The sequence below is a fragment of the Microcystis sp. Msp_OC_L_20101000_S702 genome (assembly GCF_007095705.1).
GTDB classification, from domain to species: domain Bacteria; phylum Cyanobacteriota; class Cyanobacteriia; order Cyanobacteriales; family Microcystaceae; genus Microcystis; species Microcystis ichthyoblabe_A.
Window position 1 is genome coordinate 1 of sequence record NZ_SFBO01000133.1, and the last position, 57,671, is coordinate 57,671.

Genomic DNA, 57,671 nt, shown 5'->3' on the forward strand with positions numbered 1-57,671 from the left:
TCTTCCGTGAATTCTAGGTTAATCATGTTTTTAATGAGTGCTTTGCTTCTAATTATGACTCTTGAACTATATTATTGTCTTTGAGTAAAAAATGCAAGTTATAACCGTGCAAAGTATAGATGGGTTGGGGGTGCTGAGTTTATATATTTTTCAGCTTACTAGCCCCCGCCTTTTCTTTCCACCCTTATCCCGAACTGACGTTATTTAGGTCATTTCCTCAAATGCTTTGGACAAAAATTGACCAGACTTGGCGATCAATGTTTCCGCTCCAACCATTAAAAGTGTCAAAATAATAGTGAAGTTTTGTGACAAAGTGCAGTCAGATATAAAAATCTTTGCTAGAACTCTAGAAAGCTTCTGTGATCAGTATCCTTAAAGTAGATTGTTTGCAGTAAGCTCATCTGGTTAACAGGCTTTTGGGTGTGATGTAGGGAAAGTTTCTTGCGATTGCGCCTAAATGGGGTGATGTACAGAAAGTTGACCCATATCGTTACTCTGGAGAGTGTTATATAGAAAGTTGACCTGTAATGTGTAGTTATGCGGCAAGTCCTCGGTTAGGACAGTGGCTTGAAGTTGCTTGCGGGGCATTCATTGACGATAAAAATTGCTTGGCATGGATAGCTGTAACGACAATTTATAACTACAATTGGTTATTGTAGCTGTCGTTCGGTTATGGAATATGAATGGGATGAAGCAAAACGTCTTGCTAATCTTCGTAAGCACAGAATAGATTTTACCGATGTTCCAGCCGTGTTTGATGGCGATATTGTAACGGTTGAGGACGATGGTTACGGTTATGGAGAGCAGCGTTTTGTCACATTCGGTTTGTTGCAAGGGCGAGTGATTGCCGTTGTCCATACAGAACGTGAGGATTGCACCCGGATTATTTCTGCAAGAAAAGCGACGAAATATGAACAACGAACCTACTTCGAGCAACTCTCAAACTGATTGGCAACGATTGGATGCGATGAGCGATGAAGATATTGATTTATCAGATTGTCCAGAGATTACGCCAGAAATGTTTGCTAAGGCGGTAGTGCGGCGGGGTTTACCTGCTACAAAAGCCAAGTCTCAAGTTACACTCCCCATTGATAGCGATGTATTAGAGTGGTTTAAGTCTCAAGGGCGTGGCTATCAAACACAGATCAATCAATTGCTACGAGCGTATATGGAGGCACATCAATAACAGGCAGATTCATATTTTTGTATTTGAAAACAAGGATTGCAGCGGCATAACAAGGGATTTACCATACCTTATTAGACTGAAAACCGCTATAACAAATCACCGCACCCGAAATAATAGTGAAATTTTGTGACAAAGTGCAGCCATATCTAAGAATCTTTGCTAGAACTCTAGAAGGCTTCTGTGATCAGTCTCCTTAAAAGGAGATTGTTTGCAGTAAGCTCATCTGGTTAACACGCTTTTGAGTGTGATCTAGGGGAAGTTTCTTGCGATTGCGCCTAAATGGAGTGACATACAGAAAGTTGACCCATATCGTTACTCTGAAGAGTGTTATGTAGAGAATTTCCGTATAATTAACAGTTACGCGGCAACCATTGAATAACAGTACCTACATAGAGTTAAAAGCCATGACTAGAATTCGAATTGAGCTGGTTGATGTATATTGCCGTGACACTGAGGATGTTACTGGTGCGGATGATTTTTATATCTTGGGTGGTGTCGGTTCTTACTCAAAATTAGGAGCGACAGGCGATGATCTGAAAATTCGCCCAGTCTTGACTGTTCCTATTAAAATTAACGACAACCAGCGCAAACCATTTGGTAAAGGGGGCGGTATTATATTTGATGATGACGTACCTGAAAACAACACTTTGTACATTGCCTTGGCTGGATATGATGAAGACGCGGGCAAAGACTGGTCAAAGCATGGTGAAATGGTGACGAAAGTAGGAAGTGCCATATCTGCGGGCTTAAAAGCGGTTCCCTATCCCCCTGCCCAAATTACGGGAACAATTCTTCCGTTTGCGATTGCGGGTGTAGGACTCGCAATGATGCTGGATAAAGATGATGAATTGGGACAACTCAAGCGTGATTTGCCAGTTTCAGCAATTCCCAGTGGGAGCCACGCCCAGTTTTGGACTCTCCAAAAAAAAGGAGGATGGTATTCGAGTTGGGATTACACCGTTACCTATCGAATTCACAAGGGATAATATAGCCGTAGGGTGCGTCCCCTAATCTGGATACTACTGCTCCGCCGATCAATTTTAGGGAACGCATCATGCACATTTATTGAGGCTGTGAGTTTAAGTGCGATGCCGATTTTGTAGTGGAATGTTTCAGCTAATTTGGTGTATTAGAAAAATGCTATAAATTCTATAATCTAAGACTTTAAGCCAAAATCTATCGCCCTATTTTAGCTGAAACAGTCCACTACGGGGGGTTAAAATTATTATTCTTCCCCTATTTCTTCGGTTATGCTACAGTGCTTGTGAAGCAGCATAGACTTTTACTTCCTTCTCTAAACGTTCTCTGAGCCTATCTTTTTCTACTTCAATATCATACCTTGTTTGAAGATTCATCCAGAACCTTTCAGACATACCAAAATAACGAGAAAGCCTTAAGGCAATATCGGCAGTAATTCCTCGCTTTTCCTCGATAATTTCCTTGATTTGCTCTATTGGTACATTAAGATCTTCTGCCAAACGTTCTTGGCTAATTTCCATCGGTTTGAGAAATTCTTCCAACAGAATCTCACCAGGATGAATGGGGGCTAATAATTTTTTCTCAGTCATGATTATTGAGTAACAATTAATGATAATCGACTATTTCTACATTGTAGGCGTTGCCATTTTTCCAAATAAAACAGATCCGCCACTGATCGTTAATTCGGATACTATGCTGATTTTTTCTATCTCCTGAGAGTTTTTCCAACCGATTAGATGGAGGAATGTATAAATCCTGTAAAGTTTCGGCCGCGTCTAAAACTTCTAGCTTTCTCCGAGCATTTCGTTGAATATCTTGAGGTAATTTTCGTGAAAATTTACGTTTGAATACCTGCTCTGTCTCCTTAGATGCAAAACTCTTAATCATCAATAATTAGGAAAATGCACTACTATCATATCATCTTAGTGCGATCATCGATCTCATGCTAATGTTAGATCGCAATCTTTCTGTGGAGGCGCAGTTGAAAGTGTATCTGTGGGTTACGATCGCTTTTTCAACCACCTTATCACTAGCTAATCTTCTTGGCTATCAAGGATTAAAGTGTCAAGAGAACTGGGAAAATCACCTCGCTCAACTATTTTTGTGAAAACTTTGTAACAATCATTTTTATCCCCTTGTTTGCGAGGATAGCCTAGCCATAAAACAAAAATTGCTTTATACTCCTCGGTTTGTATAGCCCGAAAGAATAAGCGATAATGGTCAGGTAGTCCCATCTTTTTGACTCTTCCGTAATGCTTGAGCGCCCCAGTCAGAGCAAAATGGGAAGCAAAAGGGTCGAGAGGGATTTTTTCTTTAATGGCGACCATAATCGCCCTGTAGAGTTTGACTGTAGAATGAGTACGGTATGCTTCTGTTGGCAAGGTGTTTTTTAGTTTACGAACCTCAACTTGTAAATCGCGGCGTTGTTGCCCAAAAAGTCTTTTAATAAAGTAGATTCGCCAACCGTTAACTATCAAGTTCTACTCCTGTCATCAACTCTTCATCGACCGCTGCCATCGCTTCCGTATAAGCTTCTAACTCAGCATCAGGATTTAATAGGGCTTGCTTGGTCAGAAAATCTAAGAATAAACTCAGCATCAGTTCATCTTCCTCCTGTTCTACAGATTGAGGCTGTAAGCGGACTAATAAGGTATCAGGGCTGATAACTTCAACAGCACCTTTAGCTTCTTTGAATTGGGGATTATCCTTAAAAAAACTGGCGCTCAGACGGAAACCTGAAGCATTGCCTATTCTAGCCCAGGTTAGATTGTATTGTTTGTTACTCATGATTTTAGGCAAAGTTTACTACATATCATGTTATTACATAATTTAATAACATACAAGGTTGCCCAGTTTCTCTACCGCGTTTTAACTGAACTTACCCCATACATATATACCATAATAGCCGAAAACCCTTATCCATCAATGGATACACCACTTAACTTTTTTAACGTACCCATGTAATTTGTAACATTTATTAATGGACAAGAATTCTCTCTATTAGAAGAGACAAAATAGCTAGGTGACCAGATCGCGTCTTTCCCGAACTGTTTGACATATTCTGAGTCCAAGGCTAGAACCGATACAGACCGATTCTAGCTTACTGCATGAAAGCGAGATACCGTCACCGAATCTATCCGAACGGCCAACAGCAAGAGCGTTTAGCCAAGCTATTCGGATGCGTTCGTTCGGTCGCGAACAAGTGATCGGATCGCTTTCTTTTTCGAGGTTAACCACGATAGCCAAGCGCGGGCGGGGCGATCGTAAAAGGTAAAAATATCCCCGTAAGCGACCATTGCGTCCCGGTGGTGTAACCAATGACGTTCTGGGGTGGTGATGTATAGGCGATCGCAAATCCGCGCAATCGGTTCTGGGGTCTTCCATTCTAAAATCGAAACGTGTCGCCAGATAACGTGTAATTCCCCTAAAATTAAGCCGATAACCGTTCCGAAGGGCGATATCTTCCAGAACCACGGAATAAAGATAAAGTAGGGGAGCGCGCCGAGAAAGCCATCGAGTAAAACTAGCGGATTTCGATTTAACACCGCGTAATGAAAAAAGTTCCGATTTTTGCCGTGGTGTACCGCAGCGTGAAACTTGCCGAAAACGTGTTCTGGAACATGGTAGAGAAACGTAGAAATTAAATCACCGAGTAGCAAGAGCGCTAGGGTGATCAGGATGGCTTTTAGTATAAGTAGTGTCAAAGTTTTCCCCTTAATTTTTCCGCTCGATCGTGTTTTGCAATTTACTATAAAAGAGAAAGTTAAATTTTTCTTTATGATTAAGTTAATTTTTAAAATCACGCCTTATATGAGTTGCCCAAAGGGTTGAACAGGAGTCTGCTCAAAGGATGGACACAAAGTGCCTCAACTTTCTTCCTGAGCAATCGCTCCAAGTTGCCTCCTGTATTCTGCACCTCATTGAAAACCCCCTCAATCCGTTCTCGAAAATGTTGAAGAAGTCGCTCAAAGACGGGAGAAGTTTGTTGATGTTGATTGACTCTCTTAGCTGCAGAGACTCGATTACCTGTGGTTCTTGATATCTCAGTCTGCCAATCAGTACCAATAAACCCCTTGTCGGCTAGGATATTGTTGCCTTGAATGAACTGCAATACGGATTCTGCTGCGGGAGCGTTCGTCAGTATGAGCAGGGACGAGGGAATAAACCAAAAGGTCAACATTTCACTATCACTGAAACTAGGCTCAGGTCCAGGCAGCATGGGAGTCAAGCGATATCCCTGTTCTTGATACCAGTCATCCACCAGGACATAAATAATAGTCAAGAGGGTGGTAGCATCTATCCTATTCATGGGAGGCCTCATGCTTTGGAGTGATTACCTTTATCGTGATGCCTCCCTTTGATTTTACAAACCTCTCTATCTCACATCAGCCGTAATTCCTAATTCATAATTCCTAATTCCCATTGCTGCCGGCTGCTCAAGGTTCATAATTAAAGAAACATCTATACTGATAGCCAGTTAATTTTTATGAAAACTGTTGCCGATACGGACTTGCAAAGGCTAGAAGACTTAATTATCAACGGACAAAAAGCGATCGAGACTCGTTTCACGGCGATCGAAACTCGTTTCACGGCGATCGAGAATAGTATCGTCGAAATTAAAGCTGATATTGGCGAAATTAAAGCTGATATTAAGGAAATCAAGCAAGATGTTAAATCCCTAGAGATAGGACAGGCAAAATTAACCGAAAGAGTCGAAGGGATGGATAATCGCCTCAAAATAGTCGAGGGCAGTCAAAAAAATCAAATTTGGGCATTGATAACCATTTTAGGGGGTTCACTGATTACCGCTTCCGTCGGTTTGCTGATCGCTATTTTGCGCTTTGTCTTTTTTAAGTAAAAAATTATCTTTATGGATGAAACTAAAACCGGAATAAATCAAGAAATCGACCTAGAAACCGAAAAAATTGCGCCATCAGCCTCGTTAAGGTCAAGATACACCCAAATTCACCTTAAAAGTGAGGGCGAGAAATTGGTGCTAATTTTACCCAAAACCGGCGCCGGGGAGACAAGTCAGGATTGGACAGATATCTTGACAGGATTGAAATATTATCTCCGTAATAGCGGTCAAAACTGCCCAGCTAGAACACCTGTACACCTACAGGCCAACGATCGCCTGATGGATACGCGGCAACTACAAGCGATCGCCACAATTTTAGACAGTGCCGAATTACCCCTACATACGATCCAAACTCAAAGAAGACAAACCGCAGTGGCAGCGGCAACTATGGGTTACAATGTCGAACAAATGCAATCAAATGCCACGGTTTTCGGGGACGAGCAACCGCTGCCATCCCTCCTCGCTGAACCTTTATACTTAAAAACTACCCTGCGATCGGGTGTAGAAATCCGTCACCCGGGTACAGTTATAGTCATGGGCGATGTCAACCCCGGCGGATCGATCGTCGCTGATGGCGATATATTAGTTTGGGGGAGTTTACGCGGTGTGGCCCATGCGGGATTCCGCGGCGATCAAGCGGCGCTAATCATGGCCCTGCGAATCGATTTAACTCAACTGAGGATCGCGGAATTGGTGGCACGGGCCCCGGCTTTAAATAGCGATCGCATAGAACCAGAAATCGCCTGTATCAGCGAAGGAGGAATCCGCATCATTGGGGCTTATAATTTTTCCAGAACCTACACCTTTAAAGATAAAGTGGGGTGGGTCGAAAAAAGGTGATCAGTAAACAGTGATCAGTAAACAGTGATTCAGTGACTGGTAAAAATACCGATTAACTGCGTTGAAACGAAAAACTCTATAAAACTGATAACTGATAACTGATAGCTGATAACTGATAACTGATAACTGATAGCTGATAGCTGATAACTGATAACTGATAACTGATAACTGATAACTGATAACTGATATAAATTATGGCTCGTGTAATTGTGGTGACATCGGGAAAGGGAGGAGTCGGTAAAACGACGGTAACGGCGAACTTAGGTTCAGCTTTATCTCAATTAGGCTGTCGAGTCGCCCTTGTCGATGCCGATTTCGGACTGAGAAATCTCGATTTATTGTTAGGATTAGAACAGCGTATCGTTTATACTGCCCTCGATGTGGTAGCGGGAGATTGTAGCCTTGATAAAGCTTTAGTTAAGGATAAAAGACAGGAAAATCTGGTTCTATTACCGGCGGCACAAAATCGTACAAAAGAGGCAATTACTGCCGATCAAATGAAGGATTTAGTTGCCCAATTGTCAAAAAGTTATGACTATGTATTGATTGATTGCCCGGCAGGAATTGAAATGGGTTTCCGCAATGCGATCGCTGCTGCCCAAGAAGCGATCATCGTTACTACCCCAGAAATGTCGGCGGTGAGAGATGCTGATCGCGTGGTAGGATTACTAGAAAGCGAGGATATTAAGGGTATTCGTCTGATTGTCAACCGGCTGCGGCCGGAAATGATCCAACTTAATCAGATGATCAGCGTCGAGGACATTCTCGACTTATTGGTAATTCCCCTGTTGGGGATTATTCCCGACGATCAAAGAATTATTATTTCCACTAATAAAGGAGAACCATTAGTATTAGAGGAGAAGACTTCTCTCCCCTCTATGGCCTTTAGAAACATTGCCCAACGTTTACAGGGTCGCGATGTGCCGTTTCTAGATTTAATGGCCGGTCAGGAAGGTTTTCTTACCCGTCTGCGTCGTCGCTTGTTTGGGCCTTAAACTCTCTCATCTCAACCCTTTAACCTACTATGAATGACCTGATCGATAAACTTCTAGCATGGCGCGGTTCGGGCAAAAGTGGCGACCAAGCTAAAAAACGCTTAAAACTTATTCTGGCCCATGATCGCGCCGATCTTAGTCCCGAACTTCTCGATATGATGCGTCAAGAAATCTTAGAAGTGGTCGGTCGTTATCTTGATATCGACACCGAGGAAACCGAGTTACTCTTAGAAAGTGACCAACGAACTACCGCCCTGATTGCTAATTTTCCGATTCGTCGCATCAAACGCCGTCCTTTAACCGAGAAATTGCCATGAAAACTCAACCGATCGAGCTTTGGCTTAGTCTAGCAGTTAGTCCCTTTCTTTTATCCTACTTAGGACTACGTTCTATTAATAATTGGTTGATAGAAGTCGGGAAAGACAGCGAGGAAATCTTTCGGGGCGATCGCTTGCCCCTTCTCAATATTCCCGATCAGTTACCGGTCAACAGTGACCAAATAATCCAAGAAAAAAGTCCTTTTGCCCCCTGAAAAGAGGCAGGATAGTGAAGTTTTTGTTAAAAATCGGAAAAATGTGATTCTTTGGGATACAATCTCATTTTTGACAAACCGTAAAGAACTAATCCCGATATATCAGTAATCAGTGATCAGTTATCAGTTATCAATGATCAGATTTGAGTTTTCAGTGAATAGTATTAACGGGCAAGTTCTGAGCTTTCTTTTCACTGATGACTGATGACTGATGACTGTTTACTGATTACTGATTACTGATTACTGAAATTATGAGCGTCCTTGTCCCCTCAACCGAAACCGAACAGGATATTTTCAGCACTTCCAACCTGTTTCTGCAGCAAAGACTGAAATTAATCGAAGATTTATGGAAAGAAGTCTTGATCTCCGAATGTGGTCAAGAATTAGTTGATTTACTGGAATTACTGCGCCATCTCTGTTCTGAGGAAGGACAAGTGACCGATGATAGTCCGGAAGCAATGATCGCCAAAATGATCGAAGACTTGGAACTAGGGGAAGCGATCAAAGTTACCCGCGCTTTTGCCCTCTATTTCCAGTTAATAAATATAATCGAACAACACTACGAACAAAGGGATCAGCAACTACTGCGACGGACGGTGATCGGGGAAGAAAACGAAAGTCCCAAGGCTGAACCAACGCAAAAAAGCCTTTTAGCCACCATTGTCGGGGCCGATTGGCTAGAAAAAACCCTAAACGAGTCCGATCACTCCAGCCCAAAATCGGGGCTATTTCACTGGTTATTTCCCTATCTTAAACAGGTGAACGTCCCCCCCCAGGAAATTCAGCGTCTTCTCGATCAATTAGATATTCGTCTGGTTTTTACGGCCCACCCCACGGAAATTGTCCGTCATACCATTCGCATTAAACAGCGCCGCATCTCGGGCATTCTCGAAAAACTCGACCAAGCAGAAGAAATCTTTCGCAGTATGGGGTTAACTAACTCCAGAGAAGCACAGACAGTCACCAAACAGTTAAAAGAAGAAATACGTTTTTGGTGGCGAACAGATGAACTACATCAATTTAAACCCACCGTCGTCGATGAGGTGGATTATGCCCTTCACTACTTCGATGAAGTTCTCTTCGATTCCCTACCCCAGTTAACCCTGCGTCTGCAGCAAAGCCTACAATCCTCCTTTCCCCGTTTACAAGCGCCGAAAAATAACTTCTGTCGCTTTGGTTCTTGGGTGGGGGGCGATCGGGATGGCAATCCCTCCGTTACCCCCGAAGTCACCTGGAAAACCTGCTGTTATCAGCGCAATCTCGTTGTTAAAAAATATCTCGATGCTATTCACGACCTGACCAGTATTTTAAGCGCCTCCCTGCACTGGTGTCACGTCTTGCCGGAGTTGCTGGACTCCCTGGACAGAGATAAACAGCAAATGCCCGAAATCTATAGCCAGTTAGCAATCCGCTACCGTCAGGAACCCTATCGCCTCAAATTGGCCTTTATTCAAAAACGTCTGGAAAATACCCGCGATCGCAATGATCGCCTCAATGACCCGGAAGAACGACAATTATTAACTAAACTCAACGAAACCAACATCTATCGCTCTGGTTCCGAGTTTTTAGCCGAATTAAAGCTATTACAGCGCAGTCTCCTTCAAACTGGTCTTTCCTGTCAAGAACTGGATCAACTGATCGCCCAAGTGGAGATTTTCGGCTTTGTCCTGACTCAGTTAGATTTTCGGCAAGAATCCACCCGTCACGCCGAATGTATCGAAGAAATCGCCGCCTATCTCGGAGTTTTACCCAAACCCTACGGCCAATTAAGCGAATCAGAAAAAATCGCCTGGTTAGTGGCGGAATTAAAAACCCGTCGCCCCTTAATTCCCCGGGAAATGCCCTTTTCGGAAAGAACCTGCGAAACCATTGAAACCCTGCGAGTTTTAAGAAGTCTGCAAGGGGAATTCGGTCTGGAAATCTGCCAAACCTACATTATCAGCATGACCAACGAGGCCAGCGATGTGCTAGAAGTGCTGTTATTAGCCCAAGAAGCTGGTTTATACGACCCCGCCACTAGCCGCAGCTCCCTCCGCATTGTTCCCCTCTTTGAAACCGTCGATGACCTCAAACACGCCCCCGGCATCATGCAGACTTTGTTTGAATTGCCCCTCTACCGGGCAGCCCTAGCCGGCGGTTACGACCATTTAGGGGCTTTAAACGGGGAGGAAGTGACCCCGGAACCTGCCATCCTCCAACCGAGTAATTTACAGGAGATTATGGTGGGTTACTCCGATAGTAACAAGGATTCTGGCTTTTTAAGCAGTAATTGGGAAATTCATAAGGCCCAGAAAGCTTTACAAAAAACTGCTAAACAATACGGAGTGGATCTACGTCTTTTTCATGGCCGGGGTGGTTCCGTTGGTCGCGGTGGTGGACCGGCCTACGCCGCTATCCTCGCCCAACCCCGGGGAACGATTAACGGTCGCATTAAAATCACGGAACAGGGCGAGGTTTTAGCCTCGAAATACTCTTTACCGGAATTGGCCTTGTATAACCTCGAAACCGCCGTAACGGCAGTCATACAGGCAAGTTTACTGGGCAGTGGTTTTGATGATCTCGAACCTTGGAATCGCATCATGGAGGACTTGGCCACCTGTTCACGGCAAACCTATCGCAGTTTGATTTATGAAGAACCGGACTTTTTAGACTTCTTTCTGTCTGTAACTCCCATTCCTGAAATTAGTCTTTTACAGATTAGTTCCCGACCGGCCCGCCGGAAAAGTGGTCAACAGGATTTAAGTACCCTGCGGGCAATTCCCTGGGTATTTAGTTGGACCCAAACCCGTTTTCTTTTACCGGCTTGGTATGGTTTAGGGACAGCTTTACAGATATTTCTCGATGATTCTCCTAACCGAAATTTGGAATTGTTACGCCATTTTTATCACAAGTGGCCTTTCTTCCAGATGGTGATTTCTAAGGCAGAAATGACTTTATCAAAGGTGGATCTACAGATGGCCTATCACTACGTCAGTGAACTTTCTAAACAGGAAGATCGAGAACGTTTTCAACGTCTGTTTGAAAGGATTAAAGAGGAATATAATCGCACTAGCGAGATTGTTCTCCAGATCACCGGCGAGAAACATTTATTGGATAATGATCCGAGTTTACAGCGCTCGGTGCAGTTACGCAACGGTTCGATCGTTCCCCTCGGTTTTCTACAGGTGTCTCTCCTCAAGCGTTTACGTCAATACAATAGTCAAGCTCAATCCGGTGTGATTCATTTCCGCTATTCTAAAGAGGAGTTATTAAGGGGCGCTTTAATGACGATTAATGGTATTGCCGCAGGGATGAGAAATACCGGTTGATTACAGATAATTAATGGTAGTTTTCCGGTGGTTATCTTGAAGGTAATCCACCCTATTTTTAAAATTTGTCAACTTTTTGTAAAACTTCTACTAAGTTGTTATTTTTAAAGGGAAAATCACCGTTAAAATTGGGCATTACTTCTGATTTTATCACTCAATCCCAGCTTTTGGGGGGTTCTATTGGCTAATATTAAGTAGCTGGTTATAATTAAATTAAAAATGGATTTTAGGTTCGATCCCCCCTGCCCCCCTTGATAAGGGGGGTGCCGATCCCCCCTTAGTCCCCCCTTTAATCCCCCCTTAATAAGGAAAATGAAGATTTGACCCCTAACAGTTGACAATCGAAGAGCGATACCGAAGAGAAGCAATTAAGCTCACCGGTGTGTCGGAAGATTAGAGATTGTGCCAAAATGGAGAAAGTGACCCATTGATTACAGGTAAATTGTTAAAAAAAGGATCGAGTAACCGTGACTGATACGAACTTAGATATACTATCCTTGACCGATCCAGCGATCGCAGGGATTTTGCAAAAAGAACTGCAACGTCAAAGAAATCACCTAGAATTAATCGCTAGTGAAAACTTTACCTCGGCTGCCGTCATGGCCGCCCAGGGTTCAGTTTTAACCAACAAATACGCCGAAGGACTGCCCAAAAAACGCTACTATGGCGGTTGCGAATACATTGACGAAGCGGAACAATTAGCGATCGATCGGGTTAAACGACTATTTGGGGCAAATCACGCTAACGTACAACCCCACTCTGGCGCCCAAGCTAATTTCGCCGTTTTCCTGACCCTCTTGCAGCCCGGCGATACGATTATGGGCATGGATCTCTCCCACGGTGGTCATCTTACCCACGGTTCCCCCGTTAACGTTTCCGGAAAATGGTTCCGAGTCGTACAGTACGGAGTAAGTCCCGAAACCGAACTCCTCGACTACGATCTCATCCTTGACATCGCCCGCAAGGAAAAACCAAAACTAATTATCTGCGGTTATTCTGCCTACTCGCGCCGGATTGATTTCGAGAAATTCCGCGCCATCGCTGACGAAGTGGGGGCCTACCTGATGGCAGATATCGCCCATATTGCCGGTTTAGTGGCCACCGGTCATCATCCTAACCCCCTACCCCACTGTGATGTGGTAACTACCACCACTCACAAAACCCTGCGCGGTCCTAGGGGGGGTTTAATTATGACCAAAGACGAGGAATTAGGCAAAAAATTCGATAAATCCGTCTTCCCCGGTACCCAAGGCGGACCCCTAGAACACGTGATTGCGGCGAAAGCTGTGGCTTTTGGGGAGGCCCTGAAACCGGAGTTTAAAATCTATTCGGGCCAAGTAATCGCTAATGCCCAAGCTTTAGCCGGTCAGTTGAAGGCTAGAGGGATTAAAATTGTCACTGATGGTACGGATAATCACTTGATGTTACTCGATTTGAGATCCGTGGGCATGACCGGGAAAGAAGCCGATCGCCTGGTGAGTACCATTAATATTACCGCTAATAAAAACACTGTTCCCTTCGATCCCGAGTCTCCCTTTGTCACCAGTGGTCTGCGCTTGGGTTCCCCGGCTATGACCACCAGAGGACTAGGAGAAACGGAATTTATCGAGATTGGCAACATTATCGCCGATATTCTCCTTAATCCAGGTGATGAAGCCCTGAGAACTGCTTGCCGTCAACGGGTAGCTAAACTCTGTGAAAGCTTCCCCCTCTATCCCCATCTCCATATTTCCGTCCCCGCCTTGGCCTAAAAAGAGAGATAATAAAAGTTCATAATTGGCGATTACCTGTCAGTGGCCAATTGTGAATTAAATCGCCCCCCAATTCCCATGTCCGGAGATTTATACTATCTAATTGCTTTTCTGATCGCCCATACCGTGGTACTTTGGAGTACCCCCCTCGTCAGAACCGTCGGACTGAAAAGCGGTTACGTCGATAAACCCAACGAAAGGAAGGTCCATGAAAAGCCTATGGTTCGACTGGGGGGAGTTTCGATTTTTGTCGGCGCTTTAACTGCCCTCCTGATCGTTTGGTGGTTGGGAGGGTTTGCTGGTTTAAACAGCGATCGAGAATGGGAAGTGTGGGGCGTAACCCTAGGCGGTTTGGGCTTTTTTCTCATCGGTCTAGCGGATGATCTTTTTAATCTTTCCCCCCTCAATCGTCTGGTAATGCAGTTTAGCGTCGCTTTTCTAGCTTGGCAAGCTGGGGTGAGGATCGATTTCCTCTCTATTCCCTTCGGCGATTTATTACAAATTCATTGGCTAAGTTTACCGATTACTCTCCTCTGGTTAGTGGGGATGGCTAACGCGATTAATTGGATTGACGGTTTAGATGGATTAGCGGCGGGGGTTTCGGGTATATCTGCCGTGGTGATTTTGATTGTAACTTTGGTGATGGGACAACCGGCCGCCGCTATTATCGCCGCCGCTTTAGCGGGTGGGGCCTTGGGTTTTCTGCGTTACAATTTTAACCCCGCCCAAATTTTTATGGGGGATGGTGGGGCCTATTTTATGGGTTTTACCCTGGCGGGTGTGGCGGTGATTGGATTGGCTAAAACTACTGCTGTGACTACTGTTGCCGTTACCGCCGTCCTATTGCCCTATCTCATCCTCGCGGTTCCTCTCCTCGATATGTCCACGGTGATTATTTCCCGTCTCAAACGCGGAAAATCCCCTTTTGTGGCTGATAAACGTCATTTACACCATCGTTTACTGAAAGCGGGTATCTCTCACCGTCTGACAGTATTATTTATCTACGCTCTAACTCTCTGGGTGGGCAGTTTAGCCCTCGGTTTTTCCAATGTTCCCAGTGGTTGGGGTTTTGCCTTTGGTGCGACTCTCCTCCTCGGTTACGTCGGTTGGCAAGTCTGGCGCAATCGTGGCAGTGAACCGTAAGCCGTCTTAAACTAGAAAAAGGATTAATAATTAAGATAGCGGCAGGATGACTCTGGGAGTTTAGCAAATGTCTAACGAAACCGTAACTTATTCCCTTGAAACGGTTCTTAAGGAAATCAAAGACAGCATCAAGGAAGTCAACCACAAAGCTGATAGAATCGAGCAACGTCTGACAAAATTAGAAATCGGACAGGCAGAACTTAAAGGAGAAATTAAAGCTTTAGATGAGCGACTAAGCACAAAAATTGACGGATTGACCGCTAGAGTTGCCTATCAAGAGTTTACTAATCGAGGCATTTTGATCGCCCTTGTTGTTGCTATTTTAGGAGGAGCAGCTAAACTTTTTGGGTTTATTGGCAACCCCTAGAAGTTGCCCTTAGCATCATAAATTTTTCCTATCTTATTTTTTCAGCAAGCCCTAATTAAAGTTATCAAAAGTAGGAGTTTAGCACAATGTCTAACGAAACCGTAACTTATTCCCTTGAAACTGTCCTGACAAGGATTGAGGGAAAAATCGACTCTTTACAAAGAGATGTTAATGAGCGTCTCACTAAGCTAGAGATAGGACAATCAGAAATAAGAGGGGATATTAAGGCCCTAGATTCTAAAGTTATGGAAATAGAAAAGCCTATTGATGACCTGAATGCACGGGTGAATATTACCACTAATGGGTTTCTTGGCATTGTCGGAATTTTGGTGACAGGAATACTAGGCATTCTGGGAAAAATCGTCTTTTTCCCTAATCCCTAAAAGTTGTCTTTAGTCTTTGTTTACTCTACAATTTTCAAGGATACAGAGAAAAATGATCTGCAAAAATCCCTCTTTCCGTTCTCCTCTCTGCGACTGTAGCGCCTCTGCGTCAAACAAAAAATATAAAACTCAAGCCCTAATTACAGTAATTCTATATTGATTTTCTGTCACCACAACTTCAGTGGATAATCTTTCTTCCATTGGTAAAGCATTTTTCCTCCTATCAAAGATAAATAACCAACCAAAATCTAAACCCAAACGCCCTAAATAAGATTCTAATTGTTCAATTCCGTCAGCTTGCGGATTGCGTTTTTTATCCCGCCATACTTTTAATTCAATCCCTAAAGTTACATCTTTATACTGCAAACATAAATCCATTCTATCACTACCAATTGCATATTCCCTTTCTAAAACTCCTCCACCATTAACCACACGATGTAAAAAAGCCATTAATACTATATGCGGAGCAATTTCATGGTAAGCAGCACTACTTAATAATGGTTCTCCATGCTGTCGCCAAAACTTGAGAAATGCTGTTAATAAAGCATCTATATTTAATTCACCTTTTGCTGTCAACCAACTAGGACTAATTAAAGGTAAACTGTCCTGAGTTCCTTGTACTAAAACGCGGGGAATTACTTCACGATAAATGGGGTTAGAAATAACTAATCCCCCCATCGGATCACGTCGTAATAATCCTAAATCTATTAAATATTGCCTATCATCTGCTAGGGTATCGGGTAAGGTTTGCCCTGCTAAAATTGGTTCAATAATGTTTTTAACTCGTTTTTCTCTGAGTTTTTCCGCTAAACTATCTAAATGAGTATCCTGACGAGCAATTAATATTTCCTTAGCTTGTAAAATGTTTTCTTCGGTAATAGCAATACTTCTATCTTTTACCATTTTTTCTACAATTTCTTTAGCTAAAGCATTGACTAACCAAGGTTGTCCTTGGGTTAAATCAAACGCTGTTTCTATTGCTTCTGGTGTAAAAAGTTGTCCAGTTGCTGCTGTATGTTGTTGATATAATTCTCCCACTTCTGCAAGATTAAAATTTCGCATAGTCAGAGAAGCAACTTTGATATTAAAAGGACTAGATGTATTTAATCTATCACTACCACCAGATGCTACTTTATAATCTCTCACATCTCGTAAACCAATTAATCCTACTGAGGTCGGAAAATTTTCAGGACGGTTAGGAAAACCATCTCTTAACTGTCGTAAAACTGATATTAATGTTTGGTCTTGTAAAGAGTCAATTTCATCTATAAATAATACTAAAGGGCGGTTTAAGGATGTTGCCCAATCTGATAAAAAAGCCTTAATTCTGCTTCCCGGTTGTTCCTGTTGCCATTGTTTAGCAGCTGGTTGCAATTCTTTAGGTAAACGGATATTTATTGTATTATACCATGCCCCTAAAATTGCCAATTCTGCGGCAGTAGGATCATGATTAAATGCACTTCCTACTTCCACTGATACCATGACTGCGGCATAATTTCCGGTGTCGGTAAGTTGTTTTGCTAGGGATAACATAGCGGTGGTTTTCCCTGTTTGTCGTGGTGCATGAAGGACAAAATAACTTTCTTGTTCAATTAGCTCCTCTAAATCTGGTAATCGTACTGTGGGAGATAACATATAGTGGATATCGTCTTTACAGGGACCGGCAATATTAAACCAGCGAGTCATAGAATTTTATTATTTAGTGGACATTTTAATTTTAGATGATTTTGGTGGGGTTTGTAATGGCGGGAAGGAAGAGGTGATGATCGGCAATACCTTGTTATGCTTGATTATGATCAATTATTGCTATATAAGGCAATAATGCGCTGATTTTACGTTTGCTAATGGGTAGTGATACTAAATCTGGTTATTAAAACTGGCATTTAATAAACCTCTTGTATAATTAATTTTTGAGGCTTCAAAAACGGCAAAAACAAGGATTAAATTACATAAAATCTGTAAATAGACCGTTTAATTGATTATTATTCATTCTTAATTCTCCTGACTCCTGACGACCGGCTACTGACTCCTAACCCTAACAACAATTTTTGATTTTTACAAGAGGTCTAATATACAAGACTTTGATTGTTGATAGCTTACTGGTACAATGTGGGAGCGCATTGATATGGTTAACTTCCATGACCATCGTTACCGAAACCCGATCGAACGATGGTGACAGGAGATCAGTTAATGATCCAAATTGAAAATCTTAAGCTAATTGTCAAAAATTATGGCCGCTGAAATTATTTGTGTAGGAACGGAATTATTATTAGGGGATATAGTTAATACTAACGCCCAATATTTAGCTCTAGAATTGGCAAAATTAGGCATTCCCCATTATTATCAAACGGTGGTGGGGGATAATGTAGAAAGACTGAAAAAAGCGATCGCTATTGCCCGAGAACGTTCCTCAATTTTAATTTTTACCGGGGGACTCGGACCGACTCCCGACGATTTAACCACAGAAACAATCGCCGATTTTTTCCAAACGCCCCTTAGAGAAGATAAAGAGATTTTAGCAGAAATCGAGGCTAAATTTACGAGTTTAGGGCGAGAAATGCCTCCTAGTAACAGTAAACAGGCTTTAATACCCGTGGGAGCCGATTTTTTGCCAAATCCGACCGGAACCGCCCCCGGCATGATCTGGCAACCAGAGACTAACGTAACTATTCTCACTTTCCCCGGAGTACCCTCAGAAATGAAGAGAATGTGGGTAGAAACGGCCATTCCTTACCTAAAAAGTCAAGGATGGGGCAAAGAGAGGATTTATAGTCGTTCTCTGAAATTTCGCGGTATCGGTGAGTCAGCTTTAGCGGAAAAAGTTGTCCATTTATTTGATCTGACTAATCCCACCGTTGCCCCCTATGCTGGTTTAGGCGAAGTGCGTTTGCGAATTGCGACGAAAGCCCCTTCTTTAGAGGCTGCTTTGCAGGTAATTGAACCGGTAGCGACGGAAATTAAGGAAATCGCCGGATTAGATTATTTTGGGGCCGATGATGATACTTTACCCTCGGTAGTGGGGGAACTGTTGCGGCGACAAAAACAAACTTTGAGTGTGGCAGAATCCTGTACCGGAGGGGGATTAGGGGAAATTATCACCCAAATCGCCGGCAGTTCCGATTATTTTTGGGGTGGGGTTATTTCCTACGATAATCGGGTAAAAGTTGCCCTCTTAGACGTAAATGAGCAGGATTTAAATAATGTCGGGGCTGTCAGTGCCATTGTTGCCCAACAGATGGCTCTAGGAGTGCAAAAACGCCTCGCTACCGATTGGGGGATCAGTATCACGGGTATTGCCGGACCGGGAGGTGGCAGCGAGACAAAACCCGTGGGCCTAGTTTATATCGGTTTAGCCGATCCTCGGCGAAATGTCACCGTATCAGAGCATCGTTTCGGAGAAAATCGATCTCGCTTGACTATTCGCCAGATTAGTGCCTATACCGCCCTCGATCGCCTACGACGGAACTTATTAACAATATCTTAAAAAAGAATTACCAAGAATATATACTCAGACTAAAAAGTTATGTTAAGCTTAATATAAGTACAAGATATAGATTCCCCCGTTCGTCAGATTGAACAGCCAAACGATAAAAATTAGTTAAAATTCTCTAGAATCAAGCTTTTGCGTGGCTGTTGCGGGGATCAATCGACGAAAACTCATAGCTAGTATCTCAAAGGAGCCATTTGGTCAATGGACTATTTAGATGAAGTGATAGAAAAATTGAGAGAATGGGCGCGCAAACTGGTCGAGAGTGTTTTTGGTCCGGAACCCGAACCCGAACCCGAACTAATCCCGATCCCCGTGCGCGATCACAGTCGATAAAGCCACCAGTAAAACAGAATATTGCGATAATATCAGTGCAAACTTACTATGAGTCTGCACTTGATTTTTAGGTGAAGCCAAGTCTAGCTTAGAGCAGGCTGAATAAATCTAAAATTTAGACTTTTTGGAAATCAAAAAGTACCAGATATGGGAGTAAGCGGGGGTAAAATTCAGGTAATTTTTTCCTAAAAATTAGGTAGGGTTTGCTGAATAAATCTAAAAACCTTGTTAGATAAGGCTTTTAGACTTTTTTCCCTCAAAAAGTGTTGACCATTGGAGTGATCCGGGGTAAAATCCCTGGACTTTTTCCCTGAAAATTAGGTAACTGACTACCTCAAAATCGGTAAAACCCCACACCCCACACCCCACACCCTGCCCCCACGAGCAACTTTTTGCCGTAAACCCTAGCTTAATTTGGTGACAATTTGATTATTTAGTAACAATTCTTGGCTGAGTAAATCTTCCACATTAATCCGCAGAAAACACTGATCATCAATCCAGAACTGCACTTTAATGCGATCTTTACCCCGGAAACCTAAAGGAGCGAGTTTAGCGATCGAACGGGACCCCTCGCGATCATTTAAGGGTTGGACGCTAGTTTCTCCATTACCGAGGGAACGAGTGATTAATTTATCGCCATCAAAATAGACCTCCATTGCCCCCCTTTCTGTGCCTAATTCACCGATAATTAATTCAATGCTAGGTTGATTGTCCACAGAAGCACCTAGGACTAATTCCACGGGTTTTTCCATAGGATAGGGTTGTCCAGAGTTAATAATTGGATGCCAAGCGTGGGCGTTTTTGCGACGATTCCAGTAACGAATGCCGTAGCTATGATAGAGAAAATCTTTGACTTGATAACCTTGGGCTAATTGTAACGCTCCCAAAGCGATCGCTTCAAAGGGTCTATCCTCTTTAATTTTACTACTATCAAAATACTGTCGCACCCAATCTTTTACCGCCGGAATTTGTACGGTTCCCCCAACTAATAACACCGCATCGATGTCGCTAACTTCAATTCCATTGCGTCTTCCCTGTTGCAAAACTCCCGTCATTAAATCATCTAATTGATTAAAAAAGTTTTGTTGTTGGAGAATATCGGTCAATTGTTTTCGATCTAGGCTTAACTCGTAACTCTCGAAATTTTCCTCATCAAAATATACCTCCTCAGCGGTTAATTGGGAAGAAAGTTTAATTTTTAATCTTTCTGCTAGACGAGTAGTTAGGGAAGTTTTCGCTAAAGATTGCTTTTGGGCAAAATAATCGACAATCCAATCGTCGATATCTGACCCACCTAAATTTGTCCCCGCCTTGGCTAAAACTCTGGCTAGTTTAGTTTTTTGGGCGGAATTATTGCCTAAAAGTTTTTCTCCCCACTTGAGAATAAAACCTTGATTTTTTTGAGGATTATCTAAATCTAATTGTACCAAAGAAAGATCGAGGGTGCCACCGCCAAAATCTACCACTAAAATCACTTGATCACCCGTGCTTCCATAACCCAAAGCGGCGGCCGTGGGTTCATCAATTAGGCGAATTTGTTCGATTTCCCATCCCTGACAAACATTGCTTAACCAATTGCGGTAACTTTCAAAACTATCGACGGGGACGGTTAAAACTAGAGATTGGGGGGTTTCCAAGGTGGTGTTTTTTAAGTTGTCGATGATGCTATCAAGAAACCATTGGCCAACTCCCTCGAAACTGAGGACAGTTTCCTCTAATTCCGGTAAAAATCCTTGAATTTTTGCCCCGATACCTCGTTTAAAGCGACGAAAAAAACGCGGATCTCGATCGATATCTAAACCCCGATCGCGCACTGCTTGACCGGCAATTACTTGCAGAGGATTGGCTGATTTAATATAGAGTAAACTGGGAATTAGAGGCGGATTGTCGGCTATTTGTTGGGATAACTCCGATAATTTCACGGTTTCGGCCCTATTTGTCGCCCCATTCCAACGAGTAATGACGGTATTACTGGTTCCGAAATCAATAGCGTAGAACACGATCGATAGTTTTTAGGTAAATTTAGTTAATTATTGGCTATTGTAACCTGTTATTTAGTGAAACCGCCCGATTGAGGTGGAAGTTTCCCTAAAAAATCGGGAATTTGTTCAGCGCAAGCTAAAGAATTCTGTGCAGAAACTTGACCGATAATCTTTAATAGTATAAGTTGCACCTGATCAAAGGATTATGTTAGCAGTTACTACCTCACCCGAAACCCTCTCCTTAGAAATTCCTAGCGCGATCGCTCTCTCTATAACCCTTGAACAGTTTGAAGCCCTTGCGGAGGTCAACCGGGACTTAAAATTAGAACGTACAGCCCAAGGAGAATTAATCGTGAATCCCCCGACAGGTGGCGAATCAGGACAGCGTAATTTTAGCTTAACGACTCAACTGGGTCGCTGGTGCGAAGAAAATGAAGCTTTAGGAGTCGGGTTTGACTCTTCCACCGGATTTATACTACCAAATGGGGCGATTCGTTCTCCTGATCTATCTTGGGTGAGTCGAGAACGCTGGGAATCTTTAACCCCTAAGCAGAAAAAGGGATTTATTCCCCTCTGTCCCGATTTTGTGGTGGAATTGCGCTCTGAATCCGATAGTCTTGACAAATTACAGAAAAAACTGCTTGAGTATAGGGAAAATGGCGCAAGGTTAGGCTGGTTAATCGATCCCCAGAATCGGCAAGTTGAAATTTATCGTCAAGGAAAGGAGGTAGAAATATTAGAAAATCCCACTGATTTATCGGGTGAAGATGTTTTACCTAATTTTAGCTTAAATTTAAAGCTCTGATGTTTTCAGGGGTCATCCTGCGATATTCTGCCAATCTTCTCGAGATCAGGGAGTCGCTTTAAAATTATCTAAGAATTCTTTTTTCTAGGTCATCATCAAATGAGCATCGAAAAGTCTTTAGTTTCCTCAGGTAAAAGTCTTTATCAAGAAGATTTCTACCGATGGTTACAAGAAACCGCTAATTTACTCAAAGAACATCGTTTTGAAAAATTAGACTTAGAAAATTTGATCGAAGAAATTGAAACGATGGGAAGGAGTGAAAAACGAGAACTAGAAAGTCGCTTAACCGTCATTGCCGAACATTTGCTTAAATTGACTTACTGGCTAACTGAAAAGGAAGCAAATGCTCAAGGGTGGCGCAGCACAGTTGTTGAACAACGCCGACAAGTTCAACGCTTATTAAAAGAGAGTCCAAGTCTGAGAAGATTGATTCCTGAAATCTGGATAGATTGTTACCAAGCAGCCAGAGAAGATACTTTCAGAAAATATCAACTTACTGCTGATTTATTACCGATTGAATCACCCTTCACCCTTGCAGAAATCCTTGATTATGACTATCTTCATTAAAATTAATTTTTAATTTTAATGAATAGGCGGAAACCTCAAAATTAGTTCTTCAGTATCACAAGTTTTTAATCTTAAAAAAAGGTCGAGAACAAGCACATCAGAGTTGACTATAATTGGAGTATATTTTAGATAGTTTCTCTTGAATTCGGCTCTTCTCGACTTTGTGTGATAATTTTTGCTTATGAAATCCTGAAGTTCTTATTGGGCAAGACTTTTAGGACTATTTTGCGGATATTCTATCAGTATAGACCTCGTTTCCACACAGAAACCAGAAGAGCCGGAAATTAGCTTTCTACACTGGATGGATAAAGTCATGAAATGTTAACAAATGTCTTCGAGATGGGGTAAATGTTAAGTTTTATTACAGAATTCAACATTTGTGGATTAGATTAGAACAAAGTGTGAGACAATCAGGGGCGCATCGCCTAGCAGAAATGTTTTATATGCTAAATTAGTCTTTATGCTAGATTAAGCCCAGGTCAAACGTCCGATTTTATGTTTGTACACTTATAACTTCAAATGACTGCCCAGATCAACAGTTCTCCAAAAGACGAGTTCGTAAAACCATCCAATTGGTTACTAGACTACGGTAAAAATGTGTATTCTCAAACAGGGGAGGATGGAGTTATCGAAAAAATCTTGGATATTCTTCCTGATAGGGATAGCTGGTGTGTAGAATTTGGGGCATGGGATGGTGTCCACTTGAGTAACACCTGCAATCTCATTGAAAATCAAAATTACTCTGCTGTTCTCATCGAAGGTAGTTCCTCTAAGTTTAACGACTTAAAAGCGAGGTTCGCTCAAAATCCTAAGATTATCCCAGTCAATAGGTTTGTAGGTTGGGAAAGTTCCGATAACCTTGACTCCATTTTGGCTGATACACCGATCCCGACCGATTTTGATTTTCTATCAATAGATGTAGATGGGAATGATTATCATATTTGGAACGCCGTGAAAGTTTATCGGCCAAAGTTGATTTGTATAGAGTTTAATCCAACTATTCCCACTGAAGTAGATTTTATCCAACCGGCTAATCCGAAAATCAGTCAAGGGTCAAGTTTGTTAGCATTGGTTAAATTAGCTCAAAGTAAAGGGTACGAGTTGATTTGTTGTCTTCGACAGAACGGCTTTTTTATTAAGTCAGAGTATTTTAACCTGTTTGAAATTCATGATAACTCTCCATTTACTTTAAGAACTGATCTCAGCTTGCTGACCTATTTATTTTGTGGATATGACGGTCAAATATTTTTGCGTGGAAGTCGAAAACTTCCTTGGCATGGCTGTCGGTTAAAAGAAGAAAAAATGCAGGTCATACCCAAAGTTTTTCGCCAATACAATGGTGGTAGTCTTAACGTGCTTTTCAAAATTTATCGTAGCCTAATGGGACTGGACTTAAGAGGATGACTGTAGTAAGAGTTATTGAGGGTTCTGAAAGATCAAGGGGTCTCATAATCAGACAAACCCCTAATCATTCAGGTCAATGGGGTGATATAAAGTTTACATTTGATTCAGTGTCAAATCCTGACTTTGTAGTTATTATCAATTTTGTTCCTGAGCTTACTGTCGTTGAATGCTCCCCAGAAAATATTTGGGCTATTATTCAAGAACCCCCTGTGCCTAACTACAAGTGGTTTGCTAAAGGGTTTGGAAAGTTTAGTCGAGTTTATACAACGGATATGAGCTTAAAAGGGACTAAATACATTCACACGCAACCAGCTTTAAGATGGTATGTTGACAAAGACTATGATTATTTAAAAAGCTGTCAAGTCCCTGATAAAACCAGACAACTTTCTTGGATTACCAGTAATAAAAAAATGTTTAAAGGACACCAAGATCGGCTGAAATTTTTGGAAAAAATCAGCCAAGTTTTGGAAATTGATTTGTGGGGAAACGGATTTAAGCGAATTCCTGATAAATGGGATGGATTAGCTCCTTATAAATATTCTTTGGCAATCGAGAACTACAGTGGTTTACACTATTGGAGTGAAAAGTTAGCTGACTGTTTTTTAAGCTATACGATGCCTATTTACTATGGCTGTGTCAACCTCAGTGATTACTTTCCTAAAGAATCTTTTATTTGGATTGATATTAATAAACCCCAAGAGGCAATTGAAATTATCCAAGAAGCGATCGCCAGTCAACAATGGGAAAAAAACTTAGAGGCTATCACTCATGCTAGAGAATTGATTTTAAATGAATATCAATTTTTCCCTTTTTTTGCTCGACAAATTCAGGAGATTAACAGTCCTAGATCACCAGCCACTCGAATCGAATTTGCCAGAATAAATCATATTGATTTAAGATATCATATACAGAACCCTGCCAAATTAATACAAAAACTCAAAAAATCTTTCTTGAGTCAATAATGTCCTTGTTGAGTTAAAGCCCAAAATAATGTTGACAATGTTGCAATGTAGGGGCGCAAGCGTTGCGCCCCTACATTGCACGTTTTGAATCGCCCCCTAAATTGGCTTACCAAATCAAGGTAAGATTTAAACTAAATTCTGGCAGCATATTTTCCCCCGATAAACTTTCTGGATTAGTTAAAATTTCTACTGCCTGTCCTTGACGATAAATTTCTACTTCTCTAATTTTTCTATTGATTAACCAACCTAAACGAGTCCTATTATCTAAATATTCCTGCATTTTTTTCCTAGCAGTTTCTAGGCTATCACTAGGAGACATTAATTCAATGACAAAATCGGGAGATAGAGGTAAAAATCTTTCCTTTTATTGCGGGGTTAAAGCTTGCCATTTTTCTAAGGGTATCCAAGCAGCATCGGGAGAGCGATCGGCCCCATTCGGTAGTTTAAACCCCGTGGAGGAATCAAAAACTACACCTAGTTTATGTAGGTTATTCCATAACCATAATTAGGCAGTGATTCCAGCGTTAGAATTACCAGTTTCTCCTCCGGTTGGTGGCATAATAATTAAATCTCCTTTAGCGCTGCGTTCCAAACGTAAATCTCGGTTATCCTGACAAAGTTGAAAAAACTGTTCATCGCTCAGTTGCCAAGATTCAAATTTAATTTCTACTACTGTCATCATAGATTCTCTTTTATAGGATTATAGAATTACCAAATATTATCAAGTTCTAAGACAAATTGAGATAAAATATTTTCCCCCGATAAACTCTCTGGATTAGTTAAAATTTCTACTGCCTGTCCTTGACGATAAATTTCTACTTCTCTAGTTTTTCTATTGATTAACCAACCCAAACGAGTCCCATTATCTAAATATTCCTGCATTTTTTTCCTAGCCGTTTCTAAGTTGTCACTAGGAGACATTAATTCAATGACAAAATCGGGAGATAGAGGTAAAAATCTTTCCTTTTGTTGCGGGGTTAAAGCTTGCCATTTATCTAAAGGTATCCAAGCAGCATCGGGAGAGCGATCAGCCCCATTCGGTAGTTTAAATCCTCCAGAAGAATCAAAAACTACACCTAATTTATGTAGGTTATTCCATAACCATAATTGGGCAGTGATTCCAGCGTTAGAATTGCTGGTTTCTCCTCCAGTCGGTGGCATAATAATTAAATCTCCTTTTGGGTTGCGTTCCAAGCGTAAATCTCGGTTATCCTGACAAAGTTGAAAGAACTGTTCATCGCTGAGTTGAAACGAGTTAAATTTAACTTCTACTGTCATTATTATCCCCAACCTACTCTCGTCTAAAATTTATGGTAACGCCCTAGGGCAAGAGATGTTCCTGGATGAAATTAGTGTAAACATCTCCAGCTAAAAAGGCGGGAGTTTCCAATATTTTACGATGGAAATCAATAGTTGTCGGTACTCCCGTGATCGCACATTCCCGCAGGGCCCGTTTCATGCGTTTAATCGCAGTTTCGCGATTTTCTCCCCAGACAATTAATTTCCCAATTAGGGAATCGTAATAGGGGGGGATTTCGTAATCGGTGTAAACGTGGGAATCCATGCGGACACCCGGACCACCGGGGGGCAGATAAGCGCTAATTTTGCCGGGGTGAGGGCGAAAATTGTGATCGGGATCCTCGGCATTAATGCGACACTCGATCGAATGCCCTCTAAATATCACCTGATCTTGCTTAATTTGCAGTTTTTCGCCCTGTGCCACCAGAATTTGTTCTCGGATCAGGTCCATCCCCGTGATCATCTCCGTGACGGGGTGTTCCACCTGAATACGGGTGTTCATTTCCATGAAGTAAAAATTGCCCTGTTTATCGACTAAAAATTCCACAGTTCCCACCCCGACGTAATTAATCGATTTAGCGGCTTTAACAGCGGCATTACCCATTTTTGAGCGTAAATGGGGCGTTAAGAAGGGGCTGGGTGCCTCTTCTAGCAGTTTTTGGTGTCGTCGCTGAATCGAACAGTCTCTTTCTCCTAAATGGATCACGTTACCGTGACTATCGGCCAAAATCTGAAACTCGATATGTCGGGGACATTCGATAAATTTTTCTAGATATACTCCTGAATTGCCAAAAGCAGCTTCTGCTTCCCCTTGGGCGGCTTTTAACATATTACCTAGTTCATCTGCACTCTTGACAAGACGCATCCCACGCCCTCCACCGCCGGCGGTGGCTTTAATCAGGACAGGATAACCGATGTCATCAGCGATCCGCTTTGCTTCCGCTTCTGAGGTAATTAAACCACCACTGCCGGGGATAGTGGGAACTCCCGCTTTTTGCATGGTTTTTTTAGCGGTAGATTTATCCCCCATAGCCAGAATAGCACTGGGAGACGGACCGATAAAAGTTAACTGATGATCGGCACAAATTTCGGCAAAGCGGGCGTTTTCTGCCAAAAAACCGTAACCGGGATGGATGGCCGTGGCGTTGCGTGTTAGGGCAGCCGAGATGATATTAGGGATATTTAGGTAACTTTTGCTGCTCGGAGGCGGACCAATACAAACACTCTCATCGGCCAATTGAACATGAAGGGCATGGCGATCGATGGTAGAGTGGACGGCAACGGTTCTAATGCCCAATTCTTCGCAACTATGAAGGATTCTTAAGGCGATTTCCCCGCGATTGGCGATTAATATCTTGGCAAACTGCATTGGACGACCACGAGATCAGGCTGGTGTGATAGGCGACTATTTAGTAGAATATCTGGTTTTGTTACCTTGGGGAAATCGGGTTGGGGGAGGGGGTAAGTGGGGTGTGGGGTGTGGGGTGTGGGGAGAAAAAATAAAAATAATCTCCTGACTCCTATCTCCTGACTCCTGACTCCTGACTCCTGACTCCTGACTCCTGACTCCTGACGGCTAAATTAACCGACTTCGTCTCCCTCCCTGGTCAAGATTGAAAGCGATAAGCTAGAGTGTGAGAAGTGAAAACCTTTTAATCTCGTTTCGCCCCTAGAGGATAATAGCTCGATGTTGCGAATTATCACAGAGCCATGGTCAGCCAGAACGGAACTGAGACGAATTCGGGAACGATTCGACGATCCGGAAATTCGGGAAAAAGAATCGCTTGTCCGAGAGATTATCGATCAGGTGCGACTTACTGGAGATCGCTCGTTGGTGGATTACACGGAAAAATTCTACCAACAGTCCCTTAATCTACAACAACTTAAGGTGAGTGGCTCGGAACTCGATGCTGCTTATCAACAGGTGTCCCAGGATTTATTAAATGCGATCGCTATTGCCTGTGCAAAAATGGAGGCTTTTCACCGTCAGCGTCTTCCCAAAGCTTGGGTGCAGTTTCCTGAGGATGGTACGGTTCGAGGGAAACGTTATCAACCGATTAACAGTGTGGGAATTGTCGTTCCCGATGGTAAACGAGCCTATCTCAGTTTATTGCTCCAACAGGCGATTCCTGCCAAAATAGCGGGGGTTAAACGGATTGTCATGGTGTCCCCCGCCGATGAGGATTTACGCATCCATCCGGCGATTTTAGTGGCAGCCCAATCGGTGGGTATTAGTGAGATTTATCGGGTGGCTGGACCACAGGCGATCGCCGCTTTAGCCTACGGGACAAAAACGATCGCTCCTGTGGAGATGATTGCCGGAATAGGTGATTTTTACACTAATTTGGCTAAAAAACTGGTTTCTGACCATGTAAAAATCGATTATCTCTCTATTACTTCTGATTTAGTTATTATTGCTGATAATCAAGCTAATCCTAGACAGTTGGCCCTAGATCTATTAGCGCAAGCGGAACAGTATTCCCTAGCGGCTGCGATTTTATTGACGACGGATAAGGCTTTGGCTTTAATAGTACAGGAAGAAGTACAAAAACAGTTACAGGTACATCCCCAGAGATTGTTAACGGAAAAAGCGATCGCTCATTATGGCTTAATCGTGGTGGTGGAATCATTGGAGAAAGCGATCGAATTATCGAATCTTTTTGCTCCCACCCATTTATCCTTAATGATCGATGAACCCTGGGAAAAGCTATCTTCTGTGAGACAATCGGGAACTATTCTCCTTGGTTCTACTACTCCAAAAGCGGTGGCTGATTATTTAGGTTGTCCCGTGGGAGTGGAAACTTTTCTCGATTCCGCCACTTTGATCGAATATCCCGCCGATTCCTTCGCCTCCATAGCCCACAATCTACAAATATTAGCGCAAGCAGAGGGCTTTACGGCAACGGATGAGGGCATAGAGTACCGAGGACAGGACAAAACCTAGAAAAAGTATGGTCTTGTGACATATTTTTTGATTCCCATATCCTTAATTTTTTTACCTTGCTGTTCTTCGAGATTACCACTTCCTTTTTTATCTAATATCTCCCCATAGATTGGGATGAATCTCTTGTCATAAATTAGACTCACCATTAAGATATTTATTGCTCCCCAACTCATCCGGTCTATGGCAATATCTACCAGGGTAAGCGCATCTTAACAATCCTTGACAAAATCAACTTTATATGAGTTGCTTACCCAGCAAAGCAAAGGATTAAGTCTCCATCACTACCACCGAATCACCACCTCTTAGTGAATAGTAAACACCAACGAGTGGAAACTTTTCGACGGGGTGAACAGGGTTTATGGATTCTGCAAACCTATCAGCAAGAAAGTTTTAGTTTGCAGAGTATTAATCTGACGGCATCTTTTCGGGATTTATACGAGGATGTCACCCTATAGGGAATGAAAAATCATTAAGGTACAACCTCAAAAGGTTGATTTCCATACCGTTTGGTCTTTATCATCTAAAATATTTGTAAAAACTTGTTCTACTCGCTCAGATAAATCTGATGGCTGAAAATAAACTCGTCCAACTCTTCCTTTTAATTTTTGGTCTAGGGTTTCTGGAGTGGAAGAATTGGCAGATTGATTAAGTAGAATGGTCAATCTAACTCGCTGACCTGCTAATTTATACCATTTCTCTAAATGAAAACTACACATCGAATTTAAATCCCCCTTTAAGTTCCCCTTTTTAAGGGGGATTTAGGGGGATTAAACTTCTGTAGTCAGACTTTGGAGAATTGGTATCCCAAGTCCCCTCTAAAGTGTTTTGTTCCATAGATATTGATTTGAATTTCCTTCTTTCCTCAGTGTAACAAGCAAAAGATAAAAAAACAAATTTCTAGAATTTTTTTGTCTTATTGTTTTCTACCGGGGGGAATAAAACGGATTTCAATTCTGCGTCTGCTTGCATCTGCGTCACGATTAACCGCAGCTAATTTACCCGATGGGAGGTATAACTGTCCTGCGGAAAAAGCTCGAAATTTGACGTTTTTGAGTTTACCTGTGCTTTCGATTTCTTGCACTACTGCTAAAGCTCGCATTAATCCTAAATCAGTGTTAGAACCGGGTACTAGCATTTTAACAGATTGTTTTCTGCTGGCAACCGATTCGATATTTTTATCGAGATTACTTGTCTTTTGTATTCCCTGTCCGTCCGTGTGTCCAATTACTTGAATAAAGTCGATTTCTCTGTCTTTGGTAATGGTTTCGATAGCGGGAATAATGCGCTGACGAATATAGGTTTTTAAAGCGGGGTTTAATTCAGCACTTCCCGACTGAAATTTGAATTTTCCTGATTTTTCATCGATAACTATGGGGGTTGCTGTTTGCAGTTTTCGGTTAGCTTCCTCCAGTTTGCTGATGAGATTATAGGACTGAAAAAGTGCCAAGAGGAGAAATAAACTCAGAATCATGAAAGCATTGGACATTAAATCGGTAAATGCGGGATAAACATCCACCGATTTATCTTCATCCCGGTAGTAGGTACGTCTAGACATAATTGCTTAGAATTTGTTAGTGAAGTTATCCAATATAGTCTTAATCCCCTTCTCAACATCTTTTTGAGGAGGATTAGGGATTGTCTTAAAAAGTTCTTCCATCTCATCCTTAAGTTTTTCTATCTTATCCTTTAAGTTAGAAAATTCAGAAAGTTCTTCCATCTTATTATTTAAGTTAGAAAAGTCAGAACGCATATCGTTAATTTTCTCCAGTTCTGCTAAACATTTGTGAATTTCTCCATAAATATGTTCAATCATTTTCTGATTCGATTTATTTTCCTTAGCGATAACTTTCTCTAACTTATCTCGCAAAGATTCTAAGTTAGCAGTTAATTGACTGGTGTTGGTGTTCACTGCGTTAATTACTTGAGAAAAATCTGATTTAAGGCTGCCAAATTGATTGGCTGTTTTCTCAATAGATTGGGAAACTGCTTTTAATTGTTCTGAGTTCTTAGTTAATTTATCATCAACTACCATCCCTAAGTTATTGCTTAAAAGGTTTAACTCAGACTGTAAGCTTTCCTTGACTTGAGTAAGTTGCTCTGTCACTGTATCAATTAACCGAGACAAGTTAGCATTAGTCACATCGAGATTATTACTAGAGCGCTCAATCCCATGGGAAGCAGTGAGAATTTTATCGGAGGTTTGGGAGAGTCTTTCATCGAGACGATTGATAAGTTGATTTCCTAATTGTTTCGACTCGGAGTTAAAACTGTCTTGATAGGTTTTCACAGTTTCGATTAATTTTACTAATTCTCCCTGAATGTTAGATAACTTTTCTTGTTCGGTGACTGAGCGTTGCTGATTTTGTTCTAGGATTGTCTCAGATTTTTGATTCAAGTCAGTAATTTTTATTCCTAACTCAACCATAGTTGTCATGGAACGCTGGAAGTCTTGAGTTAAAGAAGCTAGAGATTGAGTTGATTGGTTTAAATCTGTAGTAGAATCGGCAAACTGTTGATGAGCAGTCATTAAATCTGCGGTTGCTTGCACTAACTTATCAGCAAATTGACTACTTTCGATTTTTTCGGAAGCTTCCAGAAAACCTAGCGCACTATTTTGTAATTTTTGAGAAGATTCTTGGATATTTAAATACACTTGTTCTGCTAAATCGTTAGCTCTTTTATTACTGCTGATAATCTCCCCTATATTCTGCTCTAGTATTGCAGTGGATTGAGAAAATCTCCCTTGGGTTTCTGCTAAACTAGCGGTAAACCTTTCGATATTACCAGAGAAGTTACTTTTTTCAATTAACTCTGACGCTTGTTTAAAAAGCAGTACACTATTTTTTAGTTCCTGAGAGGATTGTGTAAACTCTCGGTTTGCTTGCGTGATAATTGGTACTTGCTCGTTAAGTTCAAAAGCTGAACGATGAAAAGTCGTCGCACCGGTAGATAAAGTTCCCGCAGTTTCAGTTAATCTTTCACAAACCTGGGTGACTAACTTAGCGGTTTCCTGATTACGTTCGGCAATTTCTTTAGCAACTTCTCTTAAAGAAGATTGTAATACTTTCGTCACCTCATTATGAAAGTTAGTTAGAAATGTTTCCTGTGTATCCACCATGCGATTAACCGCTTTATCCAAGCGACTATTCCCTTTTACAGTGTTATCTAAATAGTCTTCTAGGGAACTAATTAGATTTGCTTTAGCAAGGTTGGTGTTAAAGATTAAGTTAATCACAGTCAGTAAAGAACTACAAGCTAAACCAATTAAGCTAGTGATAAAAGCAATCCCCATACTTTCTAGGGGAGTTTTGAGCTTTTCTCCCAAACTTTGCACATCGACATTATTAATATCGATAAGTGTGCTGATTCCCGTCAGATTGAGAGTAATTCCCAGGAAAGTTCCCAACAAACCAAAAGCGAGGAGGAGATTGGGTAACACTCTCACAAAATAATCCCATTTCTCGCATCTGAGAGATTTAGACATGAAAGTAAATTTTTCCGCATGGTATAAACTATCCACCAAAGCTGCGGTATTAACATCATCTAGTTGATTACTAGCTATCTTAAATCTATTCTCTAGATTGGAGACAATTTTTGGTTGAACCCCGCGACTTTTCCCCCGAATTAAACGCTTGACTTTTGCGGTTGACTTTTGGAGATGTTTATAAAGAGTAATCCGGATTCCCACAGCTAAGACGGTGGGAAAAATAACCAAGACTAGAGTTAAAACAATCAGATAGGGGGGAAAAAGGTTAAGTAATGCCATGATAGTTATTGGATACCTCGAATTGTGGTTGATAGAGAGAGTTGGGGATGAATGTTTCCTCAGATAGCTGGGGAAACATTATTAAGATTGATTAATTTGACCATTCATCATCAGTGCTAACCTCTGCGGGTAAACTGGGTTGACTAATGTTATTGTTTGTTCCTAGTAAAGTTTGTTGCTTTTGCTGTTGTCTTTCGAGTTTTTTCTGTTCAGTAGCACGTTTTTCTAGTTCCATTTTCAGTTGATTAACAAAACGGGTAATAATTCCTTCTTTTGCCTCCTGTTGAGCATTTCCATCTTGTCCAGCTACCTTATTTTTGTAGCGATAATTGGGGTGATAGGATGGTAAATTTTTGACATTGTTGACAAAATAGCTGACATTCTGGAAATAATCACCCTCGTTAGTAAATAATAGAGGAGGATTAGCCAAAATCTCATTTTTTGCCTGATTAAGCAGTATCTGCAAAGCATTAATCATGTCATTACGAGAAGCAAATTGTTCTAAGGCAAGTCGCCAATTACCGCTAATGTCAATGATGGACTTATTGTTAAATAAATCGCCTTCGATGACTAATTGATAAGTATCATCTTCCTCATCGTATTCTAGTAAACCGAGAGCAATTGCGGGATAGAAAATAAACTCTAATTCCTCAATTAATTTGGCAGGTGGTGGGATAATATCAGCAAATTCTATCCTGTAATCATTGTGTAAAATGCTGATTCTCTTTTGGTCTTGATAGATTTTTTGTAACCCAGATAAATCAGTAATGATTCTTAGGGGAAACCCACCAAACTCGTAGGTAATTAGGATTTCTTCGTCGGTTTGAATTGATTCAAAAGAAGTCCCCCGATTAATATTTAAATCAGATTCGAGAGTCTTCATAAATCTTTGCATGGTGGGTGAATTATCGTCCTTAGTCCCAATTAGTAATGCTTTATCTGTATGCAAACGATAGTAAGCATCATTAACATTTATCGGTAACATTAAATCAGCTTCTCGCAGAATTTGCGCCAAGCGTTCAGGAAAATCATGGGGTTTATATTGACCCATAAATCGCTTAATTACTGCATCAATTTTATTAGTGCTTACCGATTGAAACTGTTTCTCGATTGTTGCTGTTAGGGTCTCTTTGAGAGTTTCATTGTCAATAACAAAAGATTGGCTAAATAAACTGAATAGGGAAGCATTATAGCCTAAATTATTGGTGACTTTTTGGCTAACGGAAATGTATTGAGTTCGGGAGTTACTGTCAGGGATACAGTTATCAATATTCTCCTCTGGGAAAATACCTTCCCCAGTCATCTCGTCGAGATTTAACTGCATTAACTCCTGTTCGTATTTATCGTATTCTGCGATTAGCTGATATAGGGTTTCTTTCAGTTGTTGTATCTGCAGCATTCGACTAGAAATATGCTTGAGAATCGCTTCAACAATCTTTCTGGATTCCCCATTGATGCTGAAATTAAAGTTCTGCTGAATTAATTTTTGTCCGCTTTGAACGTAGTCTCTTAACTCGGACTTGATTCTCTCACTATTGGCATTTTTATTGAACATCTTGAAGACAGACTTTTTCCCGTTTATATCTTCGAGAGTTTGTTTAACATTTCGCCAAATGTTATCAATTTTTTCCGAGGAATGAAACCCTTTATTATCCTGAGATAATTCCTCTAGATTCCCCTTGTAGGTATTAATCTGTACTTGTAAAGCGACCAAAAAAGATAGGCTATTTTCCAAAGAAAATTCTAAGCTATCAGGATTAAGAAGAATCTCCAAAAATTGGTCAATATCTGACTTAAATTTTTCGATTAATTTAGGTTGAGTTTGTTGGGTCAGAGTTAACCAGATTCCGCGACTGCTATCTGTTTCTCCCCCTTGTACTTTGCGAAACTCTTTTTCTAGGGATTGCTTGACGGTTTGGGGTAAATTCTCCAAATCTTGACTATTGGATATTTCTTCCTCTAGGGAATTTTTCCAAGAGGTTAAAGTCTTAGAAAAAGTTTTATTATTCTCTAGGGTTGCTTCTTCCAATCTGGCAGTAAAATAATCCTTATTACTTTGGGTACTCCAATTAGCTAGGAACTTACTTAATAACTCTTGTCCACTGGGACTTTGACCGTATCCCTCTAACCAAAATTTAATTAATTTGAGACTAAAACGATTGAGACCAATCTGCACAATTCGGTCGCGAGTAAAATAAATCCTCGCTAGTCCAAAGGAGATATAACCTTGACACATCTGAAAAGGATGATTATCTTTACGAATCATCGGGTCTTTATAGTTATCCCGATTTCTTTTGATGGGGAGAGATAACTCATCGGCAAAATCCAAGAAAATCTTGTAAGCAATGACATTACATAATTTAGCTTTGTTATTAATCTGGTAATCTCCCGAAGTGCGATTAGAAACTAAGTAGGCAAAATCAAAAGGAGAACGTTTTTCATCAATGTTGACGAAATTTTGTTTATCATAACAGGCTTGAAAGGAATTACTTTCATTGGTATAATGGTCTAACTCTTTCAAAGCTGCATAGGTATTAGCTCTCATAATTGCCCCATCACCATAAAGTTTAGGACTAATTACCAAATAACCAAAGGATGTATATTCGGTGGTTTGTTGTAAAATATGACGCAAAGTGTAGGCCACATCGAGGAAAATACCGCTACCAGTTCCCCCACACAAAGAACCGACAACAAAGACATTTAAACCCTCTTGGACATTAAAACTTTGACCGTTAACTTTACCGCTAAACATAAAGGATTCATGACCAGAAGTTCGTCTTTCCGCTGCTTCAATTGCCTCTTGAATTTTTTGATAGTTATGGAAGAAAGCTAAACGACCGACGGGACGAATACCTCCCGCACCATTTTCAATGGCAGTTATTTGTTTTTTTAGTCTTGGGTCTAACCAGCTTGCAATATGGGAAAAGGGACTTTCAAAAAGAGTTTTGTGTTCAAGTTCATAGGTGAGATTGTTAACATCCTGAGCATTCATATTAATGAATACTCTTTCAGCAGCTGATAAAAGAATTTCTTCTCCGTGATAGCTATTTCCTGTGGGTAAACCCGAACCATTGAAAGCGTTTTTGTCTGTGTCAATATGAACAAAACTGACAACGGGTAGGTTAGATAACTTCCCATACTTATCAATAATAAAGCGACGAATTCTCATTAACACATCTCGACCAGTACCACCTAATCCGATGATAACTGTCCGTTTGATAGCGCGGGTTTGACTGGTGTTAGCCATGGTTTAAATCTCCTGAGTTATTTTTTACTAATCTGAATTTGTAGGTCGAAATCTTGATGGTTATGGTGATAAGTTAAAGTCAGGTAATTTTTATCTATTTTCACCTCCTGAGTTAGTTGATTACCTCGATAAAAAATCTCTGCTTGTTTAGTGGGTTTCAGATATAACTGATTGCCGCGTCTTTCTAAATAGCAGCGAATTTCTTCCCCGGCACGAGAAAAGGTATTCCTCTTATGTTCTTCACCACCGATGTTAATTCTTTCGGATGTTTTTAAAATATATTTTTGGGTTTCATCTTCATCATCATTAGAGGAGACTTCAATAGTCCAAGCAGTATTTAACAGCAACCAATGACGAATTCCCAAAATACTCGCTACTATTCCCCCAATTTCCATTAATGTAATTACCAATGCTGGCAACCATAACTGACTCAAGAGATAAGAATTAATCAAACAGGTTTCTTGTCCTCCCGGTGCGGGAGTGCAGAACTCTTGTGCTGTGGGAGCAATATCGACCACTGATAGTTTATATTTATTGCCGTTAGTGGCGGTAATTTCTTGGGTTCTTAGATTAATTGGTAGGGAATTAAGCCAGTTTTGTCTCTCCAAACTTTCGGGAGAATTAGCAAGACGAAAAGGGCTATTTTTTGGGGTTTCTATCCACTGTTGCGAAGTAATCCCCGCAGCGGTAGAAAGGGGTGCATCGGTAATCCAAACTACCGACTGGGGTTTGATAGCTTGATTGGCAGTTAAACGACACTGATTTAAGCGTGCCAGTCGAGTATAAACGTGCCATTCTGCTCGCTGAATATCGGTATTTTTAGCACTTTGGCTAGATTGCCAGGGAATTGCTTTTAAAACCGCGTCTATATCTTCCTTTCCGCGAATTAAAATCGGTTCTGCAATCGGTTGAACATTATCAGCAAAGGGAACTAAATAAACGGAATCGTTATTTTTTAAACTATCGCGAATAATTTGACCAAGGCGCGTGCGTCCTTCATCATTAAAGTTAACACTACCGGTAAGATCGATCGCTAGGATAACATCTCGTCCCTGCCAACGAGCCACCAAATCTAATCCCAGTTTTTGCCAATCGGTAAGCGGTTCCCCGGGGGATACCGTTAAACAGTCAGCACTTTTCATTTAGCCTCGTTCGAGAGTGAAAAATTGAGCTTATCCCTATCCTTGCCCCATTGTACTAAAAAATTAATACTTCTTAAAAGTTTTTTTCGCTTTTATTCTCGATTTGCCCTAGGTGGCTCTTCTAGGTTCTGTGTGATAAGTTTAACTTACATTATGATCGATCTTTGTGTCCTCTGTGTCTGGAGTGGTTCCTTCCACTCCCTCGCCAGCAGGACTGTATCTTAGAATACATTTTACCCACCAAACCTAAGAGAGCCCCTAGGTTATTGTCAATAGTAACCATAGAGTAAACTAAATTTTAAAGAACGTAGGTTGGGTTGAAGCATGAAACCCAACGCCGGCATGGGTTACGCTACCGCTAACCCATCCTACAAATAATTGTGCCTCCCTACTTAAATTGCTTGTTGAGATAAGGCAAGAGGTAACAGTAAAGGGGGGAGATTCAGAGGTTAAAATGTGTCCTAGCTTATCCTCTAACCACCTAATCCTAATTCTCGTCTGAGCAATTGAATTGATTTATCCCCAATATAATTATCACTACAGATAATTTCTGGCAGACGAATTAAATCCGATCGCACTTCCTTAATTAGATTTTTAATTAAAGTATAACTCGCTTGATCACTGATAATTGTCTGGGAAGTTCTGGCTAAAACTCTTAACTTATCCGTTTCATGAATTTGAGCAGACATAACTAATAAATCATCACCCCGTAAACTATGAATTAAAATTTCGGCCACCTTAATAATACCGGTGCTAATACTGACAATTCCTAAACAGCTATCGGTGGGTAATTTTTTGATTAATGCCAATTCCTTGCTGTAATCATAGATATCGATGGGAATGACTCGTAGGTGAAAAGGAGCGGCAATTTCCTCCGCTACACTGATAAAATAGCGACTGGTGACAACGGTGGCAGATTTAGTATTGGCTAAAACTTGGGCTAAATCTTCCATTGCCACTAATTGGACGGGAATTTTGAGGGATTGCTCTAATTCTCTCAACATTAGTTTTCCTGCACCCAAATCGTGACGGGGAATGGTGACAAGAACTTGAGAACGACACTGCGATCGCCAATCGATTTCCGCCAGTAATAACTCGCGAATTTGCTCTAAAGTTAAACCTTGAGCGAGAAAACCAGCCAAACTCTGGCGAATTAGTCGGCCTATTTCTGGATTTTGTTCCAATAGGGGTGAACCCGATAAATTATCGTTTTCATGTCCGCGAGCCTTGACATAAATCCCCGAACCTGCTATGGATTCTACTAACCCATCATCTTCCAGTTGTTGATAAATTTTACTTATCGTATTACGGTGTAATCCCGTGATCATAGCTAGTTGACGGGTACTAGGTAAACGATGTCCCGGTGGATACTGACGAGAGGCAATAGCGAAGCGAATTTGGTCAAATAATTGCTTAGAGGCGGGGATTTCACTGTCTGGCTGGATTTGGAACTGCATCGGATCACTTCGCTCACAAACTACTTTCGCTGATACCCATTCTATCATTAGACCCCCTGCAACAATCGGACATCTTCACCGATCTGAGGGGTTTCCGAGGCAGTATTCAGGAGCCAGAAGCAGAAAAAAACAAGATATTATTTATTTAAACCAGAAAAGCCACTTTTTTGCTTAAAAATAGTTAAAACAATCATTTTAATCCGTCCCTGAAACCCCACTCATGGGGTAGATAGTCAACAGCTGATTAAGGTGATTGATCCTCGTGGAGAAGTTTTAAGCGATCGCTCAAGGTTTTGGTTAAGCGGACAGTTTCCCGTTTTAGCGAATTTTGTTGATAATCAAGCACATTAATCCCTTGACCGATGTTTACTGTCGCTTCGCTTCCCCATCCGGGGTAAGGCTGATTATAACTAATGCTTACAGGCAAAATCTTGATATCTGCATCGGGTTTGATGGTCTTAACTTCCAACGCGATCCGCGCTACCCCCGGTTTAAGAGGATGAACCACTCGATCGCGACAGATACCCCCTTCCGGAAAAATCGCCACCATTTCCCCTGCGGCCAAAAGTTCGACACTGTGGATCAGACTACCCATACCGGGGTGATCGGTGTTGACGGGAAAACCCCCCAAACGTTGGATAAACCAACCTTGTACCCCTTTCATCTCGTTAGCGGAAACCATAAAGCGCAAATCCCGTCCACTAACTAAACGTCCCACCGCGTAGGGTAAAATCAGCGCATCCCAACGGGACCGATGGGTAGGTGCCAAGATGACACCCCCCGTTAGGGGGATATTTTCCTGGCCCGTAACCGTTATTTTGCTGAAAAAAGCTGGTAAAACTAGATAATTTCCCAGAAAATAACAAAAGCGAATTAAACAGGGATTAATTCGGGAATTGACAGCAGGACTTTTTCTAATGGTGAGGGACTCGTCAACGATAGTGCTTTGAGACATCCGAAGTGTTAGGGAAGATCGAGACTTTCTGACCACTTCTACTTTAGTCTAGTTGTCTGGGGGGTCGCTATCTTGTCCTGACCAGTTCGGCAATTGTCTTGGGGGATTAAGGGTTAGGATTGCGGTTCTACTCCCGATCCTACCGGTGCGATCGAGTTTAATTGCAAAGAGGGATGATCTTCTTTAACTTGCTGTAAATTCCACTCATTTTTGAATAATAAGACGGGACGACCCCAATAATCTTTGACAGTTAAAGTATTAAAGAGTTTACCTGCTTTTTCTAAAGCGGCCCAACCCCCGGCTACCCAACGGGCTAAACTATAGGCTAGGGGTTCGAGGGTAGTTTCGACTCCGTACTCGCTTAAAAGACGGAATTGCACCACTTCAAACTGTAATTGACCGACGGCGGCTAAAATCGGGTCGCGTTTAAATTCATCGATCGAGGATAATATCTGTACGGCCCCTTCTTCCTGTAATTCCGAGACTCCTTTTTGAAACTGTTTGAACTTGGAAGGGTTAGGATTTCTGAGATAGGCGAATAATTCCGGAGAAAAACAGGGAATACCTTCGTATTCGAGCTTTTTACCCATATAAATCGTATCACCGATCGCAAAGACCCCGGGGTTATTCAATCCGATCACATCTCCGGGATAAGCTTCTTCAATAACTGCCCGATCTTGGGCAAAAAGTTTCTGAGGACGGGATAAACGGATAGTTTTACCGGTTCTAGCGTGGTTTACTACCATATCCTTCTCGAATTTCCCCGTACATACCCGCACAAAGGCCACCCGGTCGCGATGTTTGGGATCCATGTTTGCTTGCAGTTTAAAGACAAAACCGGTGAAATCGGGATAGGTGGGATCAAGGACACCGAGGGAGGAATTGCGTCCTCTGGGTGGTAATCCATAGTCGAGGAAGGATTCTAGGAATAATTTCACCCCAAAATTGGTCATGGCGCTACCAAAAAAGATCGGGGTCATTTCTCCTGCGTGGACTGCTGGCAAATCCAATTCTGCACCCAATTCCGAGAGTAGTTCTATATCCTCTTTTAACTGGTAATACAGGTCTTTTTCGAGATAATCCTCAATTTTGGGGTCGCCAAGCTCGATCACGGTTTCCTGCGCCTCCTGAGAGCCGTGGGAGCGACGTTCAAACAGGTGTATGGTCTGGGTGGCTCGATCAAAAACTCCCCGAAAGCGATCGCCAATTCCAATCGGCCAATTGACGGGATAGGTTTGTAATCCTAATTCTCGCTCGATTTCGTCCAATAAATCCAGAGGTTCGCGGCCGGGGCGATCCATTTTGTTAACAAAGGTAAAGATAGGCAACTGTCGCAGTTTGCACACTTCAAAGAGTTTTCTCGTTTGGGGTTCCAAACCTTTGGCCGCGTCGATTAACATCACTGCATTATCGGCAGCGGCTAGGGTACGATAGGTATCTTCGCTAAAATCTTGGTGGCCGGGAGTATCGAGGAGATTAATCTGAAAATCACGATAATCGAACTGTAAAACCGTGGAAGTAATCGAAATTCCCCGTTGTTTTTCCATTTCCATCCAGTCGGAGGTGGCTTTGCGTTGGTCGCGTCTTGCTTTGACTGCACCCGCTTGATGGATTGCACCCCCGTATAGTAACAGTTTTTCGGTCAGGGTGGTCTTTCCCGCGTCAGGGTGGGAGATAATGGCAAAATTTCGCCGTTTTTCCAAGACAGCTTCGCTGGTTTCTAGTTCTTTTTCAATTTCGGTCGTCATTCTAATTTCGATCGCTTTCCTATCTTTCTATTCTAGTTTAGCTGGGGAGTTAGATATCTTTCTTTATGGCTCTGATTCTAGGTTAAACTCAATCCGGCTCTGTAAAACCATTTCTGCAATTACCGCTCCTCCTTTACCTTGAGCTAAAACCCGCTCAAAACGGTTGATTAATTCGGGAATATTGATCACTTCCTCTACAGATTCTAGATATCTTTCGACAATTGCCCTGATCTTGTATCTTATCTTAGCTTGCTCCGCAACTTTTTCTAAAATTTCCTCGCAAGTCTGCTCGGTTTTAACCACAAAAGTAATGGGATATTTTTGCACTTTATCAATATCTAAAAAATATTTATCAGCAGCTATCGTTTCCGTAACTTGAAAAAATCGTCCTAGGGGTTTCATGACAAAATCTATCCCCCCGTCATTGGCATTTGTTCGACCAGTTTTATATAAAAGTAAGTATTCAGAGTTTAAGCGATCAGGCGACCACCCCCAATATATTTTCTGTTCCCCATAATACTCTTTAAGAATTGCATAACTGACAATCTCAAAAACTCTAGCATCAATGTTTGGTCTGAGTAAACTCCGAATAAATTCAATAGCTTTCTGGGGATCTTGCTGTTGAATATCAATCATCTGTTGACAATAGCTGATAAATTGATTAAATGCTTTTTGTCTTGTTTGCACATAGGCATCAATTATATCTATAATCACTGGCGCAATATTAACTTGATTACCCTCTAGATAAAACTTAATTAGATTCTCATTAATCCAGTATCTATTGGTTTTAACATCTCTAATTATAGGCAGATAAGATAAAGTGGGAAAATACTTTTTAAATTCCTGATTTAATCGATGATTGAGAGCATGATTTTGTAATTTATCGCCAAAAGGAAGCTCCCTTTGCCTGCGAAAAAGTGTCATATACTGAGCGCCTTGATACTCGTCGTATCCATCCTTAAGATGAAACTCATTATTAATATAGTCTTCCACTAAAACATAAATGGCATAATGATTAGCCAATCCTGCTCGGGATTTAGAACCTCGATTAGCGGCTCTAGTTTTAATGTTCAAATATTGCAATAACTCACTAGCATTTAAAATGCTATTTCCCTGATTGGGAAAGTAATTATCGATAATTTTAATAATTATCTTGGTGAATTCATGCTTTACTATCGACATCGAAAAGACTCTCCTGTACAAAGTTAGATTCTTGTTTATTTTCGCTTTTTCTACTATAGCTTTTTTGAGGAGGGAGTAACTTTTCTCCCTTGTATTCTTGCCATCCGAGAATCCGTCGAAGACCAATTTTTAAATACTCCTCTTGTAATTCTATACTAATAGAAATTCTTCCCAAACGTTTAGCTACAGCTGCAGCTGTAAAAGTTCCTGCAAATGGATCAAGCACAATTCCACTCTTGTCAGTGCTGGCCAAAATAATTCTTTCTAGCAATGATTCAGGTTTTTGTGAGGGATGATTTTCGTATTCATCCATGCGATATCTGACCCTAGGGAAATACCAGACATTGCCCGGTACTTTCTCTGTATTGTATTGACTCGGAATCGCTTTTCTATAATCAATTAGTTTTCGTTTTGCTCCGGTTTTTGCTTCTATCTTAATATCCTTTGAATTAAAAGTGTAATTATTTTTATCTTTCACACAGTGAAGTATTGGTTCATACATCGAACCAAAGTATTTTGTTGCTTGTACTCCTGAACTATCATAATGCCAGATAATGCGACTAAGAATCGTCATTTTTTGTCTTAAGTAAAGATCAAAGTAAGGCATTGCTTGAGTGCTGGCCATAACATATAATGTTCCCTGGGGTTTCAAGATACGAAGACACTGATCAAGAATTTGATTTGCCCAATTTATATAATCATTTTCCGATTCCCATTTGTCGTAAAAATCGGCAAAGTGCTTACCTATATTATAGGGAGGATCGAGAAAAATTAGATCTACAGAATTAGAGGCAATCTCACTGGATAAAATCGGCAAAGAATCACCATGAAATATAACTTGCTCATCAGCTTCGTATCGTTTAAACATGATCATTTTTTCAATTTAAAGTAGTTAGATTTTTAGTAGGAAATGTCTCAATTTTTAACCTCCTTAGCAATTAGGATAATTTACAGACTTTCTCATAAAGATGAAGTATAACCTAATTTGGTATTGATGACCGACTTCTGACGACCGACTCCCCACAACAAAAACTTGGATTTTTAAGCCTTTAAATATTTTAAGATGAGTCAGTATCCCGCAGTCTAATAATCGGGACGAATTATTTCTAGTAAATTTCTAGCCACTGCTTCCACTACAGTGATAGGAACAGCATTTCCGAATTGTTTTTTAGCGATAGCCGGCTGTGGATGATAGATAAAATTATCGGGGAATCCTTGTAATTTACGCGCATCTTGGGGAGTAATTTCTCGAAACTTTTTGGGTTTATAGATTTTCTTTAAAAACAATTGTTTGTATTCTTGGGGATGAGTAGCGGTAATTGAAATAGTGGCAATATAATCTTTAGCACCCGTAGCGGTTAGGGTAGGAATAATATCGGCCGTCGGTAAAATAATCCGATAAATGCCGTTAATTCCCGTCATATTTTTCGAGTTAATAAATTCATACTTACCCTCCTGCGTTTGCCAACAAATACCAAGAGAAACTAACTGATTTAGTTCCTCAATTTTTAGGTCGGGTATAATTTCCAAAAAAGCAGAAAAAGCCACGGGATGACCATCTTTTTCGCCATACTTTTTACTGCGTCTTAATTTCAGCAAAGCTAAACAGATACTTTTTTGTCGTTCCGTAGTTTTGATAATATCCCAAGAATGAATAGTTGTGTGGCCATTTCTTAAATCAGAAAAAATAAAGAAGTCATTTAATTCATCTTCTTTTTGAAAACGAGTTCTCGATGGAGGAACAAAACCATTAAATAAAGTATCTGCTGATAACTTAACTTTCTCGACGGGTTGAATATTTTTGATGTCTTCTAAAATATCCAAAACCTTCGGATGGATACCCAAAGGTAAAGGAAATTTAAACCGATCATAGTTGTCTATATCTTTTCTAATTCCTACGATAAAAACTCTCTCGCGATTCTGGGGTAAACCAAAATCGTAGGCATTTAATAACTGCCAGTAAACTTGATAACCACAGCTGGTTAATTCATCGATAATTAATTGTAAATTCTCCCGATTGCGAGGACTAGCTAAACCACTGACATTCTCGAAAATAAAGCTTTTCGGTTGACTTTTCTGGACTAATTTAATCACATCAAACCAGAGTTTTCCCCGGGGATCTTCAAATCCCCGTAAACATCCCGCCACCGACCAAGGTTGACAGGGAACGCCGCCGACAATAAGATCAAGATTATCGGGTAAATTGCTGATTTTACTCACATCTCCGAAAGCAATTTCATCGCTGTTGAGATAGCTAATAAAATTTTGTTGATAAACTTGGATGGCCTGTTTATCGATTTCTGAATAGCCTAAACAACGTCCTCCCAATTTCTCCAAAGCGATTCTAAACCCACCGATTCCCGCGAATAAATCGATAAAACGATACTGGGGATGGGTAATAACTAGATGTAGGGGTAATTGGGTTTGTCTGCTGACTTTAACTGTAGTTTTCAAGGTTCTTCGGTTTGTGTTATGCAATGGACGGGGGTTATAAGGGATGAAACCCTTATAGAAACAGACATTACCGCAATTTTTGTCAATTGTTTGCGATCTGGAGCGAACTAATCAATTAACTATCGAACCATACCAAGTAACGAAGAACCGTTTTCAAGGGTCAATAATTCCTTTTCACCGTCTGGGAAGATGCCTATCTGTACTAATTATTTTAGTATAACTTAAGTTTTTTTTCTAGAGACCTCCTGCAAATTTCCTGTCTCCTGACTTGAAAGAGGGTGTAGGGTGTGGGGTGTAGGGTGTAGGGAAGGACACCTCTTTCATCTCTGGTGGTGAAAATTTTTTCATCGAGACTGACTCCTCACCTAACGGAAGATTTTTGATTTTTGCAGGAGATCTATCGAGTCGAGGAATACTCGTAGTCTTCGATAATGCGGAGAAGTCGCATAGCTGAACTACAGGATTCTTCTAAAATTTCCTGTTTCTCCTGAGAATCATCGATTAAATCCTCAGATACCAGACGCAAAGAACCTAAAAGACTATTAAGACTGCTTCTCGCTTCGTAGGATAAATAAGCTTTTCTTTTTTGCTCATTTTCCCTATTCTTAGAGTCAGCCCCTTTGCTATCACTAAATTGCAGAGCGTGTAAACGGGCATAATGACCACCTTGAGCTAATAATTCCTCGTGATTGCCGATTTCTGCCACTTTTCCCTTGTCCAGCACCACAATTTGATAGGCTTTTTGAACAGTGGAAAGACGGTGAGCGATCACAAGAGTAGTCCGCTCGCGACAGAGTTCATCGATCGCTTCCTGTACTAAACGCTCAGAAATTGTATCCAAAGCACTGGTGGCTTCATCGAGAATGAGAATATCTGGCTCTCGCAGTAAGGCACGAGCGATCGCTAATCTTTGTTTTTGTCCTCCCGAAAGTCTCACTCCCCGATCGCCAATTTCCGTATCCAGTCCTTCCGGCAGTTTGGAGATAAACTCGTAGGCATTCGCCCTTTTTGCCACTTCTAAAATTTCTGTATCACTAACATCGCTTAATCCGTAGGCAATATTAAAACGGAGAGAATTATTAAAGAGAAAAGTGTCTTGACTGACTATTCCCATCGCTTTTCTCAAGGATTTGAGATCATAATGGCGTAAATCGTGACCGTCAAAAAGAATTCTCCCGGCTGTAGGATCATAAAAGCGTGGTAATAAATCAGCAATTGTCGATTTTCCCGCCCCCGAAGCACCAACAAGAGCGATCATTTTTCCTTTTGGAATCCACAGATCGATGCCCTTGAGAACTAATTCTTGATGACTGGGATAGGAAAATTGGACGTTATCAAAATGAATACCTGTCTCTAATCTTTGATAGGGAATAGAGCCATTAGTCATAAATGGTTTATTCTCTCGAATGAGAAAATCCGCTACCACCTCTACTGCGGAAACATCACCCAATAGACTACTCCTAACACCGTTAATTTGACTAACTATCGGCAAGGCCCGGAAAAGCACATAGAGATAGGTCAATAAAATTGTCGCTAAAGCTTGCAGTTGTTCATTAAAAAGATAACGACCAGCAATGATAATTAAAGCAATAATAATTACCCCACCGATCTCATTGAGCGGTCCGATTACAGCATTATTAGTCTGGGCATCTAAACCCGCTTTCTCCCTAGCTTCGATATCTTCCACAATAGATTTTAATTCGTATCTTTCATTTCCTACTGCTTTAATTAGGCGAATTCCCGTTAACAGTTCCAACAGTTTATTACTTTGCTGTTTAGCCGTTACGGTGATAATCTCTCCAAACTTTTTTGATCTCTTGACAAAGTATTGATTAAGCAGAGCTAAAAAGCCACCCAAAACACTAGAAAGAATAGTTAATTGCCAAGAAATTGATAATAAAATAGCCAAGTACATGAAAGCTGTGGCGACAATCTTAACCAAGCCAATGTAATTTCTAATTGATCCCACGGCTCGATTAATCTCCGACATGAAACGATTAAAAATATCTCCTATTTTACTTTTTACATAATAATCTATATCCACTTCTAGCAGCAGAATAACTGAATCAATTCGCATATCTCTTGCCATAATCAAAGACAAGTAAGTACCTAGCAAATTACTAACAAAATTGGTAATGTGCTTGAGAATTAAAATCAATAATATCGACGCAAACATCCAGAAAAAACGAGTATCGACCGAGAAAACCTCGAAAACGGAGAGCAGCTTTTTGATAATGTGGGGGGCATTTTTTAAGATATCATTTTCGGGATTAATAAAATAAATTAGTAAGGGGATAACTAAAATAGCTCCTACCCCATTAAATATGGTACTGACAAACCCGATAATAATGCTGGAAACCACTAATATCCAGTGTTTCAGCGTATATTTAAGCAGAATTTGATTAGGATTCATCGCAAGTAATAAAGTAAACAGTGAACGGTCAATTATCCTACTCGCTAGACTCTAATATTTTGCTTCCAGAGAAGTAATTAGGCGAGAGAGAGTTGTCGCCATGGCGGTGGTACTATAGGAGGCGATACAGCGCTCTCTCGCTTTTATTCCTCGTGCATTAGCCGAGTCGAGATGATTAAAAACTTCGCTAATCATAGCAGCTAGTTGTTCTGGCGATCGAGGTTCGACTAAATAGCCAATATAAGCTAAAATTTCGGGAATATCTGCCACTTTAGTGGAAATAATCTGTTTAGCCATCGCCATACCATCGGTAAGTTTAATCGGAAATTGGGCGTTAGCCGTAGCTTCATCCCTCTGGGGAACGATAATAGCATGGGCAGCGGCAATAACTTCCGGCATTTGATCGATCGGTTGAGCAGGTAAATGAATTAACCAAGGTTGACCTTTTTCTAGCAAACTATCCAGATAACCATCCCCGATTTGGCGACCTCCCACCACCACCAATTTAAAATCAGGATCACCAATTTGATCTAAAGCGATTAAGACATCTTCTAAACCTTTGTGGGGTCTAGCTGTACCCTGGAACATTAAGACTTTATAGGCAGATAAACCGTATTTTTGACGACAAGCGACGGGATCGTAAAGATTGGGATCGAAAAGTTACGTATCCTTGCCATTCGGTAAATAAATCCCCCCATAACGCTTTTGCAAAAATTGATTATTAACCGTCACCGCATCGGCACGGTTAATTAAATTTTCCAGCCAGCACAGATAAAGAGGGTGATTCGGATCCCTAAGCGCAGCATTTTTTTGAGTATATCCCTAGCTAATTGTCGGGGATAAGGACGATAAGACCATCGATCACCACCAAACCAACTCATTTCCCAATCGTCAATATCGAGAATTAGGGGACGTGGGAAAAAAACGTTTCAGTAAACCGATGCCGAAACTGGTGGGACGGGGTTTAACCCCATAGATAATCTCTCCGGAGAGGCGATCAAGTAAAGTTTTGATCTGGCCAAAAAACTGGGGATAATTATTGCCTTTGACCGATACCACCGCTATATTTATTCCCCGGTGGGGTTGGATAGATTTCCCAGCCAAAAATCGGACCATAAACCGTCACCTGACAGTTTAGCTGTTGCAAGACTTGAGCAATCAAATAGACTCTTGTGCCACCACCACCGGATAAATCTGGTGCTAAAACAGAGATTTTTTTGTTCACGGTCGCCGCTCAATCCAGATTATCTAGCACGATAGAAGAATGTTAATCAATGTTAACGATTTTGTCAATCTTAAACGGACTTAACATTAATATCCCCAGAGATAGACTAGACAAAGAAAACTAACATATACATAGCCGAGACGACTAACTGAGTAAACATCACCGGTAAACCGTAGCGCAGGAAGGTGTGAAAAGTAATTTTGCCCCCGTGTTGTTCGGCGATGCCGGCGGCGACAATATTAGAAGAAGCTCCCACTAAAGTACCATTACCCCCTAGGGTGGCTCCATACATCATCGCATAGAAAAGCGGTAAAACTTCTGGGGGAAAAGAACCGGCATAATCGGGGGAAAGAACCTCCGTCCCGACTAAATTAACATTAACAAGGTACTGTTTCAGTAGTGGAACCATGGCCACCACTAGGGGAATATTCGGAACGACACTGGAAACAAGTCCGACAAAAAACAGCAAGACTAGAGAACCTAAAAAGATATTTTGGCCTAAAATTATCGCCAGAAGTCCCGATACACTATTAACTACGCCAGTTTTTTCTAAACCGCCAATTAGCACAAAAATCGACATAAAAAATAATAGGGTACTCCAGTCCACATCCCGGAGAATATTATGCACCGTATCTATCTTCGATTGCTGGGCTAAAAGTAGGGCTAAAGCTGCCCCCATCAGAGCAACGGCAGCAGGAGCAAGGGGTACAGGAAAAGATTCGCCGACGACGAATAAAAATAAGACCAAAAAGACGATAATCCCCCCCAGAGCTAAGACGCGAGGATGATTAATTTTCGGATGGGGTAAGTCTTCTAAATGCTCGAATTTTGTCCGCCAGATTTTGGGGAATAACCAAGGTAACATAACCAGAATGGTAATCACTGCCAAGGCACCACCTAAACTTAAACGCTGTAGGTATTCCATGAAGGTGATATTAATAGAATCACCAACAATATAAGTAGCGGGATCACCAACAATAGTTAATAATCCAGAACTGTTGGCCACGAAAACCATCAGGATTAAGAGCGGCACAAAATCTACCCCTATATCTTGAGCTAAGGGCGGAATTAAAGGTGCTAATAACATCACCGTGGTGGCGTTGGGTAATACCGCACAGATTGGGGTAGTAATAGCGACTATTCCTATTAGTAATAATTTGCCCTGTCCCTTGGCTAAAAGCACCATTTGTGCTGCTAAATAATCAAAAATTTTCGTTGGTTCAAAGGCTCTTACTAACACCATCACCCCAAAAAACAGGGTAAGAGTGGCATAACTACGACTGATATAACCCACCGCTTCCTGGAGAGTCATGATATGGGTAAAAACTAAGATTAAAGCTCCCAGTAAAGCCGCTACGGTAATATGAAGCCACTCGAACATAATAACCACAATGACTGCAATAAAAGTCATCGCAGCAATCCACATTGGTAAAGATTCCAGCATTTTTGATCCTGTTTTTACTCTTGGTTTCTCGATACAACTAAAAGTTTGCTCGAAAAATGTACAGCAAACTCATAGAAAATATGGTTATCTACGGAAAATCTTAAAATTGTTGTGATCGGTAAGCTGACATGAGAATCCCCATAAACAATGTCTCCTTTGAGTTATGACTATCAAGTAGTACCAGCGACATAACTGAACCGATCAAGACATTACTAGGAATGTAGTGATGCTTCAGTCTTCCCCCCCACGCCGACGAAGTTAGCTGACGGGCTAGGATAGAGAGATATCCTTTTCTAGGCTAAAAAATCTAGAAATACGCCCCCAAATGTGGTTCCTCCGCTCCGAATTTGTCTAGCTAATATCTAGCATAGAAACTTGGATTAGGCTGACTTACTCTGTTTAGTGATCTACCATAGCATACTAACCCAAAAAAAACGATATAGCCCTATACCAGACCTATCCTGTCGGTTATCCCCCGGGTTGCTAGGATAGAACAATGATAAGCTAATAGCTAACGACTGACCGCCATAGCAGCCACAGGAGAAAGAAATTTCTATGAATAGAAGACCTCGTTATACTCCTCCTCGATCGCGTGATCGTGATTATGACCGCTCCTATGGCGATGACTCCCGCGCTTCGTCCCCCGGAGGCCTATTGGCAAAATTGAACTATGCCATGATCGCCCTGATTGGTGGTATTTTTGTACTAGGAGTGGGTCTCGGTCTGGTATTCAGTTCTACCGCTAATTTTAGCCCCGAAAACGTCGCTTCCCGAGAAGTAATCGATCGCAGCGCCCCCAATGCGGAATTATGCGTGCAATTTGGGGCCAGTGCCATTGTCACCGATTTGCGGGTTTATGTCACCCTTAACCCCTTTAATGTTTTTGTTACCCAACCAGTCATGCAACCCGGTTGCGTTTTGCGACGCAATAACTGGTCAATTTTAGAACAACAAAAATTAGTCGATGGACAGCAGGTACAAAGTTGTAAAAACCGGATGAATACCTTTGGTTATACCGGCCCCTTGGAAGGCAAACCGAAAATCGATTGTATCTTCCAAAATGAAGCCGGTGGGAATCTTTTTGTTAATCCTGCTGGCGCTGTTGGTCCCAGACCAGATACAGATAAATTCTAAACTGGAAAAGATCGTTCTCCTGACTGATGACTTGAAAGAGGGTGTGGGGTGTGGGGTGTAGGGAAGGAAACCTCTTTCATCTGTGGGGGTGAAAATTTTTTCATCGGGACTGACTCCTAATTAACTAAGACAATTTTTGATTTTTACAAGAGGTCTAATGAGTTAGCCATTGGGCCGTAGTCACTACAAAAATTCCGCCAGCTTTTTTTAAAAAAGGCTGAATTTTATCGATCAGACGATTAAGTTGTTCGTCACTATTACAAACCGTCATAATGTAGTTACCACTGTAATCACAATCCAAGTCATCACGGGATAAACCTCGATCGCCTTTTCCCGAAGCATTGCCAAAGACGGTATAACCGGAAACTCCGACAACATCAAGAACGCTTAAGGTCTCTTCCAGAAGAGCATGACTAACAATTATGTCCACTTTTTTGACAGTTTGTAGGGAAGGATGAGGGGATTCAAGCATGGTAGTTCAGTAACAAAAGGACAAGTGAAAGAGAAAAATTTTGACAGGAATTATTTAAAAACCGCCTGGCTTTTTAGACTCCACAGCCAATGATTTTGATCATCTCTAGGTACAGAGGAATACCGATGACGATATTGAAGGGAAAAGTTAAAGCCAAGGCCATAGAAACGTATAAACTAGGATTAGCTTCAGGAACAGTCATTCTCATGGCCGCAGGAACAGCAATATAAGAGGCACTGGCACACAAAACAGCGAATAATAAAGCATTGCCCTGTTCAAATCCGAGAACCTTAGCGATGAGAATGCCAACCATAGCATTGATGACGGGAATGAATACCGCAAAACCGATGAGAAAAGAACCAGTTTTGCCTAATTCCCGGATTCTTTTCGCCGCCACTAATCCCATATCAAGGAGAAAGAAAGTTAACGCACCATAAAAAATCCCTTGAGTGAAAGGTTGTAGTTTTTCCCAGCCTTTTTCCCCCGTGAGCATACCAACCACAACACTACCGACTAAGAGAAATACCGAACCATTTAAAAAGGCTTCATGTAGAACCTTTGACCAAGAAAACGCTTCTTCTTCGCCATTTTTCTCTTTAAAGACTCGCACCAGGATTAAACCCACTACAATCGCCGGCGATTCCATTAAAGCTAAGGCCGCTACCATGTGACCGCCATAGGAAATATGAAGTTTTTCTAAAAAAGAACTGGCAGTGATGAAAGTAACGGCACTAATGGAACCATAGGCTGCTGCGATCGCTGCTGCATTGGCACTATCGAGTTTAATTTTCAGGATAAAGAAAGTGTAAATGGGAACGATACAAGCCATAACCACGGAGGCAATCAAGGTTAAAGCGATTTGGTTATTGATGCCACTTTTCGCTAGTTCATAACCTCCCTTGAAACCAATCGCCATCAAAAGATAGAGAGAAAAGAGTTTAGGCAGTGGTTGGGGAATCTCTAGGTCGGATTTAAAAAATACTGCCAGCATTCCTAAGAAAAAGAACAAAACCGGCGGATTGAGAATATTGAACAGGATTAAGCTGCCATCCATAGGTTTGCGTACATTGAGTTATTTCAATCTATACTATTCGATTTTGAGAATACTGGGACAATGATAATTACTCGCAGCCAGAAATACGTTAGTCTCTATCATACTTTGTGCTTTTTGTCAAAAAAACTTTTTTTTTGCAATAAAACTACACAAAAAAAAGATCATCGTTGTGGGTGAAATTGACTGATTTACCCGTCTTAATTAGGATCACCTTCTAGGTGTGGCAAGGGTTTCAGCCATTGCTGCCCAAAAAAGCACAAGATAACCCATTATGAAATTCAGTAAAATCGCTGTAACCATGATAACATCGTTGTTAAATAAAAATCTTTCTCAATTAATTCTTAAGAATTTATAAATATTGCGAAATGTTAATTTAAATATTCTCAAGTTTTTGCAGTCAATAAATAACTTTTGCTTATCTTTGACCAACATTTATCAGTTATCAGATGTGAGTTTTCAGTTCACTGATTACTGTTTACTGTTTACTGGACGGCTACGCCGTGCCTTTGGCAACACTGAAAAAAGCTTCTCCCCACACCCCACACCCTACACCCCACACCCCACACTCTACACCCCACACCCCACTCCCGTTCCCCGATCAATGCCAAAAATCCAGCTTAAAACCCCAAAATCAGAGCATCTTGCCGCCATGGTAGCACTTGATCGCAGCAGTCTCGGCGGTATTTGGACCCTATCTGGTTATGAACGGGAATTAAACAGCCCCAACAGTGAATTATTAATTCTTACCCCGGACCAGAAGGACGAAACCCTAATCGGATTGGCTTGTTTTTGGGCAATTCTCGAAGAAGCGCATATTACCCTCCTGGCAATTTATCCCGACTATCAAAGACAAGGATTAGGAAAACTGCTTCTCTACAAACTGCTTGAAAAGGCTGTACAAAGACAACTGGAAAGGGCTACGCTAGAGGTAAGGGTATCGAACCAGTCAGCAATCGCACTCTACGAGCATTTTGGCTTCCGCGTCGCTGGAGAGCGGAAAAATTATTATTCGCAAACTGGCGAATCAGCCCTAATTTTCTGGCGCAACGATCTACAAACGGCCGCTTTTCAGGAACAATTAAACAAGTGGCGACAAGAAATCCTCTCCAGACTGGGGCAGGGAGAGTGGCAATTAGAGGAAGAAACCAGAGCCAAAATAGATACCATGGGGATGCAATGATTACCTACAAGCTTAAATCAGGTCGAGGTTAGGGAAAAATGAGGATTTTAGTCTTGGCGTGGGAATTTCCACCGCGATTAGTGGGCGGTATCGCCCGTCATGTTGCCGAACTCTATCCCGAAATCGTCAAACTCGGTCATGAAGTCCATTTAATCACGATCGAATTCGGTCAGGCCCCCAGTTATGAACTGGTGGAAGGTATTCACATCCACCGCGTCCCCGTACCCCCCGGCAATGACTTTTTCCATTGGGTGGTCAACATGAATAACAGCATGGGGCAACAAGGCGGCAAACTAATCGCCGAATACGGAAAATTTGACCTTGTTCATGCCCACGATTGGTTAGTAGGGGATGCAGCCATCGCCTTGAAACATCTCTTTAAAATACCCCTGATTGCCACGATTCACGCCACGGAATACGGACGTTATAACGGACTGCACACCGACACCCAACGCTATATCGCCGGCAAAGAGGGAACCCTCGTCTATAATGCTTGGCGCGTCATCGTCTGTACCGGCTATATGCGTCATGAAGTCCATCGAGCTTTGGGCGCACCCTGGGATAAAATCGATGTGGTTTATAACGGTATTCGGGCCGAGAAAAAGCAAAGAGACCCTAACTTTGATTACCGAGCTTTTCGTCATCAATATGCCGAAGATTACGAAAAAATCGTCTATTACGTCGGGCGCATGACCTTTGAAAAGGGGGTTTCGGTGTTACTCAACGCTGCCCCAAAAGTCCTCGCTCAGACTGGGGCTAAAACTAAATTTGTTATTATCGGTGGCGGCAATACCGACAAACTTAAACAACAGGCCTGGCATCTCGGTATCTGGCATCATTGTTATTTTACGGGCTTTATGTCCGATGAAAACCTCGATCGCTTCCAAACCGTGGCCGATTGTGCCGTTTTTCCCAGTCTTTACGAACCTTTTGGCATTGTCGCCCTGGAAAGTTTCGCCGCTAGGGTTCCCGTGGTAGTTTCCGATACCTGCGGTTTTCCCGAAGTTGTCCGTCATGGCCAAACGGGAATTGTCACCCGGGTCAATAATCCTGATTCCCTCGCTTGGGGCATTTTAGAGGTTTTAAATCATCCTGAATACGCCCACGAATTAGTTAATAACGCCTACGAAGACCTAGAAAAACGCTTTCATTGGGCAAATTTAGCCCGTCAAACCGAGACAGTATATGGTTTGGTTGTCCAAGAACGACAACTGGTGGAATGGCGTTAATCAGGGAGCGGTTTTTTAGCCGTCAGCCGTCAGGCTCTTCTAGGTTCTGTGTGATAAGTTTAACTTACATAGGATCGATCAATCTTTGTGTCCTTTGTGTCTTTGTGGTTCGTTCCACCCCCTCGCTAGGAAGAATGTATCTTAGAATACATTTTACCCACCAAACCTAAGAGAGCCGCCGTCAGTATTAGGGGTCAGTTTATACCCTAAAATAACAAAGGCACAACTTAACTTCTCCAAATATGACTATGAAAGCAGCTGAAATTATGACCACGGAGGTGGCCAAGATTAAAGGTTCTGAAACCGTTGCCAAAGCGGTGCAATTGATGAGAGAAAAGAACATTAGAACTCTCATTGTTGATCGCCGTCACGATGAAGATGCTTACGGAATTATCACCGAAACCGATATTGTCTATAAAGTCGTCGCTTTCGGTCAAGATCCGCAAAAAGTGCGCGTCTATGAAGTGATGAGCAAACCCTGCATCGTGATTAATCCCGACCTCGGGGTTGAATATGTAGCCCGCTTATTTGCTAATACCGGTATTCGTTTCGCACCGGTAATTAAAGGCGGTTTGCTCGGTGTTATCTCTGTTAGTGACATCCTCCATAAAGGTAACGCCGTCGAGAAGCCCCGCAGTCTTGATTTAGAAGCGGAGATTATCAAAGCGAGAGATATTGCCCGGGCAGTCTGTGCTGAAAAAGGGGCAAATTCTCCCGGTTGTGCCGCAGCTTGGGATGTTGTTGAGGAATTACAGGCAGAATTGGCACACCAACGCGCTAAAAAACCGGAAAAAACCTATTTTGAGGAATACTGTCAAGAAAATCCCGATGCTTTTGAAGCGCGTATCTATGACACCTAATCGCCATGGGTTTTCGGTATTCTCCGATACCTCAAACTTTTTAATCCGGCAAAAGTAGTGTATAAAGGTTTTATTTGCTAATAATCGAGGAAAAATTATGGCTGATCTATTTGTCATCGCCTATGAGGATGAATTTAAAGCAGAAGAAGTTCGTTTAACTTTGGCTAAACTGCAACAGGAACATCTCATCGAGCTAGAAGATGCTGCCGTAGTGGTTAAAAACAAAGATGGCCAGATTAAACTCAAGCAAGCGGTCAATTTAACGGCAGCAGGAGCCGCTAGTGGCAGTTTCTGGGGGTTATTAATCGGAATGCTCTTTTTATCCCCCTTATTAGGGGCTGTCCTCGGTGCTGCTGGTGGCGCTTTGGGAGGTGCTTTAAGTGATATCGGTGTGGATGACAATTTTATGCGCGAATTGGGAGAAACCCTGCAGCCCAGTACCTCTGCTCTCTTTGTTCTCGTCCAAAAAGTTACCCCCGATAAAGTCCTCGATGAAGTGGCCCCCTACGGAGGTAAAGTGTTACGCACTTCTTTGACCAAAACCGACGAAGCGGAATTACAGAAAGTTCTCGACCAAAGAGGTGTTAAACCCGAAACCGTTTAGGATATGGGTCCATAAAAGCTAGAAAAAGGGAATATATTTCCCTTTTTGCTTTTTGAACAAGAATGGGTTTAGCATGACAACCACAGCAGCTATAAAATAAGAAACAATCAATAATTATTAATGAACTTTAAGCTTCGATCAAGAATAAAAGTGCTTCAGTGTCGTAGTATTTATTCGTTAATCCCATTGATTGCATTCCTAATCTTTCCGTGACACGAATTGAGCGATAATTATCGGGATTAACCACTGCGTAGATAATCGGCAATTGTAAGGTGATTAAGCCGTATTCTAGAATAACTTTAGCCGCTTCGGTTATAGATCCTTGTCCCCAATAATCGCGCCGTAAATGCCAACCAATTTCGCTATCTGGGGTAGGATAACCGTAGTTATCGGGTAAATTCTGTAAAATTATCGAACCGATAATCTGATTATTTTTTTGATCGATCATTGCCCACCAATCGCTGCCATTACCCTGATTACGAATAGTTGCTAATCTTTCGGAAAAATGGGCATTTAAACTCTCAATATCCGTGGCTAACTGACGAATTCTCGGTAAAAAATCAGTGACTTCGGAATTTTGATAGATCTGAAAAAAAGACTCTTTGTCTGCGGGTAGTTGCCAAGGACGGAGAATTAGGCGATCTCTTTTCATTGTTTTAGTGAGCAAATTATAGCAATTCTCTTGCTGAGATTAGGGATTATTGTTGATAAAAAAACTTCTAAATCCCACTGCTAGTAGGGAACCACTTAAGACAGTTATCAATGTCCAAATTTGATTCTTTTGGGTTCCTTCGACTTTCTCTAAGCGTTTATTCATGTCATCAAATTTACTATCAAGAGTTTTAATATCACCTTTAACTTCCGTCAGTTCAATCTTTAAATCGGTAGTATCTTTTTGAATATTTTTGACATCAGCTTTTATTTCCGCTTGTCCATTCTCGATCACCTTCAATCGATTGTCCACCTCAATCAGTCGA

The 57,671-nt window shown here is 41.5% G+C and carries 54 protein-coding genes, 4 pseudogenes and 1 riboswitch (1 of these 59 running past the window's edge); of the genes and pseudogenes, 28 read left to right on the forward strand and 30 right to left on the reverse strand.

Annotated elements, in window-relative coordinates; translation table 11 throughout:
* Positions 1 to 672 precede the first annotated feature (672 nt).
* The 3 genes from EWV60_RS14040 (at position 673) to EWV60_RS14050 (ending at position 2,172) form a co-directional block, all read left to right on the forward strand.
* Positions 673 to 948, forward strand: a complete 276-nt coding sequence (locus EWV60_RS14040) for a BrnT family toxin (protein WP_271938689.1) — start codon at positions 673 to 675, stop codon at positions 946 to 948.
* Positions 911 to 1,186 (forward strand): BrnA antitoxin family protein, encoded by a 276-nt coding sequence (locus EWV60_RS14045; RefSeq protein WP_271938686.1) that lies wholly within the window; start codon positions 911 to 913, stop codon positions 1,184 to 1,186. Before EWV60_RS14040 ends, EWV60_RS14045 begins: the two co-directional genes overlap by 38 nt.
* A gap of 404 nt (positions 1,187 to 1,590) precedes the next feature.
* On the forward strand, positions 1,591 to 2,172 hold the full coding sequence (locus tag EWV60_RS14050) for a hypothetical protein (protein ID WP_271938684.1): 582 nt from the start codon (positions 1,591 to 1,593) through the stop codon (positions 2,170 to 2,172).
* A 267-nt stretch (positions 2,173 to 2,439) separates the two neighbouring features.
* On the opposite strand, the gene EWV60_RS14055 is transcribed toward EWV60_RS14050, so the two are convergent.
* From EWV60_RS14055 to EWV60_RS14070, 4 genes are all read right to left on the reverse strand, one after another.
* Entirely contained in the window at positions 2,440 to 2,754 is a 315-nt protein-coding gene (locus tag EWV60_RS14055) for a HigA family addiction module antitoxin (protein WP_002733868.1), read from the reverse strand.
* Between the two features lie 16 nt (positions 2,755 to 2,770).
* A complete protein-coding gene (locus tag EWV60_RS14060; protein WP_002733818.1) occupies positions 2,771 to 3,052 on the reverse strand; it encodes a type II toxin-antitoxin system RelE/ParE family toxin in 282 nt (93 codons plus the stop codon).
* A 146-nt stretch (positions 3,053 to 3,198) separates the two neighbouring features.
* Complete coding sequence (locus tag EWV60_RS14065) at positions 3,199 to 3,642, reverse strand: type II toxin-antitoxin system YhaV family toxin (RefSeq protein WP_287232882.1); 444 nt, start codon at positions 3,640 to 3,642, stop codon at positions 3,199 to 3,201.
* Positions 3,632 to 3,952, reverse strand: coding sequence for a hypothetical protein (locus tag EWV60_RS14070; RefSeq protein ID WP_002777378.1), 321 nt, complete (start codon positions 3,950 to 3,952; stop codon positions 3,632 to 3,634). Before EWV60_RS14070 ends, EWV60_RS14065 begins: the two co-directional genes overlap by 11 nt.
* Positions 3,953 to 4,272: 320 nt before the next feature.
* Here EWV60_RS14070 and EWV60_RS14075 point away from each other — a divergent pair, with 320 nt between their 5' ends.
* Entirely contained in the window at positions 4,273 to 4,371 is a 99-nt protein-coding gene (locus EWV60_RS14075) for a helix-turn-helix domain-containing protein (protein WP_202861588.1), read from the forward strand.
* On the opposite strand, the gene EWV60_RS14080 is transcribed toward EWV60_RS14075, so the two are convergent.
* Entirely contained in the window at positions 4,336 to 4,869 is a 534-nt protein-coding gene (locus EWV60_RS14080; RefSeq protein ID WP_287232884.1) for a sterol desaturase family protein, read from the reverse strand. The two genes, EWV60_RS14075 and EWV60_RS14080, sit on opposite strands and share 36 nt — an antisense overlap.
* A 95-nt stretch (positions 4,870 to 4,964) precedes the next feature.
* Positions 4,965 to 5,474, reverse strand: coding sequence for a transposase (locus tag EWV60_RS14085; protein WP_287232886.1), 510 nt, complete (start codon positions 5,472 to 5,474; stop codon positions 4,965 to 4,967).
* A 177-nt stretch (positions 5,475 to 5,651) separates the two neighbouring features.
* Between EWV60_RS14085 and EWV60_RS14090 the strand changes: the two genes are divergently transcribed.
* The 10 genes from EWV60_RS14090 (at position 5,652) to EWV60_RS14135 (ending at position 15,342) form a co-directional block, all read left to right on the forward strand.
* Positions 5,652 to 6,023 carry a hypothetical protein gene (locus tag EWV60_RS14090; RefSeq protein WP_002793374.1) on the forward strand — a complete coding sequence of 124 codons (372 nt, stop codon included), beginning with the start codon at positions 5,652 to 5,654 and terminating at the stop codon, positions 6,021 to 6,023.
* A gap of 12 nt (positions 6,024 to 6,035) precedes the next feature.
* Positions 6,036 to 6,863: a septum site-determining protein MinC gene (gene minC / locus EWV60_RS14095; RefSeq protein ID WP_287232888.1), complete on the forward strand. Its 828-nt coding sequence runs from the start codon at positions 6,036 to 6,038 to the stop codon at positions 6,861 to 6,863.
* 194 nt (positions 6,864 to 7,057) lie between these two features.
* Positions 7,058 to 7,858, forward strand: a complete 801-nt coding sequence (gene minD, locus EWV60_RS14100; RefSeq protein ID WP_002733442.1) for a septum site-determining protein MinD — start codon at positions 7,058 to 7,060, stop codon at positions 7,856 to 7,858.
* Positions 7,859 to 7,887: 29 nt separating this feature from the next.
* On the forward strand, positions 7,888 to 8,175 hold the full coding sequence (minE, locus tag EWV60_RS14105; protein WP_002751115.1) for a cell division topological specificity factor MinE: 288 nt from the start codon (positions 7,888 to 7,890) through the stop codon (positions 8,173 to 8,175).
* Positions 8,172 to 8,390, forward strand: coding sequence for a hypothetical protein (locus tag EWV60_RS14110; RefSeq protein ID WP_103112910.1), 219 nt, complete (start codon positions 8,172 to 8,174; stop codon positions 8,388 to 8,390). Before minE ends, EWV60_RS14110 begins: the two co-directional genes overlap by 4 nt.
* 251 nt (positions 8,391 to 8,641) lie before the next feature.
* Positions 8,642 to 11,698 carry a phosphoenolpyruvate carboxylase gene (gene ppc, locus EWV60_RS14115; protein ID WP_287232892.1) on the forward strand — a complete coding sequence of 1,019 codons (3,057 nt, stop codon included), beginning with the start codon at positions 8,642 to 8,644 and terminating at the stop codon, positions 11,696 to 11,698.
* A gap of 467 nt (positions 11,699 to 12,165) precedes the next feature.
* Positions 12,166 to 13,449, forward strand: coding sequence for a serine hydroxymethyltransferase (glyA, locus tag EWV60_RS14120; protein WP_002751118.1), 1,284 nt, complete (start codon positions 12,166 to 12,168; stop codon positions 13,447 to 13,449).
* Between the two features lie 78 nt (positions 13,450 to 13,527).
* On the forward strand, positions 13,528 to 14,592 hold the full coding sequence (locus tag EWV60_RS14125; protein ID WP_002732067.1) for a glycosyltransferase family 4 protein: 1,065 nt from the start codon (positions 13,528 to 13,530) through the stop codon (positions 14,590 to 14,592).
* A 67-nt stretch (positions 14,593 to 14,659) separates the two neighbouring features.
* Positions 14,660 to 14,959: a hypothetical protein gene (locus tag EWV60_RS14130; RefSeq protein ID WP_002761685.1), complete on the forward strand. Its 300-nt coding sequence runs from the start codon at positions 14,660 to 14,662 to the stop codon at positions 14,957 to 14,959.
* Between the two features lie 86 nt (positions 14,960 to 15,045).
* On the forward strand, positions 15,046 to 15,342 hold the full coding sequence (locus EWV60_RS14135; RefSeq protein ID WP_002744759.1) for a DUF4164 family protein: 297 nt from the start codon (positions 15,046 to 15,048) through the stop codon (positions 15,340 to 15,342).
* 129 nt (positions 15,343 to 15,471) lie between these two features.
* On the opposite strand, the gene EWV60_RS14140 is transcribed toward EWV60_RS14135, so the two are convergent.
* Positions 15,472 to 17,028, reverse strand: a complete 1,557-nt coding sequence (locus EWV60_RS14140; RefSeq protein WP_190537317.1) for an AAA-like domain-containing protein — start codon at positions 17,026 to 17,028, stop codon at positions 15,472 to 15,474.
* Positions 17,029 to 17,572: 544 nt separating this feature from the next.
* Here EWV60_RS14140 and EWV60_RS14145 point away from each other — a divergent pair.
* Positions 17,573 to 18,826 (forward strand): competence/damage-inducible protein A, encoded by a 1,254-nt coding sequence (locus EWV60_RS14145; RefSeq protein WP_287232897.1) that lies wholly within the window; start codon positions 17,573 to 17,575, stop codon positions 18,824 to 18,826.
* Between the two features lie 207 nt (positions 18,827 to 19,033).
* Complete coding sequence (locus EWV60_RS14150; RefSeq protein ID WP_002731870.1) at positions 19,034 to 19,165, forward strand: hypothetical protein; 132 nt, start codon at positions 19,034 to 19,036, stop codon at positions 19,163 to 19,165.
* A 228-nt stretch (positions 19,166 to 19,393) separates the two neighbouring features.
* Here EWV60_RS14150 and EWV60_RS23420 read toward each other — a convergent pair whose 3' ends face one another.
* The gene (locus EWV60_RS23420; protein ID WP_071821115.1) at positions 19,394 to 19,579 is read right to left on the reverse strand and encodes a hypothetical protein; all 186 of its coding nucleotides are present in this window, start codon (positions 19,577 to 19,579) and stop codon (positions 19,394 to 19,396) included.
* Entirely contained in the window at positions 19,570 to 21,165 is a 1,596-nt protein-coding gene (locus tag EWV60_RS14160; RefSeq protein ID WP_287232899.1) for an Hsp70 family protein, read from the reverse strand. Before EWV60_RS14160 ends, EWV60_RS23420 begins: the two co-directional genes overlap by 10 nt.
* Positions 21,166 to 21,352: 187 nt before the next feature.
* On the opposite strand from EWV60_RS14160, the gene EWV60_RS14165 reads away from it, so the two are divergent.
* From EWV60_RS14165 to EWV60_RS14180, 4 genes are all read left to right on the forward strand, one after another.
* Positions 21,353 to 21,952, forward strand: coding sequence for a Uma2 family endonuclease (locus EWV60_RS14165; protein WP_287232901.1), 600 nt, complete (start codon positions 21,353 to 21,355; stop codon positions 21,950 to 21,952).
* 99 nt (positions 21,953 to 22,051) lie between these two features.
* Positions 22,052 to 22,519: a DUF29 domain-containing protein gene (locus tag EWV60_RS14170; protein ID WP_287232903.1), complete on the forward strand. Its 468-nt coding sequence runs from the start codon at positions 22,052 to 22,054 to the stop codon at positions 22,517 to 22,519.
* Between the two features lie 519 nt (positions 22,520 to 23,038).
* A complete protein-coding gene (locus tag EWV60_RS14175) occupies positions 23,039 to 23,923 on the forward strand; it encodes an FkbM family methyltransferase (RefSeq protein ID WP_149107855.1) in 885 nt (294 codons plus the stop codon).
* Positions 23,920 to 24,885 (forward strand): glycosyltransferase family 10 domain-containing protein, encoded by a 966-nt coding sequence (locus EWV60_RS14180; RefSeq protein WP_149107856.1) that lies wholly within the window; start codon positions 23,920 to 23,922, stop codon positions 24,883 to 24,885. The genes EWV60_RS14175 and EWV60_RS14180 overlap by 4 nt, the downstream gene beginning before the upstream one ends.
* A gap of 106 nt (positions 24,886 to 24,991) precedes the next feature.
* On the opposite strand, the pseudogene EWV60_RS14185 reads toward EWV60_RS14180, so the two are convergent.
* The 3 genes and pseudogenes from EWV60_RS14185 to accC form a co-directional block, all read right to left on the reverse strand.
* A pseudogene (locus EWV60_RS14185) lies at positions 24,992 to 25,567 on the reverse strand (Uma2 family endonuclease).
* Between the two features lie 26 nt (positions 25,568 to 25,593).
* Positions 25,594 to 26,163: a Uma2 family endonuclease gene (locus tag EWV60_RS14190; RefSeq protein WP_287232905.1), complete on the reverse strand. Its 570-nt coding sequence runs from the start codon at positions 26,161 to 26,163 to the stop codon at positions 25,594 to 25,596.
* Positions 26,164 to 26,206: 43 nt separating this feature from the next.
* Entirely contained in the window at positions 26,207 to 27,553 is a 1,347-nt protein-coding gene (gene accC / locus EWV60_RS14195) for an acetyl-CoA carboxylase biotin carboxylase subunit (RefSeq protein WP_287232907.1), read from the reverse strand.
* A 318-nt stretch (positions 27,554 to 27,871) separates the two neighbouring features.
* Here accC and hisD point away from each other — a divergent pair, with 318 nt between their 5' ends.
* On the forward strand, positions 27,872 to 29,128 hold the full coding sequence (gene hisD, locus EWV60_RS14200; RefSeq protein WP_002734219.1) for a histidinol dehydrogenase: 1,257 nt from the start codon (positions 27,872 to 27,874) through the stop codon (positions 29,126 to 29,128).
* A gap of 296 nt (positions 29,129 to 29,424) precedes the next feature.
* Positions 29,425 to 29,583, forward strand: a pseudogene (locus EWV60_RS14205) (Uma2 family endonuclease); the annotation flags it as partial.
* A 27-nt stretch (positions 29,584 to 29,610) separates the two neighbouring features.
* Here EWV60_RS14205 and EWV60_RS14210 read toward each other — a convergent pair.
* The 11 genes from EWV60_RS14210 to EWV60_RS14260 all read right to left on the reverse strand — a co-directional run bounded on the left by EWV60_RS14210 (position 29,611) and on the right by EWV60_RS14260 (position 45,079).
* Positions 29,611 to 29,844: a hypothetical protein gene (locus tag EWV60_RS14210; protein WP_287232911.1), complete on the reverse strand. Its 234-nt coding sequence runs from the start codon at positions 29,842 to 29,844 to the stop codon at positions 29,611 to 29,613.
* Positions 29,845 to 30,041: 197 nt separating this feature from the next.
* Positions 30,042 to 30,683 carry an OmpA family protein gene (locus tag EWV60_RS14215; RefSeq protein WP_002733090.1) on the reverse strand — a complete coding sequence of 214 codons (642 nt, stop codon included), beginning with the start codon at positions 30,681 to 30,683 and terminating at the stop codon, positions 30,042 to 30,044.
* 6 nt (positions 30,684 to 30,689) lie between these two features.
* The gene (locus EWV60_RS14220) at positions 30,690 to 32,894 is read right to left on the reverse strand and encodes a methyl-accepting chemotaxis protein (protein WP_287232914.1); all 2,205 of its coding nucleotides are present in this window, start codon (positions 32,892 to 32,894) and stop codon (positions 30,690 to 30,692) included.
* A gap of 91 nt (positions 32,895 to 32,985) precedes the next feature.
* A complete protein-coding gene (locus EWV60_RS14225) occupies positions 32,986 to 36,141 on the reverse strand; it encodes a tubulin-like doman-containing protein (protein WP_287232915.1) in 3,156 nt (1,051 codons plus the stop codon).
* Positions 36,142 to 36,158: 17 nt separating this feature from the next.
* Positions 36,159 to 37,283, reverse strand: coding sequence for a vWA domain-containing protein (locus EWV60_RS14230; RefSeq protein WP_287232917.1), 1,125 nt, complete (start codon positions 37,281 to 37,283; stop codon positions 36,159 to 36,161).
* Between the two features lie 473 nt (positions 37,284 to 37,756).
* Positions 37,757 to 38,788, reverse strand: a complete 1,032-nt coding sequence (locus EWV60_RS14235) for a GntR family transcriptional regulator (RefSeq protein ID WP_287232919.1) — start codon at positions 38,786 to 38,788, stop codon at positions 37,757 to 37,759.
* A gap of 196 nt (positions 38,789 to 38,984) precedes the next feature.
* The gene (locus tag EWV60_RS14240) at positions 38,985 to 39,695 is read right to left on the reverse strand and encodes a lysophospholipid acyltransferase family protein (RefSeq protein ID WP_024971105.1); all 711 of its coding nucleotides are present in this window, start codon (positions 39,693 to 39,695) and stop codon (positions 38,985 to 38,987) included.
* 113 nt (positions 39,696 to 39,808) lie between these two features.
* Complete coding sequence (gene prfC / locus EWV60_RS14245) at positions 39,809 to 41,443, reverse strand: peptide chain release factor 3 (protein ID WP_002732604.1); 1,635 nt, start codon at positions 41,441 to 41,443, stop codon at positions 39,809 to 39,811.
* Positions 41,444 to 41,506: 63 nt separating this feature from the next.
* A complete protein-coding gene (locus tag EWV60_RS14250) occupies positions 41,507 to 42,625 on the reverse strand; it encodes a hypothetical protein (protein ID WP_045357169.1) in 1,119 nt (372 codons plus the stop codon).
* Entirely contained in the window at positions 42,606 to 43,493 is an 888-nt protein-coding gene (gene yhdJ / locus EWV60_RS14255) for an adenine-specific DNA-methyltransferase (protein WP_002751178.1), read from the reverse strand. Before yhdJ ends, EWV60_RS14250 begins: the two co-directional genes overlap by 20 nt.
* Positions 43,494 to 43,708: 215 nt before the next feature.
* A complete protein-coding gene (locus tag EWV60_RS14260; RefSeq protein WP_287232923.1) occupies positions 43,709 to 45,079 on the reverse strand; it encodes a DNA cytosine methyltransferase in 1,371 nt (456 codons plus the stop codon).
* An 18-nt stretch (positions 45,080 to 45,097) separates the two neighbouring features.
* Between EWV60_RS14260 and EWV60_RS23425 the strand changes: the two are divergent.
* A pseudogene (locus EWV60_RS23425) lies at positions 45,098 to 45,299 on the forward strand (hypothetical protein).
* Between the two features lie 177 nt (positions 45,300 to 45,476).
* On the opposite strand, the gene EWV60_RS14265 reads toward EWV60_RS23425, so the two are convergent.
* The 3 genes and pseudogenes from EWV60_RS14265 to EWV60_RS14290 all read right to left on the reverse strand — a co-directional run bounded on the left by EWV60_RS14265 (position 45,477) and on the right by EWV60_RS14290 (position 50,161).
* Entirely contained in the window at positions 45,477 to 47,492 is a 2,016-nt protein-coding gene (locus EWV60_RS14265) for an ABC transporter ATP-binding protein (RefSeq protein WP_287232925.1), read from the reverse strand.
* Positions 47,493 to 47,543: 51 nt separating this feature from the next.
* Positions 47,544 to 48,717: pseudogene (locus EWV60_RS23430) on the reverse strand (glycosyltransferase family 4 protein).
* A 106-nt stretch (positions 48,718 to 48,823) separates the two neighbouring features.
* Complete coding sequence (locus EWV60_RS14290) at positions 48,824 to 50,161, reverse strand: ArsB/NhaD family transporter (RefSeq protein WP_287232933.1); 1,338 nt, start codon at positions 50,159 to 50,161, stop codon at positions 48,824 to 48,826.
* Positions 50,162 to 50,393: 232 nt separating this feature from the next.
* Positions 50,394 to 50,524, reverse strand: a riboswitch (cyclic di-AMP (ydaO/yuaA leader).
* A 192-nt stretch (positions 50,525 to 50,716) separates the two neighbouring features.
* On the opposite strand from EWV60_RS14290, the gene EWV60_RS14295 reads away from it, so the two are divergent.
* Positions 50,717 to 51,295: a DUF3172 domain-containing protein gene (locus EWV60_RS14295; RefSeq protein WP_002733879.1), complete on the forward strand. Its 579-nt coding sequence runs from the start codon at positions 50,717 to 50,719 to the stop codon at positions 51,293 to 51,295.
* A gap of 154 nt (positions 51,296 to 51,449) precedes the next feature.
* Here the strand turns inward: EWV60_RS14295 and EWV60_RS14300 are convergent, their stop codons facing one another.
* Positions 51,450 to 51,767 (reverse strand): P-II family nitrogen regulator, encoded by a 318-nt coding sequence (locus EWV60_RS14300; RefSeq protein WP_287232935.1) that lies wholly within the window; start codon positions 51,765 to 51,767, stop codon positions 51,450 to 51,452.
* 73 nt (positions 51,768 to 51,840) lie between these two features.
* Positions 51,841 to 52,821 carry a sodium-dependent bicarbonate transport family permease gene (locus EWV60_RS14305; RefSeq protein WP_002793324.1) on the reverse strand — a complete coding sequence of 327 codons (981 nt, stop codon included), beginning with the start codon at positions 52,819 to 52,821 and terminating at the stop codon, positions 51,841 to 51,843.
* A gap of 601 nt (positions 52,822 to 53,422) precedes the next feature.
* On the opposite strand from EWV60_RS14305, the gene rimI reads away from it, so the two are divergent.
* From rimI to EWV60_RS14325, 4 genes are all read left to right on the forward strand, one after another.
* A complete protein-coding gene (gene rimI, locus EWV60_RS14310; RefSeq protein WP_287232946.1) occupies positions 53,423 to 54,001 on the forward strand; it encodes a ribosomal protein S18-alanine N-acetyltransferase in 579 nt (192 codons plus the stop codon).
* A gap of 38 nt (positions 54,002 to 54,039) precedes the next feature.
* The gene (locus EWV60_RS14315) at positions 54,040 to 55,230 is read left to right on the forward strand and encodes a glycosyltransferase family 4 protein (RefSeq protein WP_287232937.1); all 1,191 of its coding nucleotides are present in this window, start codon (positions 54,040 to 54,042) and stop codon (positions 55,228 to 55,230) included.
* A gap of 242 nt (positions 55,231 to 55,472) precedes the next feature.
* Positions 55,473 to 56,090 carry a CP12 domain-containing protein gene (locus EWV60_RS14320; RefSeq protein WP_190721333.1) on the forward strand — a complete coding sequence of 206 codons (618 nt, stop codon included), beginning with the start codon at positions 55,473 to 55,475 and terminating at the stop codon, positions 56,088 to 56,090.
* A 97-nt stretch (positions 56,091 to 56,187) separates the two neighbouring features.
* Positions 56,188 to 56,694 carry a DUF1269 domain-containing protein gene (locus tag EWV60_RS14325; protein ID WP_002731545.1) on the forward strand — a complete coding sequence of 169 codons (507 nt, stop codon included), beginning with the start codon at positions 56,188 to 56,190 and terminating at the stop codon, positions 56,692 to 56,694.
* A gap of 127 nt (positions 56,695 to 56,821) precedes the next feature.
* Here EWV60_RS14325 and EWV60_RS14330 read toward each other — a convergent pair whose 3' ends face one another.
* Complete coding sequence (locus tag EWV60_RS14330) at positions 56,822 to 57,346, reverse strand: GNAT family N-acetyltransferase (protein WP_287232941.1); 525 nt, start codon at positions 57,344 to 57,346, stop codon at positions 56,822 to 56,824.
* 39 nt (positions 57,347 to 57,385) lie between these two features.
* Positions 57,386 to 57,671, reverse strand: partial view of a hypothetical protein gene (locus tag EWV60_RS14335; RefSeq protein WP_287232943.1) — the 3' portion only. The gene runs 290 nt beyond the window's last position; only the last 286 of its 576 coding nucleotides appear in the window; its start codon lies off the right edge, out of view; it ends in the stop codon at positions 57,386 to 57,388.

Excerpts from the sequence above, each read along its gene's own strand:
- EWV60_RS14040 (WP_271938689.1), top strand. The coding sequence starts at position 673 with ATGGAATATGAATGGGATGAAGCAAAACGTCTTGCTAATCTTCGTAAG.
- EWV60_RS14045 (WP_271938686.1), top strand. The coding sequence starts at position 911 with ATGAACAACGAACCTACTTCGAGCAACTCTCAAACTGATTGGCAACGA.
- EWV60_RS14050 (WP_271938684.1), top strand. The coding sequence starts at position 1,591 with ATGACTAGAATTCGAATTGAGCTGGTTGATGTATATTGCCGTGACACT.
- EWV60_RS14055 (WP_002733868.1), bottom strand. The coding sequence starts at position 2,754 with ATGACTGAGAAAAAATTATTAGCCCCCATTCATCCTGGTGAGATTCTG.
- EWV60_RS14060 (WP_002733818.1), bottom strand. The coding sequence starts at position 3,052 with ATGATTAAGAGTTTTGCATCTAAGGAGACAGAGCAGGTATTCAAACGT.
- EWV60_RS14070 (WP_002777378.1), bottom strand. The coding sequence starts at position 3,952 with ATGAGTAACAAACAATACAATCTAACCTGGGCTAGAATAGGCAATGCT.
- EWV60_RS14075 (WP_202861588.1), top strand. The coding sequence starts at position 4,273 with ATGAAAGCGAGATACCGTCACCGAATCTATCCGAACGGCCAACAGCAA.
- EWV60_RS14085 (WP_287232886.1), bottom strand. The coding sequence starts at position 5,474 with ATGAATAGGATAGATGCTACCACCCTCTTGACTATTATTTATGTCCTG.
- EWV60_RS14090 (WP_002793374.1), top strand. The coding sequence starts at position 5,652 with ATGAAAACTGTTGCCGATACGGACTTGCAAAGGCTAGAAGACTTAATT.
- minC (WP_287232888.1), top strand. The coding sequence starts at position 6,036 with ATGGATGAAACTAAAACCGGAATAAATCAAGAAATCGACCTAGAAACC.
- minD (WP_002733442.1), top strand. The coding sequence starts at position 7,058 with ATGGCTCGTGTAATTGTGGTGACATCGGGAAAGGGAGGAGTCGGTAAA.
- minE (WP_002751115.1), top strand. The coding sequence starts at position 7,888 with ATGAATGACCTGATCGATAAACTTCTAGCATGGCGCGGTTCGGGCAAA.
- EWV60_RS14110 (WP_103112910.1), top strand. The coding sequence starts at position 8,172 with ATGAAAACTCAACCGATCGAGCTTTGGCTTAGTCTAGCAGTTAGTCCC.
- ppc (WP_287232892.1), top strand. The coding sequence starts at position 8,642 with ATGAGCGTCCTTGTCCCCTCAACCGAAACCGAACAGGATATTTTCAGC.
- EWV60_RS14125 (WP_002732067.1), top strand. The coding sequence starts at position 13,528 with ATGTCCGGAGATTTATACTATCTAATTGCTTTTCTGATCGCCCATACC.
- EWV60_RS14130 (WP_002761685.1), top strand. The coding sequence starts at position 14,660 with ATGTCTAACGAAACCGTAACTTATTCCCTTGAAACGGTTCTTAAGGAA.
- EWV60_RS14135 (WP_002744759.1), top strand. The coding sequence starts at position 15,046 with ATGTCTAACGAAACCGTAACTTATTCCCTTGAAACTGTCCTGACAAGG.
- EWV60_RS14140 (WP_190537317.1), bottom strand. The coding sequence starts at position 17,028 with ATGACTCGCTGGTTTAATATTGCCGGTCCCTGTAAAGACGATATCCAC.
- EWV60_RS14145 (WP_287232897.1), top strand. The coding sequence starts at position 17,573 with ATGGCCGCTGAAATTATTTGTGTAGGAACGGAATTATTATTAGGGGAT.
- EWV60_RS14150 (WP_002731870.1), top strand. The coding sequence starts at position 19,034 with ATGGACTATTTAGATGAAGTGATAGAAAAATTGAGAGAATGGGCGCGC.
- EWV60_RS14165 (WP_287232901.1), top strand. The coding sequence starts at position 21,353 with ATGTTAGCAGTTACTACCTCACCCGAAACCCTCTCCTTAGAAATTCCT.
- EWV60_RS14170 (WP_287232903.1), top strand. The coding sequence starts at position 22,052 with ATGAGCATCGAAAAGTCTTTAGTTTCCTCAGGTAAAAGTCTTTATCAA.
- EWV60_RS14175 (WP_149107855.1), top strand. The coding sequence starts at position 23,039 with ATGACTGCCCAGATCAACAGTTCTCCAAAAGACGAGTTCGTAAAACCA.
- EWV60_RS14180 (WP_149107856.1), top strand. The coding sequence starts at position 23,920 with ATGACTGTAGTAAGAGTTATTGAGGGTTCTGAAAGATCAAGGGGTCTC.
- EWV60_RS14190 (WP_287232905.1), bottom strand. The coding sequence starts at position 26,163 with ATGACAGTAGAAGTTAAATTTAACTCGTTTCAACTCAGCGATGAACAG.
- accC (WP_287232907.1), bottom strand. The coding sequence starts at position 27,553 with ATGCAGTTTGCCAAGATATTAATCGCCAATCGCGGGGAAATCGCCTTA.
- hisD (WP_002734219.1), top strand. The coding sequence starts at position 27,872 with ATGTTGCGAATTATCACAGAGCCATGGTCAGCCAGAACGGAACTGAGA.
- EWV60_RS14210 (WP_287232911.1), bottom strand. The coding sequence starts at position 29,844 with ATGTGTAGTTTTCATTTAGAGAAATGGTATAAATTAGCAGGTCAGCGA.
- EWV60_RS14215 (WP_002733090.1), bottom strand. The coding sequence starts at position 30,683 with ATGTCTAGACGTACCTACTACCGGGATGAAGATAAATCGGTGGATGTT.
- EWV60_RS14220 (WP_287232914.1), bottom strand. The coding sequence starts at position 32,894 with ATGGCATTACTTAACCTTTTTCCCCCCTATCTGATTGTTTTAACTCTA.
- EWV60_RS14225 (WP_287232915.1), bottom strand. The coding sequence starts at position 36,141 with ATGGCTAACACCAGTCAAACCCGCGCTATCAAACGGACAGTTATCATC.
- EWV60_RS14230 (WP_287232917.1), bottom strand. The coding sequence starts at position 37,283 with ATGAAAAGTGCTGACTGTTTAACGGTATCCCCCGGGGAACCGCTTACC.
- EWV60_RS14235 (WP_287232919.1), bottom strand. The coding sequence starts at position 38,788 with ATGATAGAATGGGTATCAGCGAAAGTAGTTTGTGAGCGAAGTGATCCG.
- EWV60_RS14240 (WP_024971105.1), bottom strand. The coding sequence starts at position 39,695 with ATGTCTCAAAGCACTATCGTTGACGAGTCCCTCACCATTAGAAAAAGT.
- prfC (WP_002732604.1), bottom strand. The coding sequence starts at position 41,443 with ATGACGACCGAAATTGAAAAAGAACTAGAAACCAGCGAAGCTGTCTTG.
- EWV60_RS14250 (WP_045357169.1), bottom strand. The coding sequence starts at position 42,625 with ATGTCGATAGTAAAGCATGAATTCACCAAGATAATTATTAAAATTATC.
- yhdJ (WP_002751178.1), bottom strand. The coding sequence starts at position 43,493 with ATGTTTAAACGATACGAAGCTGATGAGCAAGTTATATTTCATGGTGAT.
- EWV60_RS14265 (WP_287232925.1), bottom strand. The coding sequence starts at position 47,492 with ATGAATCCTAATCAAATTCTGCTTAAATATACGCTGAAACACTGGATA.
- EWV60_RS14290 (WP_287232933.1), bottom strand. The coding sequence starts at position 50,161 with ATGCTGGAATCTTTACCAATGTGGATTGCTGCGATGACTTTTATTGCA.
- EWV60_RS14295 (WP_002733879.1), top strand. The coding sequence starts at position 50,717 with ATGAATAGAAGACCTCGTTATACTCCTCCTCGATCGCGTGATCGTGAT.
- EWV60_RS14300 (WP_287232935.1), bottom strand. The coding sequence starts at position 51,767 with ATGCTTGAATCCCCTCATCCTTCCCTACAAACTGTCAAAAAAGTGGAC.
- EWV60_RS14305 (WP_002793324.1), bottom strand. The coding sequence starts at position 52,821 with ATGGATGGCAGCTTAATCCTGTTCAATATTCTCAATCCGCCGGTTTTG.
- rimI (WP_287232946.1), top strand. The coding sequence starts at position 53,423 with ATGCCAAAAATCCAGCTTAAAACCCCAAAATCAGAGCATCTTGCCGCC.
- EWV60_RS14315 (WP_287232937.1), top strand. The coding sequence starts at position 54,040 with ATGAGGATTTTAGTCTTGGCGTGGGAATTTCCACCGCGATTAGTGGGC.
- EWV60_RS14320 (WP_190721333.1), top strand. The coding sequence starts at position 55,473 with ATGACTATGAAAGCAGCTGAAATTATGACCACGGAGGTGGCCAAGATT.
- EWV60_RS14325 (WP_002731545.1), top strand. The coding sequence starts at position 56,188 with ATGGCTGATCTATTTGTCATCGCCTATGAGGATGAATTTAAAGCAGAA.
- EWV60_RS14330 (WP_287232941.1), bottom strand. The coding sequence starts at position 57,346 with ATGAAAAGAGATCGCCTAATTCTCCGTCCTTGGCAACTACCCGCAGAC.